Consider the following 57,671-nt stretch of genomic DNA (forward strand, 5'->3'; position numbering starts at 1 on the left):
GGTAGCGACAGGTTTAATCCCTCAAAATGACTAAGTATTATTGCGGATTGGTATAATTTTAGTATTCCTAGTGTTAGTGTTGAACAAGCGCCTGTAAGGGCGCTTTTATTTTAAAATGAGGTTGTTATGGCAGGAATTAGTGTTTGGCAATTAGCCATTATTGCTGCAATTGTGGTGCTGTTATTTGGCACAAAAAAGTTATCCCGAATAGGTGGAGATTTAGGGACGTCAGTCAAAGGGTTTAAACGCGCTATGCAAGATAAACCTAATGATGAAGCCTAGCCCATAAGTATTTTAAATTATATTGCTACCTTGTTCTGGATCGCGAGATTGATCGGCTTGTTCGCGAATATCATCGGCATCACTGCTAACGTCATCAAGGCTATGGTCGTCGAGTGATTTCGCTGTTTTTGGCTCTGCACTTACATTATTGTTTGGCTGCTCGGTGTCGTTTTCGCTATTTAAAATAATTCGCTCGCGAGCATCATCAGGCATGCTTATTTGCTCTGCTAAATAGGTATTGACCAGCTCTCGCATTAATTGTGATGCCACTTTGATAGTACTGTGTTCGTTACTATTGACCCAAAAATAAATGGTTAGATTAAGAGTCGCGGAGCCTAATGAATCAATTAACACTTGGCTTGGCGGATCATTAATAACAGCAGGGTGTTGATTAACCACCTTCATTGCTAATTGTTGGGCATAGCGAATGTCATTATCGTAGCCAATGCCAACATTAAAGTGACCCCGCATTTTTGGGTTCGCAGTGAGGTTTTTAATGACGTTTTTATATACGGTCGCATTAGGGATTTGAATGTGATTGCCATCAAAATCAACCAAGGTGGTGGCGCGAGCCGTAACTTTTTTAATTACCCCTAAACGACCATCAACTTCGATAACATCGTCAATACGAAAAGGGCGCTGGACACTAAGCAGCATACTTGAAATAAAGTTTTCGGCGATATCGCGAAAAGCAAAACCTAAAATAAGCCCAACTAAACCAGTTCCACTCATAATCGCCACAGCAAAACTGGTGAGCCCTGCAAGACGCAAAAATAAGTACACGCCAAACAAGATGATAATGATGCTAAAAAAGCGCCTAGTCACTACATGCAAAAGTTTACTTTCACTGACAAAACCAAGCGGTTTGATTAATAAATACGACAAAGGGCGGGCTAATAAGTAGCAAGCAATGATGGCTACAATACCGAGTGTCAGTGCAGGTAACATTTGCCATGTAGTATGTAAAAACTGCGTAATTTGAGAGTTTAAGTCTTGCCAAGATAAGCTCTCAGGGATTGCTTGCGATGTTACCCAAATGGTGGGGTTTAACAAACTAGCCAATTGATTTTTAATAAGTAAATAATAATTCATCGCACCGCTCCATGGACCTTTATACTGTTTTTATAAGCTTAGCTTAATGCAATTCAGACGCCATTATTACTGGCAAGTTGTTTGCAGTTTGAGAGTGTTAAAGGCAATTTTTTAGGTCGTTTATGAGTAAGGATAATCGAGGTTACCAAGCTCGCTCACCGATGGAGATCCCAATGCGAGGCTGGTGGGATATCTGCAAGCGGGTTTATCACAACCTATCACAAGACAATTTATCTTTTGTGGCGGCGGGTGTGGCATTTTATGCCTTGTTGGCTATTTTCCCTGCGCTGGCGGCTATTGTCTCTGTGTATGCATATTTTGCCTCGCCAACAGATATTTATGATCAGCTTGATAAAGTGATTGCCATTTTACCTGAAAGTAGCCGTGACATCATTTTGCTACAGGTTAGTGGTATCACTCAGCAATCGCAAAAGGTATTGAGTGCAAGTGCCATAGGTACTTTATTATTGACTGTTTGGAGTAGCAGCAAAGGCTGCCAAGCTCTCATCACTGCCTGTAATATTACCTACCATCAGCGTAACAAGCGCCAGTTTTTTATGGCATTAGTGGTGCGCTTTTTATTTTCGCTAGGTGCTATTGTGGTTGCGCTGGTGGCGTTATTGATCATTGGTATTTTACCGATAGTGCTTAACTTAGTTGGCTTAACTGAGCTTATCGATTTAATGATTCAGCTTATTACTTGGCCGCTATTAGCCATTATTTTTAATTGCGCATTAGCATTTTTATATCGCTATGCACCGCATAGAACGCCTGCAAAATGGCGTTGGATCACACCAGGTTCAATACTTGCCACGTTGCTGTGGATTATCGCATCAATCGGTTTTTCATATTATGTATCGCAATTTGCGAGTTATAACGAAACTTATGGTTCGTTAGGGGGGGTGGTGATCATGTTGATGTGGCTTTATATCAGCGCATACATCATCATTTTTGGTGCGGCCATTAATGCAAGTGCTGAACAACAAACCTTAGTAGATAGCACCATAGGGCCAGAGAAAGAAGTTGGAGAGCGGGGTGCTACAGTGGCTGATAGATTAACCAGACAACAAAATGAGCATTCTTAAAAATAGAATGATTAGCGCTAATTTTACTCATGGTTGTTAGTTAAATTAGCGCCTACAATCATTTCATACAATTTACGGGAGTAAAGTTATGAAAGTGATTCAACAATTAAATAGTCATGCCACACAAGATGGTGACGGCGTAAACATCAGTCGTATTCCTGGCTTTGATGGCAAGTATTTAGACCCTTTTTTAATGATCGATGAGCTTAAGTCAGATGATCACAGTGATTTTATGGGTGGCTTTCCTGCGCATCCTCACCGTGGTATTGAAACCTTTACTTATATTATTAAAGGTGGCTTTGAGCACCAAGATCAAATGGGTAACAAAAAAGCGATTCGTGCTGGTGATGTGCAGTGGATGAGTACCGGTTTTGGTGTGATCCACAGTGAAATGCCATTAGCGGATGCCAAAGAAGGCATGCACGGCTTTCAGATTTGGCTCAATATGCCAAGTGCCGAGAAACTAAGAGCACCACGTTATCAAGATACCACTGAAGCGCCAGCACCAACGACTCAAAATGAGCAAGGTGTTGAGCTTAAAGCGTTGGCTGGAAGTTGGCAATTTGCCGGTGAAGAGCAGGTATCAAGCCTACAAGACCTCGCCGCTGATGGTATGCTTGCTGATGTGACTTTACCGGCTGGTACGCAGTTTTACCATGCACCATTAGCGCAAACTAAGGTGATGATTTATATCCATACTGGAGAAATTCATACTGAACAGGGCGGCCCAGTTAAAGCAGGCAGCTTATTGATTTTAGAGCCTGGCAGCAACATTGAGTTTAACTCGCAAACTGGTGCTGGGGCGTTAATTCTAGCCGGTGAGCCGCTTAAGCAACCAATCGCTCATATGGGCCCGTTTGTAATGACAACCCAAGCTGAGTTACAGCAAGCAGTACGTGACTATCAGCTAGGTAAATTTGGCACACTATAGGAGGTTATTGTGGGATTACTAGTAAATGGCCAATGGCATGATAAATGGTACGACACCGATAACAATCAAGGTGAGTTCAAACGTGAGGCAGCCCAGTTACGTAACTGGGTTACCGAAGATGGCAGTGCAGGGCAAAGTGGTGATGCGGGCTTTAAAGCTGAGAAAGATCGTTACCATCTTTATGTCTCTTTAGCTTGCCCTTGGGCTCATCGCACTTTGATTTTTCGCCATTTAAAAGGCCTTGAAGATTATATCAGTGTGTCGGTTGTAAGTCCTGACATGCTAGAGCATGGCTGGACCTTTGATAAAGACAATCACAGCACCGGTGATGCACTTTTCGATAGCGAATTTATGCATCAAATTTATACGCGTAACAAAGCCGATTATTCAGGTCGTGTTACGGTTCCCGTGCTTTGGGATAAAAAAACGCAGCGTATTGTTAGCAACGAATCTGCTGAAATTATCAGAATGTTTAATAGCGCGTTTAATGCCCTAACAGGTAATGAACGCGACTTTTATCCGCAATCATTACGTTCTGAAATTGATGAAGTTAATGAGTTTGTTTATCACAACATTAATAATGGGGTGTATCGTGCAGGCTTTGCGACAACGCAAGAAGCTTACACGGAAGCCTTTGATGATCTCTTTGCTGCTCTAGATAAGATTGAGCAACGCTTAACAGCTAATCGTTATTTAGTGGGTGATACATTGACTGAGGCCGACTGGCGTTTATTTACTACTTTAATTCGCTTCGACAGTGTTTATGTGGGCCACTTTAAATGTAATTTGCGTACTATTGAGAGCTATCCGGCGATCAGCAACTATTTACGTGAGTTATATCAAATTGAAGGTGTAAGTAAGACCGTTGATTTTTATCATATAAAACGTCATTACTATTTTAGCCACACCATGATCAACCCAACTCAAGTTGTGCCAAAAGGGCCTGATATAGACTACGCTCGACCACATAATCGTGGTTAATAGAGTCTGATAACTAACAGTTTAATGACTGATTAAGCTGTTAGTTATAACTATCCATGACCTTGCGGATAGTGTCGATGCCAAACATCACCTTTTGAATAAATGACTCTGAACTTTTCACTAGATTAAAGTTAGGGTGCTGTGACCAAACAGCTTGCAGTTTGTCATCAAGCATTATGGCTTGCTGATCAGATTCGTTTCTAACAGGGTTATTAGAATGAATACTTTGCCCAGACTTAGCAGCTGTTTCAAAAAAGATCACTGCATCATATTGGTTAAGTTCGATTTCTAGGCTGGTGTTTAAACACTGAAAAAACTCATCTTGCTCACCGGGCCAATAGGCAAGCCCATCTAAACTACCACGATCGCAAAGCATTAAACGATCTGGGTGCATGGTTCGCTGAATATGTTCAAGGTGTTTTTGTAAGCTGAAGATAGCTTGTTGGTGAGCTTTAATGAGGTGAGTTGCATCACCACGTTCTATACCACCGCTGAACAGCATGGTCGCAGACTCTGGTACAACAACAATTTGATTAGAAAATTCACGTCTTAATAGATCGATGGCTGTTGTTTTACCACCGCCAGGGCCGCCTGTTAATACAATCCTTTTTTTCACCTTACATTCTCACAAATTGCTCGTTTGTGTTTAAGGTAATGAAAATAGGTGGCAAAGAGAAGTAAAAAGCAAACATTACATGATAAAGATCACAACAAACGCAGTAACCAGCTGAAGCGGCTGACTTGTTTCAATTTACCGTCTTTGTGGTCTGAGTTATTAAGTGCTTCGTAGCCCATTCCCGCAGTGAAGGCACTGGCAATACCTACTTTACTTACTGCAAAGCGTTTTAAACGGTATTTGAATGCTTGATGGTGTTGACGTTTAAGCTCATCTTGTAGATCCATTTGTTGGCTTAGTTCAGTCACTCTGTGCTGTGGTTTATTAATAAAATAATCAATTAACATCATTCATCCTTATTAATATTAAATAATTGGCGAACGCTTTTTAGCGTGTGATCAAAGCCTATCTTACTACTTACATAACCAATATTTTTCCAAAGCCATGCAAGGCATAGCAGTTGTAATGCAATCAGTGAAATAGCGGCTAACCACAATGATTGGCTAAAGCTAAATATTGCGATACCTACAGTAGCAAGTAGACCAGCCCAAAGTAGCACCAAGCCGCCTGCAAGACAGACGAGTAGGATAATAGTTAAGGCGAGTGAGCGTGTTGATAAGCGCCATTCAGCAGCTGCAAGCTTTTTACAAGTTCCAGTTTGTTCACGGTAGTCAATGTATAGCTGTTTGCCGTAATCAGATAATTTAGCAAGATGATCTTGCCACTGATCAGCGTTTAACGGCTGTTCAGTGGCATCTTGCGTTTTCTCATCTGTAGATTGAGAAGACTGCATAACAATTACTTACGACGAATAAGAGCAGTTACTAACATGCCTGCAGCAAAGGCAATACCTGCTGTTGCAAGTGGGTTTTCTGATGCAAGCTTACGAGTTTTACCACTGTACTCATTAATTTTAGCGCGTGCTACAGCTTGCTTTTCAGATAGCGTTTGAGCAGAGCTCGATGCGCCTTGGCGAACACTATGTTCAGCACTTGCTGCACGAGTTGAAAGTGCATCAACAGCGTGATGTGCTGCTTCAGTTGCTTTTTCTGTGAATGGCGCCTCTACTTGAGCCGCGTTCGAGTTTGCACTGCTATTAGTTTCTGTGCTTGAGTTCGATTTAGAAGTTGCGGTAGTCATAATCATTCCTTAAAAATTGCCATTTAATTGGTAGCTAACCTATCGCAACCTTCATACCAAACAGTAAAAACTAACTTTTTCAATGCGTTATAATTTTTAATCAGCTATCGGAGGGAGAACATTCGTAACTCTTGCAGGGTGATTAAGTAAAAATTACAACATTCGATAATTTTGTAATTATTCATTGGTTATTCATTAACCATTTTTCCCTAATACATCGCCAAGAAAATTGAAAAAATATTTTTTTTCGATGTTTTCCACTTTTTCCCACGTAATTCATAGGCTTTGCTTGAGGCCTTATTTTTTCTGGCTTCACAAGGCGCTTATGATGATCTGCTTACTTGACAAAATGGCTTGTCAAGCCCTAAACTGGAGCACTGTGGTAAAAAGTGGTTTTTAGTGGATCAAACTGGATCGGAAATAATCATTAACGATTAACAACCTATTTTTAAGGCAAGTTATGTTTCGGGGTGCGAGCTCTCTGAGTTTGGATGATAAAGGACGCTTTGCGGTACCAACTAAGTACCGAGATGCGATCTTGTCTGAAGATCAGGGAACGGTTATCTGCACTGTGGCCTTAAATGAACCTTGTTTGTGGTTATACCCGCTAGCAGAATGGCTCGAAATTGAAGAACGATTATTAAAGATTTCGAACATGAATCCACGTGCTCGCCGTATGCAACGTATGCTGCTCGGTAACGCTACAGAGTATCAACTAGATAAAAATGGCCGAATTTTGCTGGCGCCGTCGTTACGCGCACATGCAGAACTTGGAAAAAAAATCATGTTGGTTGGCTTGATGAACAAGTTTGAAATTTGGGATGAAGATCGTTGGCATGAACAAATGCGCCAAGATACTGAAATTGAACGCCTAGGCGATTTTGAGGCGAATCCTGAGTTCGATAACTTCTCACTCTAACCACAATAATAAAAAGGCAAAAACTAGCTAATGACAGCGCAATTTGAACATGTCTCTGTACTGATGGACGAAACCATAGATGCTTTGGATATTAAACCCGAAGGCATTTACATGGATGGCACATTTGGTCGCGGTGGGCACTCTGGACAAATTCTTGCGCGTTTAAGTGAGCAAGGTCGTTTACAAGCAATTGACCAAGATCCACAAGCTATTAAAGCCGCCGAAAAGTTTGCTGATGATGCACGTTTTTCGATTGCCCACACTCGTTTTTCAAACCTTAAAACAGTTGCCGAAGATAACGATTTAATCGGTAAAGTAGACGGTATTTTGTTAGATATCGGTGTTTCTTCGCCACAGCTTGATGATGCTGAACGCGGTTTTAGCTTTATGAAAGATGGCCCGCTTGATATGCGCATGGACCCAACCAGTGGTCGCAGTGCTGCACAATGGCTAGCTGAAGCTGAACTTGAAGATATTACCCATGTGATTAAAACCTACGGCGAAGAAAAGTTTGGTCGCCGTATCGCTCATAAAATAATTGAAACACGTGAGCACACTGCTATCACAAGCACAAAGCAGCTTGCTGACTTAGTCGATGAAGCGGTGCCAGTGAAAGATAAACACAAACACCCAGCTACACGTACATTCCAAGCGATCCGTATTTATATCAACAGTGAACTTGAAGAAATTCAAACTGCACTGCAAGCCGCTGTTGACGTTTTAAAACCAGGTGGGCGTCTAGTCGTTATTTCGTTCCACTCGTTAGAAGATCGCATTGTTAAGCAGTTTATAAAAAAACAGAGTAAGGGAGAGGCGATACCCAGAGGTCTGCCTTTGACGGACGCACAAATAAACAAAAATCTGACGTTAAAGGCAGTGGGTAAAGCCATTAAGCCGAGTAAGGCGGAAATAGAAGTTAACCCGCGTTCACGTAGTTCTGTGCTAAGGGTTGCTCAGAGGTTGTAATGAAAGCTAAAGCGACACATCGCCAACCCAATTTATTTGTAGAGATTTTTAAAGGCCTAGGAGCTAATAAGCTGACCTTGGCCTTGTTGGTTGTGATCCTTGCTTCGAGCTTGAGTGTGGTTCAAGTGACGCATCTGGCGCGTCAACAATTGATTGAACAAGATAAATTACTGCAAGAGCGCGATGAACTTGATCTTGAGTGGCGTTACTTGCTTGTAGAAGAAGAATTTTATTCGCAGCATGCGCGTATTGAAGAAGTCGCAACCATGCAATTAGAAATGAAACGGCCAACTAGCCAAGACGAACAGGTGGTGGTACTGCAATGAGAAGCAGAGGGAAAAAGCCAACGAATACCTTGATAACATGGCGCTTTTTGCTCGTGTGCTCAGTGGTGTTGCTAGTCTTTATGACGCTGGTTGCGCGTGCCGCTTTTTTACAGGTCATTGAGCCAGATAAAGCGCGTTCAGAAAGTGATAAACGTACTGTGCGAGTTGAAAAACAACATGTGCAGCGAGGCATGATCTTCGATCGTAATGGTAAAGAGTTGGCAGTCAGCGTGCCTGTGGTAAGTGTGTATGCCGATCCTAAAGCACTACATAAATCACTGATCAGTAAGGTACTGCGTCAAGCACGTAAAAATGGTGAAGATCAACAAGCGCTTGCTGAAAACACTGTTGAGTTAGATAAACGTATTGCCGCTTATTACAATAATGATATTCGCTGGCGTGAACTTGCGGATGTATTACGTATTGACCCAAGTAAAGTTAACTCTCGCCTTCGTGATAATCCAAAGCGTCGTTTTGTCTACTTAAAACGTCAGGTTACCCCTGCTGTAGCTAACTATATTGGTGATCTTCGTTTACCAGGTATCCACTTACTTGATGAGTCAAAACGTTATTACCCTGCCGGTGAAGTGACAGCTCATGTTATTGGTTTTACTAACATTGATGGTCATGGTATTGAGGGGATCGAAAAGCTTTATGAAAAAGCGTTAACCGGTGTTGAAGGTCAGCGTACTATTCGTAAAGATGCGCAAGGCCGTGAAGTAGAAGTTCTTGATGAGCGCGAGCGTGTAGAGCCAGAGAGTATTCATTTAAGTATCGACCAACGTATTCAAGCAATTGCTTATAAGGCAGTGAAATCAGCGGTGTTATCGTACAAAGCGACCTCAGGTTCAGCCATGGTTGTGGATGTTAAAACCGGTGAAGTGTTGGCTATGGTAAATAGCCCATCGTTTAACCCAAATAACTTATCAGATGCTGCGCCGCATAAGCGTCGTAACCGTGCTATCACCGATTTATTTGAACCAGGCTCAACTGTTAAGCCGCTAGCCATTTTAGCTGGTTTAGACTACGGCGTAATTCAACCGGATTCAATAGTTGATACTTACCCTGGCTGGATGCGAGTAGGTGGAAGCCTTGTGCAAGATACTCGTAATCATGGTGAGATGACTTTAAGAGAGATCTTAAAATATTCAAGCAATATGGGTGTGACTAAGGTCAGCCAAGAGTTACCAAAAGATTACTTTGTTGGTCTTTATCAAAAAGTTGGTTTTGGCAGCGACAGTGGTACGGGCATGGTTGGTGAAAGCAGTGGTTTATTTTATCCAAATCGCCGCTGGTCTGATCATGAAATTGCCGCACTATCATTTGGTTACAACTTAGCAGTAAGTACCGCACAAATGGCGCGTTTTTATGCCATGTTAGGTTCAGGCGGCGTTATGCGCCCATTGACTGTACTTAAACAAGAGTCGGTACCAGAAGGTGAACGCGTTTTTCAACAAAAAGATGTTGAAGCTGTTGTTCACATGATGGAAAGCGTGTTTGAGAAAGGTGGAACTGCACAAAAAGTTCACGTTGATGGTTATCGTGCTGCAGGTAAAACAGGTACCTCTAAAAAAGCCGCTGTTGGTGGTTATGGTGATGAATACGTTGGTTATTTTGCTGGTATCGCACCTGCAAGCAACCCGCGTTTAGCGGTAGTAGTATTGATTAATGAGCCGGGTGGAGATGTTTATTACGGCGGTGCGACGGCAGGTCCTGCATTTGCAGAGATTGTCTCCAATGCCTTAAGAATTCTAAACGTTGCACCGGACAAAGATGCGGTTGCGTACGTAGAAGGCAAAGATAACGATGCGTGATTTAAAACCGATTCTTAATCATATTGATGTTGAGGCCAATAGTTTAGTGGTCAATCAACTACGTCTTGATAGCCGAGATGTAAAAGCTGGCGATGTGTTTGTTGCCATAAAAGGCCATCAACTCGATGGCGGACAGTTTATTGAAAAAGCCATTGAAAATGGTGCGGTGGCAGTTATTGCTGACCGTTTATGTGAGTTCGAAAGTGAGTTTGAACCACTTTATTTAGTTACCGATTTAGCGAAAAAGCTGCCTGCACTTGCAGCTGCTTTTTACCAGCAACCATCAAAGCAGTTGGATTTAGTGGGTGTGACAGGCACCAATGGCAAGTCAACGACCACAGCGATGATCGCGCATTTAGCACAGCACTGTCATAAACGTGCGGCTGTGATTGGTACGCTCGGTTATGGGCACCCTGATAACCTGACTGAGCTTGCAAACACCACACCATCGAGCGTTGATTTACAGCGTATTTTATCTGAACTTGTAACAGAACAGCATGATGTTGTAGCTATGGAAGTCTCATCTCATGGCTTAGTTCAGCAACGTGTTGATCAGTGTAAATTTAAAGCCGCTGTGTTTACTAACCTTTCGCGTGACCACTTAGATTACCATGGCACGATGGATGCCTACGGTGATGCGAAGTTGATGTTAATGCGTGACCATATGCCTGAGCTTGTGGTGCTTAATCAAGATGATGCGCAAGTTGAAGCATGGTTAGAAAAATACGACTTCAATAACCTAATTTGTTACGGCCATAAAAACCTAACGCCTAAAAATGCGCGTTTTGTTTATTTCAGCGATGTAACATACGATAATGCCGGTATATCGGCGAAGTTCGATACCAGTTGGGGACAGGCTGAAGTTAATTGCACCCTGTTTGGCGAGTTCAACTTATATAATTTAGCCGCTGCAATGGCTACTTTATTAGGTATGGGTTACCCACTTGATTTACTTGTTGAAGGGTGTAAATCATTGCAGCCTGTTGCTGGGCGCATGCAGGCATTTAGTGCGCCAGGTCAACCGACTTGTATTGTTGACTATGCCCATACTCCTGATGCGTTAGCACTAGCATTACAAGCATTGCAAAAGCATGTTCCAGGTGGCGTCAGCTGTGTGTTTGGCTGTGGTGGCGACAGAGACAAAGGCAAACGCCCGATGATGGCAAAAGCTGCTGAAGCTAATGCAGACCGTATTATTGTCACTAGTGATAACCCAAGAAGTGAAGACCCTGACGCAATTATTGCTGATGTGATTGCGGGGCTTGAGCGGCCTGAACGCGCACATTGTGAAGCAGACCGCGCGCAGGCTATTAGTTATGCCATTGCGCAAGCAGGTGCTGATGATGTCATTCTAATTGCGGGCAAAGGCCACGAAGACTATCAAATTATTGGCGACCAACGAATCGACTTCTGCGATCGTCAGTATGTACAACAACAATTAAAAGAAAAATCGCAAGGGGCGCAGTTATGATCCCTATGGATTTTGATTGGCTAGCTAAAGTTCTAGCAACCGATTACCAAGGTGGTAATCAAACGGTAAAAAATATCAATACTGATACTCGTACTTTGTGCGATGATGAAGTGTTTTTAGCGCTACAAGGGCCTAATTTTGATGGTCATAAATTTGTTGCGCAAGCAAAAGAAAAAGGCGCGATAGCTGCCATCGTAGCGCGTCCTGTTAATGTCGATATTGTGCAGTTTGTGGTCAGTGATACACGAATTGCGCTTGGCCAAATTGGCGCAGCTGTGATGGCACAGGTTGCACCAAAAACAATTGCTATCACAGGTAGCGTGGGTAAAACGACCGTTAAAGAAATGTGTGCGGCGATTTTATCTGGCCATGGTGAAGTACTGGCAACAAAAGGCAACTTTAATAATGACATTGGTGTACCACTCACGTTATTACGCCTTGAACCACAACACCAATATGCGGTTATTGAATTAGGTGCAAATCACATTGGTGAAATTGCATACACAGTAGCAATGACGAAACCTGATGTTGCTGTGGTATGTAATGTTGCAGCTTCTCACTTAGAAGGCTTTGGCTCACTACAAGGTGTAGCAACGGCCAAAGGCGAAATCTATGACGGCTTAAAGCCTGATGGTGTTGCCGTAGTTAATTGCGACAGTGACTATGCCGATTTTTGGCTTGATAAATTAACTGATCGCAACGTAAAACTTTTTTCTACTAGCAAACAATTAGATTATTGGGCAGAAGATGTGGTGCTTGATGAGCAAGCCCGTGCTTCTTTTGTGCTTTGTAATAAAGATAAAAAAGTACCTGTCACTCTGGCACTACCGGGCAAACATAATATTGCAAATGCATTAATAGCCACCGCGTTAACCACTGAGCTGGGTGTAAGCCTCGAAAGTGTTGCATCAGCGCTGGCAACCATGGGGGAAGTTAAAGGTCGTGTAAACGTCCTTAAAGTGTCAGACACATTGACGGTTATTGATGATACCTACAACGCGAATGTGCAATCGGTTAAAGCGGCAATTGATTTATTAAGTGATATGCCGGGGCGTCGTATTTTTGCGTTAGGTGATATGGGCGAGCTTGGTGAAGAAGCGCGTTTTTATCATCAACAAGTCGGTGAATATGCACAGCAAAAAGGCATTGATGAACTTTATAGCCTAGGTGTACTAAGTAAATCAGCCAGTGATGTATTTGAAAAGCCAAACCGCCACTTCTCAAGCCGTGAACAATTATTACAACAATTACAAAGTGAACTTGCTCAATCGACGCAAAAAACCACAGTTGTTGTAAAAGGTTCGCGCAGTTCTCGTATGGAGCTTGTGGTCACAGATTTAGTAAATAGCCAGCAAAATGGCAACAATGGAGTATCGTCATGTTAGTTTGGCTGGCCGAATATTTAACACAGTATTACAGTGGTTTTAATGTTTTTTCTTACCTAACGCTGCGCGCAATTTTAGGTATTTTAACAGCACTACTTATCTCACTTTATTTTGGCCCTAAGCTAATTCGTGCATTACAAAAAATGCAGATTGGTCAGGTGGTTCGTCACGATGGTCCAGAGTCACACCTATCTAAAAAAGGCACGCCAACTATGGGCGGTATTTTGATTTTAGGGGCGATTTTTACCAGCACATTACTGTGGGCTGACCTTTCAAATAAATATGTTTGGGCAACCTTATTTGTCGTGGGCTCGTTAGGTGTGGTTGGCTTTGTTGATGACTACCGTAAAGTGATCCGCAAAGACCCTAAAGGCTTAATTGCTAAGTGGAAATACTTTTGGCAATCAGTGATTGCCTTAGTGGTTGCCAGTGCGCTTTATTTTACCTCGCAGCAAGGCAGCGAAACCTCATTAGTTGTGCCGTTTTTCAAAGACGTGTTACCACAGCTAGGGTTGTTTTATATCGTGATGACTTACTTTGTAATTGTAGGTACGTCGAACGCGGTAAACCTAACAGATGGCCTTGATGGTTTAGCGATTGTACCAACCATTTTAGTGGCGGCAGCACTTGCCATTATTGCTTATTTAACCGGTAACGTTAATTTCTCAAGCTATCTACATATTCCGCATTTGCCACTCGCCAGTGAGCTTGTGGTTGTGTGTACAGCAATTGTGGGAGCTGGACTTGGCTTCTTATGGTTTAACACCTACCCAGCACAGGTATTTATGGGTGATGTAGGCTCATTAGCACTCGGTGGTGCTTTGGGTATTATTGCGGTGCTGGTTCGCCAAGAACTAGTACTTATCATCATGGGTGGTGTGTTCGTAATGGAAGCATTGTCGGTGATTTTACAAGTGGGCTCTTACAAATTACGTGGCCAACGTATTTTTAGAATGGCGCCTATTCACCACCATTATGAATTAAAGGGTTGGCCTGAGCCGCGCGTAATTGTGCGCTTTTGGATTATTTCAATCGTGCTAGTACTTGCTGGCCTTGCGACATTAAAGATCAGGTAAATGACAGTTATTAACGAGATTAAAAACAAACAAATTTCAGTGCTCGGACTCGGTGTAACCGGTCTGGGCATTGTGCGTTTTTTATTATCTCAGAATATTAAGCCAATTGTTGTTGATAGCCGCACAGCGCCGCCGGGTGCTGATTGGCTAAATGAGCATGCCAGTGAGTTAACGACTCACTTTGGTGATTTAGAACAGGCAGACTTAGCCAGCAATGACATTATTATCATCAGCCCAGGTCTAAGCCTCGCGACACCTGCAGTAGCAAAAGCGATTGATGCTGGTGTTGAAGTGATTGGTGACGTTGAGCTTTTTGCTCGTTTAACTGATAAACCAATTGTTGCGGTGACAGGTTCAAATGGTAAGTCGACTGTAGTTACATTGGCGTTTGAAGTGCTTAAAGCGGCCGGTTATAAAGTTGGCCTTGGTGGCAACATTGGTACTGCGGTACTTGATTTACTATCGCAAGACTATGATGTGTATGTACTTGAACTGTCGAGCTTTCAGCTTGATACCACACACAGCTTAAAAGCAAAAAGTGCCTGTGTATTGAATGTGAGTGAAGATCACCTCGATCGTTATCCAAGCTACCAAGCATACATTGACTCTAAGCAAAGTATTTATAACGGCTCTGAGCTCGCGGTAGTTAATGCCATTGATGTGGCAACTCATACTGCAAAGCAGCCCCAAGTGAGCTTTGCGCTCGCTAATGCAGATTTTGCCTTGGTTGAACATCAAGGTGAGCAATACTTTGCAGCACACGGTAAGCCAGTATTACCAGCAAGCTGCTTAAATGTTTTTGGCTCTCACAATCAACAAAACGCCTTAGCGGTCATGGCATTACTGAACCCGTTTGATATTGCTAAAGAGCATTACCAGCAAGCGTTTAGTGCTTTTACTGGGCTTGCACACCGTTGTCAGTTTGTTGCTGAAATTAATGAAGTAAAATACTTTAACGATTCTAAAGCGACCAATGTAGGTGCAACTATCGCTGCGATTGAAAGCTTAGCAGATCAAGCAAAGCAATTAGTTGTTATTGCCGGTGGTGATGCAAAAGGGGCTGATTTAGATGCCTTAAAGCCATACTTAAACAACAAAGTAAAAGCGCTTGTTTGTTTTGGTAAAGATGCTAAAGCGTTAGTGGCTCTGACTGAAAAAGGTCACCTCACCACCAACATGCATGAAGCTGTGCAACTAGCAAAACAGTTAAGCAGCAGTGGCGATATTGTTTTATTAGCACCTGCATGTGCCAGCATTGATATGTATAACAATTACATGCAACGTGGTGATGACTTTGCGCAGTGTGTATTGGCGGAGGCAGTATGATTGCATTTGCTGACATCCGTGAAGCATTAACACCAAAACAATCGCCGCAACTTTATGATGTGCCGTTATTGTATTGCATGTTGATGTTGATTGGCGTTGGCTTTGTGATGGTAACCAGTGCCTCTATGCCAACAGCAGAGCGATTATTTGATAATCCGTATCACATTATCATTCGCCATGGCATGTTCTTAGTTATGGGCTTTTTCTTGTTTTGGATTGCCACTAACGTGCCTATGGATTGGTGGAAGCGCAGTAACGCCTATTTATTGTTGCTGGGTTTAGGTTTGCTGGTTTTGGTGCTGATTGTTGGCCGTGAAGTGAACGGTGCAAAGCGTTGGATACCTATTGGCCCGGTGGGCTTTCAAGTCGCTGAAGCCGCCAAGTTGTATTTCTTTAGTTACATTGCTGGTTACTTAGTGCGTAAACGTGAAGAAGTACAAGAGAACTTAAAAGGCTTCTTTAAGCCATTAGCTGTATTTGGTGTGTATGCGTTTTTGATTTTGATGCAACCAGACTTAGGAACTGTAGTTGTACTGTTTGTGACGACAGTTGGTTTGTTGTTTCTAGCGGGTGCTAAGTTATGGCAGTTTTTCGGCCTTATCTTAACGGGTATTGCTGCAGTGGTGGTGCTAATTATCGCTGAGCCATATCGTATGGCTCGTGTCACAGGCTTTTTAGAACCGTGGGAAGATCCATTCGGTAAAGGTTATCAGTTAGTACAATCGCTAATGGCGTACAGCCAAGGTGGTTGGTTTGGCCAAGGCTTAGGCAATAGCGTACAAAAACTGCAATACCTGCCAGAGGCACATAATGACTTTATCTTTGCAGTGATTGGTGAAGAGCTCGGCTTTTTTGGCGTATTTAGTATTTTGATTGTGCTTGCTGTATTTGTATTCAGAGCCTTGTTAATTGGCCAAAAAGCGCTGCAATGCGGCAAAGAGTACGAAGGCTATTTTGCCTTTGCTATTGGTATCTGGTTTGCGTTTCAAACCATGGTAAATGTGGGGGCAAGTGCCGGTATTTTGCCAACCAAAGGCTTAACACTACCGTTTATTTCGTACGGTGGCTCTAGCTTATTAATTATGACCATAGCAACAGGTGTACTTTTGCGAATAGATTTTGAAACAAAGATGGCGACTAAGCAGGCAACCTCACGTGGAGGTAAACGATGAGTAAAAAATTACTTGTTGTTGCAGGTGGTACTGGTGGCCATATTTTTCCAGGTATTGCCGTGGCTGATTTTTTAAAACAGCAAGGCTGGCAAGTTAGCTGGATTGGCACGCCTGATAGAATGGAAGCAACGGTAGTACCTAAGCACAACATTGAGATTGATTTTATCAATGTGAAAGGTGTACGCGGAAATGGAATTAAACGCCTGATTAAAGCCCCTTTTATGGTGATGAATGCGATTTTTCAAGCACGTAAAATTTTAAAAACTCAAAAGCCTGATGTTGTTCTTGCTATGGGTGGCTATGTGACCGGACCTACTGGCATTGCAGCAAAGAGCTTAGGTATTCCTTTAGTTATTCATGAGCAAAATGCTGTTGCAGGCATGAGTAACCGCTGGCTAGCGAAGTTTGCCAACAAAGTGCTGGCAGCTTTTCCATCGGCTTTTGCAAAAGAACAATGTGAAGTAGTCGGTAACCCAGTCAGAGCAAGTGTCGCTAATGTCACTGCTAAGCAAACAACGACACCAATTAATGTGCTGGTGGTAGGTGGTTCACTCGGAGCACAGGTACTAAATGAGACTTTACCTGCTGTATTCAGTGAACTTTCAGCGCTAACAACGCTTAATATATGGCACCAAACGGGTAAAAATAATGAACCGAATGTGACTGCCAGCTATCAACAGTTAGGATTAACTGAAAATAGTAAAGTCGCTGAATTTATTGATGATATGGATAGTGCATATCAATGGGCCGATTTGGTAATTTGCCGTGCTGGTGCGTTAACGGTGAGTGAGATTGCGGCAGCGGGAAGAATGGCCTTATTTGTGCCTTTTCCGCATGCTGTCGACGACCATCAAACTGCCAATGCAAAGTATTTAGTGACTGAGCAAGCAGCGTTGATTATGCAGCAAAGTGAGTTTAACCAAGCGGCGGTTGTTGAGTTATTAGCGCCTTACGTAAATGCACCAGAAAAAATTTCAACAATGGCAAGTAAAGCAAAACAGCTTGCTATTTTAGATGCCACAGCCAATGTTGCAAAACGCTGTGAGCAACTAGCAGATAGAAGAGATTAGTAGTGAAAGAAAGCACGATGAAAGAAAACAACACTCGTCCTGCGATGCGTCGTATCGACACTATCCACTTTGTGGGTATTGGTGGCGCAGGCATGGGTGGTATTGCCGAAGTACTTGCTTTTGAAGGCTACCGCATCACAGGTTCAGACATTGCGCACAGTGCGATGACTGAGCGCTTAATTAAAGTGGGTGCAGAAGTATTTATTGGTCATGATGAAAACAATGTAAAAGATGCCAGCGTGGTGGTGGTATCAAGTGCGATTAACGAGCAAAATCCTGAGATTAAAGCAGCAAAAGCGGCGCGTATTCCTATTGTTCGCCGCGCAGAAATGTTGGCTGAATTAATGCGTTTTCGCCACGGTATTGCAGTGGCAGGCACTCATGGTAAAACAACAACCACGAGTTTAATCGCGAGCATTTATGCACAAGCAGGCCTTGATCCAACCTTTATTATTGGTGGCTTGCTAAACAGTGCTGGGAGTAATGCTAAGGTTGGTAAAAGTGACTTTTTAATTGCAGAAGCTGATGAGAGCGATGCGTCATTCTTACATTTACAGCCTATGGTATCTGTGATCACAAATATTGAAGAAGATCACATGGATACGTACGGCGGTAGCTTAGAAAAAATGAAAGACACGTATGTTGATTTCATTCATAACTTACCGTTTTATGGTTTAGCTGTGGTGTGTATTGACTCTGAGGTTGCGGCAGAGCTGATCCCTCGCTTTGGGCGTCCTGTTATTACCTATGGTGAGTCGGCAGAAGCTGATTACCGAATGGTTGATTTTAGCCAAACAGCGAATACTTGTTCATTTAATGTTGTAAATAAGCAAGGTGAAAGCCTAGCAGTTACGCTTAATATGCCGGGTAAGCACAATGCGCTTAACGCGACTGCTGCGATTGCGGTCGCTAAAGATCAAAACATCGCTAACCATGCAATTTTAGAAGCGCTAACAAAATTTGAAGGGGTGGGTCGTCGTTTTCAGCATTACGGAAGCTTTGAAAATGAGCGCGGCAATGTCATGTTAGTTGATGATTATGGTCATCACCCATCAGAAGTTGCGGCGACGATTGCGGCGGTTCGTGAAGGGTGGCCAGATAAACGTTTAGTGATGATTTATCAGCCGCACCGTTATAGTCGAACCCGTGATTTATACGAAGACTTTGTCAAAGTACTGGCTGATGTCGATCAGTTATTACTGCTAGATGTGTATTCAGCGGGTGAAGAGCCAATCGTGGGAGCCGACAGCAAGAGTTTATGTCGTAGTTTACGCCAGCGTGGTAAAGAGCCATTACATGTTGCTAGTAACTCTGAGCTTGCCGGTGTCCTAGCAAATACACTGCAAGATAATGATTTAGTTTTAACACAAGGCGCTGGTAACATAGGCCAGTTAGTGAAAAAGTTAGCAGCAACCGAGTTGTCTATTGAACAACTAAAGCAGGTAAACGTATGAGCCAGTTAAGTGACAAATTTGGCAAAGTAGCGGTACTTTTTGGCGGCACATCTGCCGAAAGAGAAGTATCTCTTAAATCAGGCCAAGCTGTATTGAATGCTTTGCAAAGTGCTGGCGTTGATGCCATTGCTTTTGATCCGAAAGATCAGCCGTTATGGCAATTAAAAGAATTAAACATTGAACGTGTATTCATTGCCCTTCATGGTCGTGGTGGTGAAGATGGTACCATTCAAGGTGCACTTGAGTTTATGGGGATTCCATATACAGGCAGTGATGTTTTAGGTTCTGCGCTTGCGATGGATAAAGTACGTTGTAAGCATTTATTTAAGGCAATGGGGCTGAGCACAGCACCTTATGCTGTTGTTGATAGCCGCCATGAGTTTGATAGCCAAGCGATTATTAATGAATTTGGTAAAGTGATGGTGAAACCGTCACATGAAGGCTCAAGTATTGGTATGGCAGAAGCAAACAGCGCAGAGCAACTTGATGCTGCGCTTAACGCTGCATTTAAGTTTGATAGCCAAGTGCTTGTTGAGCAATGGATCACTGGCCGTGAATTTACTGTTGCTGTACTAGGGCAAGATGTTCAGCCTGTCATTGAGATGACGACGCCAAATGGTTTTTATGACTATCAAGCTAAGTATCAATCGAATACAACTCAGTATCATTGCCCTGCAGATATATCTGTGCAAGAAACTGAATTGTTGCAAGATATGGCATTAAAAGCGTTTGATTTAGTGGGTGCAAGTGGTTGGGGCCGTGTTGATGCGATGCGTGATCAGCAAGGTAACTTTTACTTATTAGAAGTAAATACAGTACCAGGCATGACAGAAAAGTCTTTAGTACCAATGGCAGCAAAAGCTAATGGTGCAAGCTTTGAACAATTAGTTGTTCGCATTTTGGAGCAAACCCTTTAATATGCATCCTTTTTTAGAAAAAGCGCAACAATTAAAACAGCAGCTAAATTGGTCGTTGATTTTTGGTGTGAGCTTTTTTCTAGTAGTGATTTTTGCATTAGTAAAAATCACTACAGGCGTCTCAGATTGGTTGGTAGAGAACAAAGACGCACAAATAAAGCACTTATCAGTACTTGGGCAACCCCAATATACTGATGAGAAAGCAATTATTGGTGCAATAAAAAAGGCCGACTTATCGAGTTTTTTTGAATTAGACGTAAAACATGTGCAACGCTTAGTACAAGGCTTGCCTTGGGTGGCAACGGCATCGGTCAGAAAGCAATGGCCAGATACCTTGCAAGTATACGTTGTTGAGCATCAAGCTGTAGCGCATTGGAACAGTGACTTACTGTTAAACCAAGCTGGCGAAGTGTTCCAAGCAAGTAGTGATAAATTGCCTACAAGCTTGCCACAGCTATATGGCCCAGAAGGCAGTGAAATCGAGGCGTGGACTGCTTTTAGTCAATTTCAAGAAATGCTCAAAGTGAATAACTTAGAGCTGACCAGTTTAGCGCTTTCTGAGCGCTTTTCGTGGCAGTTATGGCTTGATAACGGCATTCGCCTGAACTTAGGCCGCAAAGAAAAAGCAAAGCGTGTACAGCGTTTTATTGACGTGTATCCGCGCATGGAACAACGTGCAGATGCACAAATCGATGTTGTTGATTTACGGTATGATACCGGTCTTGCAGTGAGCTGGAAGCCAGTGCAAGAAGAACAATTAGAAAATAAGAGTAAGGCATGACCAAGTCAGCAGAAAGAAACCTAGTGATTGGATTAGACGTTGGCACATCGAAAGTTGTGGCCACCGTTGGTGAAATCACCGCAGATAACAAACTAAGCATTGTGGGTGTTGGCAGCCAAGTATCGCATGGTATGGATAAAGGCGGCGTTAACGACCTTAACCTTGTTTCTGAATCGATTCGTCGAGCTATAGATGAAGCTGAGTTGATGGCTGATTGTCGTATTAGCTCTGTTTATTTAGGTATTTCTGGAAAACATATCCAGTGCCAAAATGAAAGCGGTGTCGTGGCAATTAATAACACGGAAGTGACTGACGAAGATATTGAAAATGTCATTCACATTGCTCGTTCAGTGCCTATTTCGGCAGAACGAAAAATGCTACATGCATTGCCACAAGAATACAGCATCGATATGCAAGAGGGGATTAAAAACCCACTTGGCATGAGCGGTGTGCGTATGGAAGCTCGCGCGCACATTATTACTTGCTCAAACGATATGGCAAAGAATATCGAGAAATGTGTTGAGCGTTGTGGCCTTGAAGTGGATCAGTTGATCTTCACTGCACTGGCATCATGTTATTCAGTACTCACAGATGACGAAAAAGAGCTCGGTGTAGCCGTGTTAGATATCGGTGGTGGCACCATGGATATCACCATTTATATTAATGGTGCGCTTCGTCATTCAGCGGTTATTCCTGTGGCGGGTAACCAAGTGACTGGTGATATTGCAAAAATATTTAGAACACCTATATCACATGCTGAGTCACTCAAAGTACAATATGCGTGTGCGAGTAGCCAAATGGCAAGCAACGAAGACACAATTGAAGTACCGAGTGTTGGTGGCCGACCTGCGCGTATTATGTCGCGCCATACTTTAGCTGAGGTTGTTGAGCCACGTTTTAGAGAATTATTCGAGTTGGCGATGGAAGAAATACGCCGCTCAGGTTTTGAAGACCAAATTGCTGCAGGTCTCGTCATTACTGGCGGAACAGCAAAAATGACAGGTGCAATGGAAGTGGCAGAAGACATTTTCCAAATGCCAGTCAGAATTGGCAAACCAATCGGGATTGTTGGTTTGACAGATTATGTAGATGATCCTTCGTACGCGACCGCGGTTGGTTTGTTACAATACGGCCGTACAATGCAATCGATGAATGCACAAAAGTCGAAAGCTGAAGGTGATAATAATTGGTGGAACCGTATTACTAAGTGGTTCCAAGGTGAGTTTTAAGACTCAAGTCGGAGAGTAAACATGTTTGATATGATGGAACAGCACAGCGAAGAAGCTGTCATTAAAGTAATTGGCGTGGGCGGTGGCGGCGGTAACGCTGTTGAGCACATGGTAAAACAACAAATTGAAGGCGTACGTTTCATTGCTGCGAATACGGATGCACAAGCATTACGTAATTCATCAGCAGATGTAACTGTACAGCTAGGTACACAAATCACCTCTGGTCTAGGTGCGGGTGCTAACCCTGAAGTGGGTCGTAACTCTGCTGAAGAAGACGCTGAGACTATCCGTGCCAGCCTTGAAGGCGCTGACATGGTGTTCATCGCAGCTGGTATGGGCGGTGGTACTGGTACAGGTGCTGCGCCAGTGGTTGCTAAAATTGCTAAAGAGTTAGGCATTTTAACGGTTGCTGTTGTAACGCGCCCGTTTGACTTTGAAGGTAAAAAGCGTGCTGCAGCTGCTGAACAAGGCATTAATGAATTGTCAGAAACTGTAGACTCACTTATTACAATTCCGAACAATAAATTGCTTAAAGTTTTAGGCAAAGGCACTACACTATTAGATGCCTTCGCAAAAGCGAATGACGTGTTATTCGGTGCGGTACAAGGTATTGCAGAGCTAATCACACGTTCTGGTCTAATCAACGTGGATTTCGCCGACGTACGTACTGTTATGTCAGCGATGGGTACTGCGATGATGGGCACAGCATCTGCGTCTGGTCCTGACCGTGCTCAAGAAGCAGCTGAAGCGGCTATCTCAAGCCCACTACTTGAAGATGTCGATTTAACAGGTGCTAAAGGTATCCTAGTTAATATCACTGCAGGTATGGATATTGCGATTGAAGAATTTGAAATTGTTGGTAACCACGTTAAAGCACTTGCGTCAGAAAACGCAACAGTTGTTGTGGGTGCGGTAATTGACCCTGAAATGAGCGACGAGTTACGTGTAACGGTTGTTGCAACAGGTTTAGGCGGCGATCGTCGTCCACAGTTTGGTATTGTTGATAATGGCTTTAAGAAAGCATCAGGTTCTGATGTACAAAGCTCAATGAACCAAACAACTAGCAGCATGTATGTACCAAGCTTTGCAAGTCAAGGTAGCAGCGATGATGTAAGCATGTCATCTGCGTCTGAAAAGCAAGAGCCAGTACAACAAAGTACAACGAGCAGCTCAGTATCTAGCAGCACTGAGAGCAGCAAAAAATCTGATAAGTCAGAAGGGGGAGATTATTTCGATATCCCTGCTTTTCTTAGAAAGCAAGCTGACTAAATAGACTTTTACTGGTTATTTTGTTCGATAAATAAACAAATTGGCAGCTGGATGTATTTATGATACAATTCGCCGTCTAACTGTAACTATAAGTGAGCGAACCTATGATTAAACAGCGTACGATTGCAGAAGTAGTCAAAGCCATAGGAATTGGACTTCATAAAGGTGAGAAGGTCACTATTACTCTCCGACCTGCGAGCGCAAATACTGGGATAGTATTTCGTCGCGTAGACCTTGATCCGGTTGTTGATTTTGAAACAACACCAGAAGCCGTTGGTGATACGCAACTGTGTACCTGTTTAACAAACAAAGATGGCGTTCGCTTATCAACGACTGAGCACCTTATTGCGGCGGTAGCGGCAATGGGTATTGATAATCTAATTGTTGAATTAGACAGCTCAGAAGTACCAATTATGGATGGTAGTGCATTACCATTCATCTATTTGTTACAAAAAGGCGGCATTAAAGAAGTAAATGCAGCTAAGCGCTTTATTCGTATTAAAGAAAAAGTACGTATTGAAGAAGGCGATAAATGGGCTGAGATCGAACCATACGATGGTTTCCACATCGATTTTGAAATTGCGTTTGATCATCCAGCAATCAATGAAAGCCGCCAACGTATCGGTTTAGATATCACGGCACAAAGCTTCACTGAAGAAATCAGCCGCGCACGTACTTTCGGCTTTATGAAAGATATCGAGTATATGCACGCTAACAACCTAGCATTAGGTGGTAGCATGGATAACGCAGTTGTATTGGATGAGTTTAAAGTACTTAATCCAAACGGATTACGTTACAGCGATGAGTTTGTTAAACACAAGATCTTAGACTGTGTGGGCGATATGTTTATGACTGGCCACAACATTCTAGGTAAAATCACGGCTTATAAATCAGGCCATGATTTAAACAATAAACTACTTCGTAAAATTATGGCGACTGAGTCAGCATGGGAGTGGGCAACATTCGATACCCCAGTGACTATGCCAGCACCAGGCCTAGAAGTAGCGACAGCTTAATCGCAAGCATATTACAGTTATAAAAAATGACGCTTTAAGCGTCATTTTTTTGTCAAACTATTATCAAGATTTATAACCCTAGAATAGCTTCAAGCTCAACCAACTGATTGATCTGATAAGTTGGTTTAATGTCCTCTGGTAACTCAACCCCAGGGTGTTGTAACCAACACGTGTCGATACCTACATTGTGACCACCTAAAATATCACTGGCAGCTGTATCGCCTACCATTAAAATCTGCTCTTTTGGCGGATTCCCCATTAATTGAAATGTATGTTGGAAAATCTCTGGGGCAGGTTTTGCTTTACCGACTAACTCTGAAATAACCAGCCAATCGAACATATCCTGTAAACCGGTGTGCTCTAGGCGTTTTTGTTGTAACTTAGCAAACCCATTGGTAATAATGCCTAGCTTGGCGTGTGGTTTTAACTTTGTAAGCAAGTCAACTGCACCAGGTAATGGCACACAAATAGAGGCCATAGCATCCAAGAAGCCATCGTTAAGTTCTTTTGCTGGCACATCGAGTCTATTAGCCCATTCTGTAAAGCGAGTTATCTGTAGCTCGCTGGCGGTAATTTCATGCTTTTGATAAGCAACCCAAAGCGGCTTATTGGTTGCTTGGTAATGATGATAATCTGACTCAGTAAATTCTACGCCGTAATGTGCAAACATCACTTTTAAACCTTCGAATGCATTAAAACTAAATAGCGTTTCATCTGCATCGAATAATACGTGGCTATACTTCATGGTTATCCTAATTACTGATTAAATAGGGTAGGGTGTGAAAATGGCGCCATGGCCAATGTCAGCGCTTGTACATAAGTACTTTCGCGCGTGGCAAGGTGATTGGTTAATAAGCCAATAGCACCACCTTGTTGTTTGATATTAACGGTATTGAATGCCTCATCCATGACATCACCTAGTTCTTTACCAGCTAGCAAGGCATCGTAAAAAGGTTGCGGTAACGGTAGGTTGCTACTGCGACCAACGCTAAATTGCTGCTTGTTTGCAATCACTACAAAGGCAAAGGTTGCAGCGCCATAACTAAATTGTTCTGCGCCGCCTTCCATTGCTGCATAAAAGTCGGCGTCAAAGTGATCTTGACAATACTTAACACGATTTTCAGCGCCGATACGGGTTTCATCTTCGCCTAGCGGCTGATCAGGCACACCAGAAGGTGCATCTTCACCTTTGCATTCAATGGTATGATTTGGGAAATAAAGACTAAAGACATGTTTAGCCGCGTTAATTTTAACGGGGTTCTTTGAACCAACAATAACACGTAAAGTTTGTTTCAAGCCGACGACTCCATTGTTTTCACCAGAGTCAGCAGTGTACCCGAGTGAGTTAAATCGGCAAGTCAACCGGGGCTAAATTTTCAAGGGCGCGTTTTTTCAAAATAATATCTTTGATCAACGGCGTTAGCACAAGCTCCATTGCTAAGCCCATTTTGCCTCCAGGCACCACAAGCGTATTGATACGAGACATAAAGCTGCCTTCAATCATGCTCAAATAGTACGGAAAATCTACGTCATCTATGCCACGAAAGCGAATAACAACAAAGCTTTCGTCTAAAGAAGGAATATCTTTTGCGCTGAATGGGTTTGAGGTATCAACCGTTGGCACTCGCTGGAAGTTAATATGAGTACGCGAAAATTGCGGAGTAATATGATTTATGTAATCGTCCATCGAGCGCACAATAGAGCCCATTACCGCTTCACGAGAGTGGCCTCGTTCAGAGGTGTCGCGAATAAGCTTTTGGATCCACTCAAGGTTAATAATAGGCACCATGCCAATCAATAAATCGACATGCTTAGCAACATCATGATTCTCATCGACAGCACCACCATGTAGACCTTCATAGAATAAGATATCTGTATTTGATTCTAAGTCTTGCCAAGGGGTAAAGGTGCCCGGTAATTGGTTATAAGGGACCGCTTCGTCGAAAGTATGTAAGTAGCGTCTGATTTTACCTTGCCCGGTTTCACCATATTGATAAAAAAGCTCCTCAAGGGCGCCAAAATCATTAGCTTCTCGGCCAAAGTAGCTAATATGCTTGCCTTCTTGTTGTGCTTCACGGACTTTTTTATCCATTTCTGGACGTGTATAACGATGAAAGCTATCGCCTTCGATGAAGGCTGCATCAATGCTTAAGCTTCTAAAAATGTGCTTAATTGCATTGGTGGTTGTGGTAGTCCCCGCCCCAGATGAACCGGTAATAGCGATGATTGGGTGTTTAGCTGACATAATTATTCTCGTTATTGTTGATACCAGTCGGCTTAAATTGTTAACCATTCTAGCGTGTTAAATGGTCAGTTACTTAGCTCGATTGGTATTATCGTGCATAAAATCAATCAGTAGAAACTGATAAAAAACGAACACGTCCTAGTTATAAAGGTCGAGCATGGTAAGGTCAAGTGACTGGCGGATTAATTAACGCTATCATGGGCTGATAAAAATTAAAACGAGAGAACAACATGAAATCGATTTCGTCTTTACTTTTCGTCGCAGCAGGGACATTTTTTACCAGTCACTTACATGCAGCGATGCCTAAAAGCGAAATATTACTTGCCGAGTTAGACACCCCATATGGTATGCAGGTGTCGCGAGTAACAGATGATAAAGCTTATAATAATCAACCATTTTTAGTTGATGCAGGGCTTTACTATACCCATGAGGTTGTTGACGAAAATGGCCAGTCACAAACCGATATTGCGTTTTATGACTTTACATCTAAGAGCAGCGAGAATATCACCAACACGCCTGTCAGTGAATACTCGCCTACGCTGATGCCAAATCAGCAAGCCTTGTCGGCAATCGTGGTCGAAGCAGATGGCAAGCAAAAGTTATGGCAGTATCCATTAGCAGAAGAATCTGTTGCTAGCCGAGTTTTTGAATGGATTGAGCCGGTTGGCTACCACGCTTGGGGCGCTGATGAAGACCTGATCATGTTTATCTTAGGTGAGCCGCATACGTTGCAATACACTCGTGTTGCAGCTGCTAAACCGCGTGTCATTGCCGGTGATATTGGCCGAACTTTAATTTTTGATAAACACACAAACAGTTACTTGTTTAGTTATAACAAAAACAACCAACATTGGGTTGCACGCTTTGCGCCGCAAACTGAGGAAGTTAGTGATTTATTTAGATTACCGGAGTCGGTGCAAGACTTTGCTTTAATTGACAAAGACACTGTAGCCTATGCGGTTAATAACCGAGTTCATAAGCGCAGTTTGACAGAGCCTGAAGTGGTATCACAGTGGCTTGATTTAAGACGCTTTTGTGAAGGCTCAATCTCGCGTTTAAATTACAAACAGAGCAAACTGGCATTTGTATGTAATAAATGAGTAACGGTTTTTGCTTGATTGCTGTACTGTGGCTAAACTATCCACGTTATATGTAAGGAACGCCTTTGTCTTTTTCTGCCGAGCAAATGAGTGTACAGCTGGTTAAAGCGGGCTGCCGCAGTAATTTTAAGATTAAAAATATTAACGAATTTATGCCAGCTAGCTCAAAAGAGGCATTTTATGTTCATGAGCAAAGTGGCCAAGCAAAAATTGTTATTAGACCTATATTTGAAGTATTCAGTGCTGATTTCGAGTCAATAGAGGGCATTACGCGTATCAAAGACTACTTTCACAGTAGTGAAATGACCCGCTTTCCAACTCGCATTCATAAAAGTGCACAGCCCATTCATTATGGTATTGCATTTAAAGTCACCTCACCTGACGCTGCTGAGCAATTTATAACTAAGTTAACTGCTATTTTAGCGCAATAAAAAAGGGCCACATTGTGGCCCTTTTTGCATTTGCTTTAATTAGCGCTTAAGGAAGCTATTCACCGAGTTTAACTCACGGTTTTTCAGTGCAATACAATCATTAATGCTTTCTTCAAGCTTACTAAGAGAACGTGCATAACCTGGTACTTCAGTGATTTTATCGTTGAAGAAGGTTTTGGTTTTCTCTAAGCTTTTCGCATCACAGCTTGCCGTCGTGAAGAACGGTAAATTTGGTACAAAGAACGGTGGTAAGTTCTTAGTGATGGCATCGTAATTGTTGTAAATCCACTCAATAAACAGTGCTTCACGCTCTTTACCATAGCCTAACCCACCTAATAACGTACGCATATCAGAGGCTGTTACGTTATCTGTTAAGCTGTATTCTAGAACCGCTTTTTGTAACTCAGGTTTACCAAAGTAACCCATCGCTGCCAGCATCTTAGTACGCACTTGTGGATCTTTGGTGGTTTTAAAGGTTTGTTTGTACTTTTCAAGTAACTTTGCATCGCCATGGTAAGCCGCAAGGTTTAAGTAAGTTGAGGCTAAATATGGGTCAACATTTTCAGGGTTGTTTAAGTACAGTGCCGCTTGTGCTTTTGCAGTATCAATGACTTTTTGATCTTGACCATCAAAACCTAAACGGGCAATAACTTGCGCTCGCAATTGCGATACCGCGGCATCTTCACCTGCTTTTGCTGTTAAACCATATTGTTTAGCAGCTGGTGCAATGCTGTTACGGATAAACTTAGGCCATAAGTCACGGTTGCTGTCGTCTTCGAATACGCGTTTTTGAGAAGCAAGGTAACCTAATGCTGTGTTTGCTACTAATGGGTGAGCATCACTCACAAAGGCTTCTAAAGTTTGCATTAAGTGAGCCGCAGATATAACGCCTGCATCAAGTAATGAATCAACCGCAGAAAGTAGCGCTAAGCGTTCACGCACCGTTAGCTTGTCAGCTGCGTTCTCTAGTAGGGCATTAAACTGAGCATCATCTAATACCCAGCGGTAATAACCCATGGCACCTTGATCTGGGTAGATCCACTCAGGTTCAAAGTCGAGAGTTAGTTGCTGTGTTTCTTTATTCAGTAGTACACTTGCGGTTTTAACTTTGTCGCCTGCACCATACTTGATTGCAACCGGAACATTCCACAGTTGTGCAGGCGCATCAACGCCAGCATTTACAAAGCGACTTTGGCTGATATTAATTTTCTTACCGTCTTGCGTTACTTTGATAAGTGGGAAAGATGATTGTTCGATAAATGATTTAAGAACACTTGCTACATCTTTATTAGACGCTTCGCCTAGTGCTTGCCATAGATCAGCAGCTTCTGCATTTTTATACGAGAATTTCTTCAAGTAAGCACGAATACCTTGCTGGAATGCCTCTTCGCCAATCCAGTTTTCAACCATAGATAAAACCGCACTCCCTTTACTGTAGGCAAGGCCAAGGCCATCCATGATATCAGCTTCAGTTTTGATTGGCTTACGAATAGGTTTAGTACTTAGACGCGCATCCAGTGCCATCACATGGTTTTGTGGTAAGTCTAAGTGCGACTCAAATTCTGGGTTGATTTGTGCAGTGATTTTCGCTGCCATCCAACTTGCGAATGCTTCGTTTAACCATAAATCATTCCACCACTTCATAGTCACTAGGTTACCGTACCACTGGTGAGCTAACTCATGGGCTATGATTGATACATTGCGCTCTTTTTTGCTGCGCGTTGCTGTTGCTAGGTCTACTAGTAAAATGTCTTCACGGTAAGTCACTAGGCCTGCGTTTTCCATTGCGCCAAATGGGAACTCTGGTACTGCCACTGAGTCTAGCTTTTTGTATACGTAAGGAATGCCAAAATAATCTTCTAGCGCTTTTAACACACGCGGCATATTTTCTTTTGCGTAATCAGCAAGGTGAATTTTACCTTGCGGAGTCAGTACACGGCCAGGGATTGGCATGCCTTTAATTTCAAGCTCTTCAAACGGACCCACAGCCATAGCGACTAAGTACGAAGGAATAGGTGGCGTTTTGTCGAAAAAGTGCGTTGTCATATCGCCGTCTACTTTGGTTTTTAAAACCGGTGTATTGGCATACACTTTTTGTGATGTTGGCGCTGTGATAGTTAGCTGAAAAGGTATTTTATAACTTGGCTCGTCAAAAACCGGGAATGCACGACGCGCATCGCTCATTTCAAATTGCGTGAAAAGATAAGGTGTACCTTGATCTAAAGTTTTATATAAACCAACACTTTGACGATTATAAGGTGCGGTAAAATCAACTTTTAAAGTGTATTTTCCTGGTTGGATTTTTTCTTCGCAAGCGAATTTGACTTTGCCTGTTTTTAGCATTTCAGCACTTAGGTCACAGTTTTCTGCACCTAAAATTTTCGCCATGCTAACTGCATAATCAATACCGTTTAATTCGATATAATTCGTTGCTTTTAGAACCTCTAAAGCAATTTCGGTATGACCAGAAAAATTGTCTTTGGCAGGATCAAGCGTAAGTTCTACTTGTTGTGAGCTAGGCTTGGCAAGCTTTTCGATAACATATTCATTGGCATGGGCAGAGCTAACAGCAAGTGCAACACTCACCGTTAATAGGCTTTTTAAGAACATAAGTATCCCTGATTTTTTGTTGTTAGAAAGGCACCTGCTATGAGGGGCGAATCACCATGCTATCAGGTTTTAATTTGAACAGTAATAAATAGTTAGTAACAAAGTTTGTCAGTTAATTATGGCGTTCAATGAAACGCTGCCAATGCAGTTGCGGGTTTATTTGTCGTATGTTTTGCAGCACGGTATTTAATAACTGCATATCAGTAAAGCGCTGCTCGTTGAAATCTTTAAAACCAAGCAAGTAGTTAAAGGCGTCTTTGCAGTTGGCTTGCAGTGCATGAATTCGCACTTGTTGTTCAAAGTTGAGCCGTAAACTGCTTATCGCGGTTTTCATACCTTGCTGATCAACTGTAGGAATAGCGCACTTTTGTAAATAACCAGCGCGTTCACCTTCACCCGAAAACCAAATACGTACTTTTTCGCTATAGCGACCTGATTTAGCAGGTAAATCAAACATCAGTCGTTGCTGATTTTGCTCATTTAAATAGCCTAAGTATTGGTCAAGTCCTGCATCGAGTAATGCATTGTGGATAGGGACATAGCGGGGTTTTATCTTGCCATGTGTATGAAAATCAAAGCAGCGAATTCCATCAAGGGTGACAATATTATCAAGGGTTAAATGGCCAATTTCATCGCTGTAGGCACCGGTGTAATAGGCAAATAAAGGCAGCCAAAAGTGCCAATGCTTAGCTTGTTCACGTGCTAAACGCTGATCACCATAAATGTAACCATTATACAGGGTATGTAATTCCATGGCCGAAAAGGGCCTACGACCAAGATGGGACTTCAACCTAATACCTTGATAATAAAGATGTGTCGAAGAGTATAACTGATATACCCAAACCACCTCAAGATGCGAGCTTCAGTTAAAGCGATTTAGGCAAGGCATTGATTGCAAGTAATAGTGGTTCTATTGTTAAAATCAATATAAGTATCAAGTTTCCAGCTAAACGACACTGCCATAAATACGGCCGTGTCGTTATAAGCTTAAGGATTGCGATTAATCGCAAAGAGCTTTAGCTAAACCAACCGGTTCGATTTCAACGCATACTTGATCATCGTTCCAGTTTAAACCAACAAGCGCATCATCTTCGTTAAGGTCTTCAACCCACTCATCAAGAAATTCGTCTAGGCCAATTTCAACAGGGGTATAGTCTTGCCACTCATCTTTACATTGCGCTTTTGCAGCGTCTTCAGTACCCCAAAGTAATAACACATCAGTGTCGCTAAATTGGTTTGATTCACAGACAACAAAACCACCATCTTCGGCACCCAGTGCCCACATAGATTCGTTCAAACGAACTTTTTCTACAAAGCTAACTAATTCTGATTCAATTTCGATATCGCTCATTTGCGTAACCCTTATCTTTATATTCGTGGATCTGTTTGTTGTACCGCCGCTTTATCGGCGAATTTATGATAAAAATCAACTAAGTTTTCTAGTTGGCTAAAATCAGTTAATTCGCGGAAGCGGATCCAATCTAGCAAGCAGTATAAACTGATGTTGAGGTATTCACAGCTTTTAAATACTGGCTCCGATAAATGAGTATTTAAATAGGCTAATGTTTCAACAATTCGCTCATTCTGTAAATTAAAAAATAGTTTGTCGCTGTTGGTATCAAACCCTGAACGCTGACTAAGTAAAATTTCTACCAGTGAATCATTGCAGGCATTGATAATGGTTAAGTAGTTCTCTTGCTGCCAGCTAAGTAACGGCTGATCAGCTTTCTCGAGCAAGTAGCGGATAATTGAGTTGGAATCACATAAGGTAAAATCATGGTCGATTAATACAGGAATTTTTCTGGCAGGGTTATGAGCAATCATGGTTTGTCTGTCTTGCTCAGAGAAAATATCCAAATTAACAAAATCAATAGGTAGGTTATTAAGTGTCGCCCAAATCCGAATACGGCGCACAAAAGGTGAGGTAGTAGAGCCTAGTAATTGCATGATGGTGTCCTTTGCAAAAAAAAGCCGCTGTGAAGCGGCTTTTTGAAATCAATTTGTTAATTAGTCAGTACGGCTTGTTACTTCTAGAAGATGATAACCAAACTGGGTTTGCACTGGGCCTTGAACTTGGTTAATTGGTGCAGAGAATACGACTTTGTCGAACTCTGGAACCATCATGCCAGGGCCAAACTCACCTAATGCACCGCCATCTTGACCAGATGGGCAGTTAGAGTGAGCACGAGCAAGCTCTGCAAAGTCAGCTCCTTGCTCAATTTGCTGTTTTAAATCTAAACAGTGAGCTTCACTGTCTACGAGAATGTGTCTTGCACTGGCTACTGCCATAACATCTCCTAATGTGTGTTTTAGTATTAAATTACTAGTTTAGTTCAATATTTACCGAACGAAAAATTAAATTTATTTTGCAGTCAGCTCAGCTTCAATTGCATCGCGTAAAGTTTGCGATTGTGGCTTAGTTTTACTATTAAAGCGCTGTACTGTCTTACGGTCAGCAGACACTAAATATTTGTAAAAGTTCCAGTTAGGTGAGCTGGTTGCTTCGTTTAGGTGTTTGAATATCGGGTTTGCATCGCTACCGCGAACGGCACTGGTAGCAAGCATATTAAAGGTTACGCCATAATTAATGAAACATACTTTTGCAGTGTCTTTTTCATCGTCTTCTTCTTGGAAAAAGTCATCTGATGGAAATCCTAGTACTACTAAGCCTTGGTCTTTATATTCTTTATGAATAGCCTCTAAGCCTTCAAACTGGCCGGTAAAACCACAATTACTAGCGGTATTGACTATTAGGAGTGGTTTGTCTTTGAATTCGCAGAAGTTAATTGACTCTTTTGAACGTAACTTTCTCATTGTAACATTGGTAAAGTCATCACATTGGCTGCTTGCTTTAGCAGTTGGCGTAGCCTCAGTAGTTTGTGCTGCAAGGTTGGTTGTTATTAGACCTGCTGCAAGTAACAAAGCATATTTATACATAGTTATTTCCCGCTAGTTATTTGTGATGAATATACGCTAATATGCAGCAAAGTGATCATTTAATTTCAGCTATTTATGACGATTCGCAAAGCAATACAAAACGATTTAACTGACATAGTCGCTATTTATAACGAGACCATCCCTGGCCGTATGGTAACCGCAGATACTGAAGAGGTGTCGGTTGCAGACAAACAAGCTTGGTTTGATAGCCATACAGAAAAAAGACCTATTTTTGTTTTTGAGCAAAAAGGTAAAGTGCTTGCTTGGCTGAGTTATAAGTCGTTTTATGGTCGCCCAGCCTACGATGGTACCGTTGAAATTAGCATTTACATCACCCAGCAAGCTCAAGGGAAAGGGCTAGGTAAACAATTGCTTACATTTTCAGAACAGCATGCAAAAACACTTGATATCAAGGTGTTATTAGCTTTTATCTTTAGTCATAACCTACCAAGTATAAAACTGTTTAATCGCTTTGATTACAAGGTCTGGGGAGAGCTTCCCGAGATTGCGATCATGGATGATAAAGCCTATAGCCTTACTATTTTAGGTAAGCGTTTAGACAGTTAATTAGCTAAAAAGCTAATAAAAAATGCGGTACAAATTGTGACCCATTGCGATTTTAGGCTACGCTAAAATAGGTATTTATTATTAAGCGAGTCTAGTCTACTGTGCGAAGAATATTGATTGTTGATAGCAATAGTGTTTTAGCAATGCGGGTCAAGGTGCTACTAGAGCTGATTGGCTGTCGAGTTGAGCTATTACATTTTGCAATGGTTGATGATGCTGTTTTAGAGCAAGACTTTGATCTTGTTGCAGCTTCTCATGGTGTACCAACCACTGTTATTAAAACGCTAATGGGAGTGTTCGCACAAGAGCACTTCTTGCTGCTAGCGCCTAAAGCGCAGCGTAGTGATTTACTAGAGCATTTTAGTGAAGTAAATCGCCTATTACCTAATGCTGTGGTGATTTACCCCTTCTTTGCTAATAAAGAAATTAGCTCTTTATTAGAAGGGGTACTTGAGCTCGACAGCGATAATATTCTTCAACTTCCTACCGTGTTACTCGTTGATCACTGCGCAGAACGTTTGGCGCAAATAGCCCTAAACCTAAAAGGGGCACATATTAAAACCTTCACAGCTGATAATACTGCATCTGCTATGGATGTTATTAAAGAGCAGAACATTGATTTACTCATAAGTGATTTTACTTTTACTGATGGCACTGGACTTGAGCTCTTTAATAAGCTCAAAACATGTCAGCCTAATAGCCGCTGTTTACTTTATACTTCTAAACCTGATCAAGTCTCGATGGTGGCAGCTATTCGTCAAGGGGTAGAAGATGTGCTCATCAAGCCGGTTGATGATAATAGCCTGCTGCAATCAGTACATAAACTGTGGCAAACAGAACTATTAAGGCGTCATAACACTGAATTAGTCGAGCGTTTGCAAAATACAGTCGATGCACTCATAGAAAAAGACAGCTTACTACGCGTAATTTTTAAGCATACACCCGATGCCATTATTCTATTTGAGCGTGGTGGTAAGGTTATAGAAACTAACGACGCCTGCGAGCAGCTTTTTGAAAAACCGCTGAAAGAATTTGAGAATTGCTCTGTTTTTGAATTTTTTGATGTTGCTTCAACTGAGCGCATCAAAGATAAGATTGCGACTTTAAGTAAAAACCGACAATTTAGTTGTGACTTACGACTACTCAAGAAAAACGGCAGTGAGGTGCCTTTAGTTGGCTCGTTTAACGAAATCGACCACCACGGCGAAATTGCGCTAGCGGTGATCTTTAAAAATGTTACGCATCTTAAAGAGAAAGAAGATTTACTCGTTGAAGCTAAAGATTTGCTTGAAGAAGAGGTCAAAGCCCGCACAGCTCAGTTAGAGCATGCTAAAAATGTGGCAGAAGCGGCAAATCACAGTAAATCTGAGTTTTTAGCGAACATGTCTCATGAACTTAGAACACCTATGCATTCTATTTTAAGCTTTGCTCGCTTTGGGCTTGATAAGGTTGCTAATGACGATTTAAGTAAAGACAAGTTAAACAAGTATCTATCTAGAATTGAGCAAAGTGGTGAGCGATTATTATCGCTGCTGAATAACTTACTCGATCTCTCAAAGCTCGATGTCGGGAAATTCCCGTTCAATCCGCAAAAGCATAACTTAAGCAATATTATAAAAACCAGCATTGATGATGTGTCGGGCACAGCCCTAGAAAGAAGTATTGCTATTCGGCCTATTGGTTTTGAACAGGGCATTGTGCTTGAGTGCGACGAAGAACAAATTAATCAAATTATGCGTAACTTGATAGGTAATGCACTGAAGTTTAGTGAGCCAAATAGCGAAATTGATATTTGTTTAGCGGTGAATGAGCAGATGGCCGAAATTGCTGTTATTGACCGCGGAATAGGGATCCCTGAACAGGAACTTGAAAAGATTTTTGCTAAGTTTGAGCAAAGCAGTAAAACCAACAGTGGTGCGGGAGGCACTGGGCTTGGATTAGCTATTTGCCGGGAATTTGTAGCCTTACATCAAGGCACTATTTCGGCAAGTAACAATGAGTACGGGGGCGCCACTATTTTGGTACGGCTGCCCTTAGAAATAGACTTGCCGCAACACTTGGCAAATGAACAACAGTCTATATCGATGAATTAATAAAAGGGAAGAGATAATTATGGCCTTGAAACGTATTTTAGCGGTTGATGATGAACCATTTAATTTAGAAATTATTGAAGAGATCCTTGAAGATCTCGATTTTGAGCTGAAAATGGTTAATAGCGGCCCAGAATGCTTAGAAGTCGTTGAAGAGTTCGACCCTCAAGTGATTTTACTCGATGTGAGCATGCCACAAATGAGTGGTTACGATGTCTGTCGTAAGCTGAAAGAAAACCCCAATACACAAAAAATTATTGTGATGTTTGTCTCAGCCAGGGGCACGGTTGAGGAGCGCATGGAAGGCTATTCTGTTGGTGCAGAAGACTACATTGTTAAACCATTTAGTCATGGTGAATTAAAACTTAAGTTACAACATTTAAATCAAGTACTAATTGAAAAAGAATCGCTAGAACAACAAGTTGAAGATGCTACGTCAACGGCATTTAATGCCATGGCAAACAGCAGTGAAATGGGACAAATTGTTAATTACATCGAGCATATTGGTTCGATTGATAATGAACAAGAGCTCGGCAAAGCCTTTTTAAACTGTTTAGGTGCGTTTGATTTACAAAGTAATGTGGAGTTTAGGTTAGATAACGAAGTATTACATTTCTCTGTGTCGGGTGTGTGCTCGCCGATTGTGATCGAGCTGTTTGAAATGCTGAAAAGCAAAGGTCGATTGCATGAGTTCTCAAATCGGATTTTAGTAAACTATGAAATGATTAGTTTGCTTATCTTAAATATGCCTGGGCAAGACCCCGATAAGCATGGTCGAATTCGAGACCATATCTGTTTTTTAGTCAGTGTTACAGAGCAGCAGCTTAAAGCAATTCTCACTAAAAAAGAGCTACTTCAGCAGCAGCAACAGTTAAATGATGCTGTAAGTAAGGTGCACAGCAAATTTACAGGCTTGATTGAGCTTTTAAATGAAAACCGTATCAATAACGAAGCGATTTTTAAGCAGCTTCAAGAAGATTTAGAAAGACGCATACCAACTATGGGCTTAGATGAAGACCAAGAGGTGTTTATATATCAAAAGGTCGACGAAACCATTCAGAACTCAGTGGCTCGAGAGGAGTCTGTAAAAGGGGTTAAAGCGGCCTTTAAAGAGATTGAAAATGACTTATCGCTATTATTAACGCGATAGGGCAAAGCTTGAACTAGTCATCAAGCATCTCTGGGTAGGCCTTTTTCAACAATGCGAATTAAGCGCGCAGTTTTACGAAGCTTTAACTGGCGCTTATTTTCTTGTTTATCCAGTGCCCACTCGATATGCTCAGCGACTAAAGATGTAGCGGTTGTTAAGCGTTGCTTTAATGCCTCAATTATTTGCTCGCTGTAATCCGCGTTACCTAAGCCGACAGCAAGGTTTCTTAACCAACGCTGATGACCAATGCGGCGTATAGGGCTACCTTCGGTATTTTTAAGAAAGGTTGCTTCATCCCATGCAAATAAAGTTAGTAAGTCTTGATCTTTAAGCTGCTTTCTTGGGTGAAAGTCAGCTTCATCGGTAAGCTGACCGTAGCGATTCCATGGGCATACTAACTGACAGTCATCACAGCCATAAATGCGATTCCCTAACAGTGGGCGATACTCTTCAGGAATTGCGCCTTGCAGTTCAATAGTAAGGTAAGAGATACATTTGCGGGCATCGACTACATAAGGCTCGACAATCGCACCGGTTGGGCACAGCGTCATACAAGCAACGCATTTCCCACAGCCTTCAAAGCTATTTTCTTCATCAATAGGTAGCGGTATATCAACAAACAGCTCACCTAAGAAAAACCAAGAGCCCGCTTCTTTATTGATTAATAAACTATGTTTTCCACGCCAGCCCAAGCCTGCCTTTTCGGCTAGTTGCCTTTCAAGCACTGGGGCTGAGTCAACAAAGGGACGAAAACCGAGCTGGCCAACTTGCTGCTCTATTTTTTGGCCTAACTTTTTCAGGCGGTTGCGAATTAACTTGTGATAATCACGACCCAATGCGTAGCGACTGATATACGCTTTATCAGTCTGTTTGAGGTTCTTAGCAAAGCTTGCATCAGGCGGCAGGTAGTTCATTTTTACTGAGATGACTCGCTGCGTGCCAGGTACCAGCTCTGCTGGGCGCGCTCGCTTCATACCATGGGCTGCCATGTATTCCATCTCACCGTGATAGCCTAAATCTAACCAGCGCTGTAGCTGCGCTTCATGCTTCGTAAGGTCAATATCAGTGATCCCGACTTCTGCAAAGCCAAGGTCTTTACCCCATTGCTTTATTTGCAGTGCGAGTTGTTCATAATCAATAGCGGGTGTTGTCACGGTCAATAAAAAAGTAGCCAAGAAGCGGCTACTTTAACATAGTTTGACTCAGAGCAGCAGTTAAAAGCCGATCACACAAAGCGTTTTAACTGCTCTTGGGTTTGTTGGCTCAGTTTGTGTGATTGTTGGCAATCAGCGAGTGATTCATCAATTTGCTGCTTAGCTTGCTCACCCAAAGCAACTATTTGCTCAACCGTTTGATGGGTCTGAGTTTGGGTTTGCTCTAGTAAATGCACCGCGCTGACAATCTGTTGTAGTTGTTGTTGGTTTTGCTCAAATTCGCCAAGCATATTGCTAAAGCCTGTTGAGGTGTTGCTAATGGCAGTTTCCGCTTCACTCGAGTGGCTAATTAACTGCTCAGACTCTTTATTGGTTTCGCTAACAAGGCTATTCATTTGATTAATAAAGTCACTGATCTGGCGAGTTGCATCGTTAACTTTAACCGATAGCGATCTAACTTCATCGGCAACCACCGCAAAACCTCGGCCTGCTTCACCGGCACGTGCCGCTTCGATTGCAGCATTTAGAGCAAGTAAATTGGTTTGATCAGAAAACTCTTCAACCATTTTTAAAATGGCACGAATGTTCTCGCTGTTTTCTTTAAGGCCAGACACTGTTGCTGAGAAGTTACCCAAAATTTGGCTAATCATCGCGACCTTTTTAACTAATGCCGATAACTCAGTGGCTGAGTGCTTAACAAAGTTTAAGTGTTCACTATTAACATGGTGCACGCTGTCAGTATTTGCTGAGATATTCTCTAGGCTTGAAGTAATTTGGTTGCTTGAATCAGTAATGGTTTGACTGAATTTTATTTGCTGGTGGCTCATTTCTGCGGTTTGCTGCATCGAATGAGTCATCTTTGAACTACTATCTGCACTGGCTTGTGCACTTTGATAAGTAGTTGCTAATAGGTTTGCTAAATGAACTGTAAAGGTATTGTACTGCTCACTTAAATCACGAAATTCATCGTAGGTAAAATGCGGTAACTTGGCAGATAAATCGGCATCATGGCGGTTGATTTGCTCAAGTGTATCGCGCATTGCTTGCACTGGGCGCACAATTAAAAAGCGCATGTAGAAAATAGTAAAAATAAAGCTCGCGATGATAACAAAGGTCATTAACCAAAATAGTCCCATGCCAGCTTGTTGTTCTGAAAGGCTGCTATAAAGCCAGATCAAAGTAATGACTTGAAACGCAAACACAAAACCTAAATTACCGACAATTTTACGTGTAAGAGTGTAAAAGAAAGTTTGTTCGATAAAATTGTAAATGCGCATATAGCTACTCATTAAGGTGTTGTGTTGATTCATTTTGGCGTAATTTTTTATTATTCAATGTCACATAATTCAACAGTATAGCTTAGTTTTGTTGAGTTACAGTGACTGCAGTGTCATTTGTGTATGACACGGAAAATTAGTAAAAATACCATCTACGCCATACTCTAGCATTAATTCGATATCTTCCACTTTATCGACCGTGTAAGCATAAACTTGAAGGCCGCGTTGTTTTGCGTCAGCAACAAACTCATGGTTTATAAAGTTTTTATCTACATGAATGCTATAGGCATGGAGTTTTTGCGCAAACTCGCTGTAATTAATTGGGATAGAAGCGGTTAGTGCACCAATCTTTACCCACGGCAATTTTTGCTTTAGCCACATCAGTTGATGGTGATCGAATGAAGAGACTAGCAAGTTATCCCGAGAAATTTTCCCAGCGCTAACGTTTGATTCTATAAGCTCTACAAATTTATCTAACGAAAAAGTATGTTTAAGCTCTAAATTAAGTAAAGTTTTATCAGCAACCCAATCGATTGCCTGTTGTAAAGTGGGCACGCACTCGCCATTGCCTGCATCGTATTGTTGAATTTGCTCTTTTGAGCAGGCGTTTACTTTACCGCGACCAGAGGTTGTACGATCAAGCCAAGTGTCGTGAATAATCATGTAATCATCAAGGCAGCTTTGCACATCAATTTCGATGCCATCTACTGCTAAATCAACAGCTGCGATAATGGCGCTTTGAGTATTTTCTGGGTAGGTACCACTGGCACCTCTGTGAGCGAATACTTTCATCATTGCTTATACCTACGAGTCACTGACCATGTTTCATAAAAAGCGGCACTAATCACCAGTGCGCCACCAATAAGAGTGCTAATTGAAGGTTGCTCATGCAAAATTAAAAAAGCGAAAAACGTACCGTATAAAGGCTGCAAACACGATATCAAACCAGCGGTTGAAGCTGATAAGTTTTTTAGGCTTGCTGCAAACAGTGAATGCGGTGCTGCTGTAAAAATAACTCCTACGGTAATTAATAGCAGCCAATTTATTGTATCAACTTGTAATGGCGGTACTTCGACAAAGGCGCATAGCATAATGCAGGCGATCCAAGTTTGATAAAGCATGGTTTGTGGGCCGCCATATTGGCTAAAGTAACGCTTGTGAACGATATTTCGAAAAGCAAAAAAGAACGCTGACAAAATACCAATAGCAATTCCGAGTGTGACATCATTGCCTAAGCTGGCATCAGGAATAAGTAAATAAATACCAAGCATCACCACCAAGGCGCTAAAAATATCTTTGAGCTGTGGTTTACTGCCATGAAATAAAGGCTCTAAAAATACCGTGATAACAGGGTAAGTAAAAAAGGCAATCATACCGACTGCAATACCTGCTAATTGCATACCTGCGAAGTAGGTGAGCCAATGTATTCCAACAGTGATACCAAGTAACAAGGCTATAAGGTAGTCGCGACGCGAGTGAAGCTTAATCGCTTTGTGTTGAATTGTAAGTAAGATCAGTAAGGCACAGCCTGCAATTGCTGTTCGGTAAACGGTAATATCTAATGCACTTAAGCTGACTAGCTTGGCGAATAATGCAGTACCACCAAATAGTAGCACTGCAATGTGTAAGTATATTAGGCTCTGTTTGTGCGCCTGCATTACAAACCTTGTTATTGTTGTTATTAACTCTCTTTGTAACGGTAATCCTTTACTTTGTAAACTCCCCAAATGGGCTAATCCATTCGTTTAGTTCCAATATTTCCATCCCTGCAAGTAATAGTGCAGCACATTCGGCTCATCAAGCGTCGATACTTTTTCATTGTTTGCGCTAATATCCGGCGTGAAAATAAACAATTGTGCGTCATTTTCTGGGCGGTAAAAGCGGGTTTTAACTGGCAATACTTGTTGGTTTCTGCACATCAAGTTGCAAGCCATAACAAAGCCCCATTCGCCAAAAGAGGGCACATTTAAGTGATAAGGCAAGGTGTGCGCAAAGCCCGCTGCACTGAGTGTGTTGTTGATAGACCAAAATGCTTGCTTCGCAAAAAATGGACTGGTGGCTTGGGTCACGACAATACCGTTATTTGGTAATCGTGTTTTTACTAGTTGATAAAACTGCTGACTGTATAGCCGTGCTAGGTTGATTGCTTTTGGATCCGGTAAATCAATAAAAATAATATCGAACAGCTGTTCGCTTTGCTCAATATACACATAGGCATCTTGATGAATAACAGTCACTTTTGGGTCACGGAGTGAGTGCTTGTTAAGTGTTGTCAGGTTGTGATTAGTTTGCGCAAGCTTAGCGACTGCTGGATCTAAATCGACTAGGGTAATAGATTCTATTTGCGGGTATTTCAAAAGCTCTCTAGCTGCTAAGCCATCGCCACCGCCTAAAATTAGAATACGTTTGGCATTACCATGGCGCACCATAGCGGGATGGATAAGCGCTTCGTGATAGCGATACTCATCAATCGATGAAAACTGTAAGCCACCGTTTAAATAAAGCCGAATATCATCTTTATGACGAGTCAGTACGATTTGCTGATAGGGCGTTTGTTCTGAGTGCACAACACGGTCATCGTAGATTTGGCTTTGCCAAAGATGGGTGAGCTGTTTGCTAGCAAATAAGCAAAGCACTAATACTGAGCAGACTAAAACTAATGTGAGTCTAAGCACTTTTCGACGATTTGGGCTGATATGGTCGATAAAGTACCACAGCAATAACAGCGCAATACTTAGATTCATTAAGCCAAAGCTTAAGGCTGTTTTAAAAACCCCAAGCCAAGGTAAAAATAGAAAAGGAAACAGTAAAGTCGCGAGCAGGGCACCAAAGTAGTCAATAGATAATACATTGGCGAGGTTTGCTTTTAGCGCATAATGTTTCTCCATTAGGCGACTTAATAGCGGAATTTCTAAGCCAATCAAAATCCCTATTAGCGTGGTGAGTAAAATACTAATTGCTTGCAGTGGTAAACCAAACGCATAGCAGAAATACAGCAATGGCACACTCAAACCGCCAAGTAGTGCAAGCGCAAGCTCAAAACCAATAAAATACACCAGCAATGGCTTATCAGGCACAAAGCGGGAAAAATAAGAGCCAACCCCCATTGCTGCCATATAGACGCCAATCGTCAGGGAAAACTGAGTGATGCTATCACCCAAAAAGTAGGCACCAGTGGTTGCGATCAGTAGCTCATAGATAATTGAGCAAAGGCCAGCAACAAAAATACTAAACAGTAAAATGTGGCTTTCGCGAATTGATTTATTTACCACCTGGGCCGCCTCTTGAACGGAAACCTGCACTACCAATACTTTGCTCACGTAATTGTTTATCAACGCTTATTGTGAGGTGGTGATAGGAGTAAACTTGCCAATCTTGCTCTTTGTCACCTTTGCTATATGCCAAGAAGGAAAAGAAGAGAACGGGTGCTAAAAACAGTAACACAATAGGCCAAACTGAGATACGCGATTCCATTGCTTTTATAGCCTCAGGGTTTAACTTATTGATTGGTTTATAAGTAATATCAGAGCCTTCACGCTCAGCTTCTAAACGATGCAGCATTACAAATAGGGCTACACCGCCGATGAAACCAGAAATCCATAACAGCGGTAGCATAAAATTACTGTTACCTTTGATTGGGATAATACGAAACGTATAACTAAAATGTTCGGCACGCTTATTTGGGCCAAACGTACTACTGACGTAGGCGCTATATTGCCCCTTCTTTGGGAAGTGGACATCGTGATGAGTATAATCACGGTACTCAGTCCATTTGCCATCTGAATCGTGTCCGGTTTCGGCCCAAAGTTCATCAGAGTAACTAAATAAGTAGTTACCATCAGGGTCAAAAATTTCGATATCAATAGCTTTCCAAGAGTTTAAAGGCAGTCTGCCTTTAATTTCTAAGCGCATCATTTGGCCATCTTCTGGCACTGTAAATAGGTAAGGTTTGTCTTGTCCGTCGTAGTCTTTAAAGTTGCCATATTGGCCACTAATAAGTGGCGCTTGTAGATCTGCACGTATCACCAAGCAAACAACAAATGTGATAGCGGCAATAATAAAAAGCTTATAGATGTTCATCCATTACTCCATAAATAAGCTTAAATAGCGATAGTGATGATAACAGCAACACAGATTGCAATGCTGCTTTCAATAACCGCAACGGCGGTGTTTTTGTCGTGCATTGCTTGGTCGAGTGAAATTTTGCTAAAGATAATTTTATCAACGAGGTAACGCACAATTGGTAAAATTAAAAAGCCAAATAATGCGTCAATAAAGAATAAGCTTAAGCTTTGTTGCCAAGTATGAAAGCCACCAATGAGCGCATGACACAAGATAATAGCTAACGCCAACATAGTGCCAGAAAAGCTAAGTGCAACTGCTTTGTTGCCTTTTTCGAGCTGTTCGTGAAGATTAAAAGCAGTGAGGTGATCATAGCCTTTGGCAAAAATGATCAGCATTAGTTGCCCTAAAAAATAAAACACAATGGCTGATAACCATGTGCCTTCGCCGGTTAATGCGCCACCAATGATCAGTGCAGCAGCCATATAGTTTGCCGCTTGTACTAGGCCTACGGCCTCGTTTTGTTGGTTAATTAATTGCTCTTGGTTGCAGAACAAGCGCAGCAGTAATTTGTCATTTAAAATACGTGAGCAGGTTAGCAGCACCATACCTAATACACTGTACAGTGATACATTCATCAAATCTCTTAGTAAACCTTGGCTAGGTCCAGCTAAAACAAAACCATAAATAATGGTAATTGCCCCTAAGTAGCCGCCAATAGATAAACCCAAGGCACTGTTGGCATTATCGGTTAATTGGCTGGTGGTGTTATAAGGGGTTGCTAAGTTATACGACAGTTTTGCAACCGCTATGATCGCAATGAACAGACCAATATAGGCGCTGTTGTAGGCCATCGTTGCGAGGTAGTGGGTTAAGTTAATATCCATATAATTATGTTAGCTTGTTGTTATTTTCCGAAAATATTAACACAGAGTGTTTGTTGCAAAGAATATCAAAGCTTCATTTTTGGCAGAATTAATCAATTTCTTAAAAGTTTCATAGCTTTTTTATGACAATTGTCATGATGTATTGCTTACAAATGTCGTTAAACACTCATTCTTTTTTAAGTAACACTATACCTGTACCGATACATGTCGGTTTGTCATTCATTAATATAAAGGGTATAGCTATGAATCTAATTACTAAAAATATTTACGCGTTATTCGCTGCGGCAATTACATTTAACACAAATTACGTATTTGCTGAACAAAGTACTATAGATAGTATTGAACTTGCATCTCAACAGCATAACTTGTCAGAACTTACCAAAATAGCAAAAAATGCAGCAGGGTATGATGCAGCGCTTGTGAATTATCGCCTTGCTATTGCACATAATATCATGGGTGAAACTGAAAAAGCGCTTGCCTTACTTGATATTGCACAAACAGCGCTTTTAGACGATAAACTTGACGCAGATAAAAGTGAGGCAAACGCATTGCTTGCTCAAGTGTATGGTTATCGTATTTCGATTAAACCTATTACAGGTTTTTACTACGGCATAAAATCGAACAATGCGTTAAATAATGCGGTGCAAATTGACAAAAGTAATCCTCGTGCTCACCTAGTTAAAGGTATAATTGCTTTAAACACACCTAGCATGTTTGGTGGCAGTAAACAGCAAGCGCTTAGTTCATTGAATGAGTCTCTAATTCACTATCAAAATGATAATAATGATGGTTATAAATGGGGGCAGGCGGAAGCATATGTCTGGCGTGGGTTAACATATTTAGCACTAAATGATGTGCAAAAAGCAGTGCAAGATTGGCAAACATCACTTGACCTTGCACCAAACTATACATGGCCTAAAATTTTGATAAATAAAAATAAGCAGTAACTAATCGTGGGCAGCCATATGCTGCCCACGTTTAGATAAGATTTAAAAAAGCCAAAAAATGGGATTGAGCATAAATGAAAAGTGATAGTTTTAGACAAAGCTTAGCAATTGAAAAAAAGCCTTACTGGGTCTGGGGGCCACTTGTTTTTTCAAGTTTTTATTTTTTACCGTTGATTCTAAGTTTTGAGCAATTCGCAGCTTTAGATATTTTTATTATAGTTATGATATATATAACTTTTATTTTTTACTATGTTAAAGCTGCTAACGCAAAAGGTGAAGATGCGCTCATTCCAGTGTCTATCATTGTTATTATCGCAACTTTTGGTACATATTTAACTCTTGGAACACAAACTTTATTTGGCTTTGCTTGCTATTTTTTTGGGTTCAACTTTAGACAAAAAAAAGGCGTTTTAGGGCTAGTTGCTGTTGCTTTAAGTATTTTTTTCGCGGTGTATTTATTTGATTTGAATAATCCATATTTTATTGCGCCAGCACTCATCATCAGCATTGCACTTTATTTTATGGGACGTGCTGAGAGGCGTGAACGAATACACCAGTTAAGTGAACAAAAAAGTCAACATCAAATAGAACAGTTGGCAATGATTGCTGAACGTGAACGCATTGCACGAGACCTTCATGATTTAGCTGGTCACAGTCTATCGTCGATTGCTCTAAAAGCAGAACTAGCCGAAAAGTTAATTGTTAATGATAAGGTTGAGCAAGCACAGAGTGAAATAAAGCAAGTGGCGGCCATTAGCCGAGATTTACTCAGTGATATTCGTAAAGCAGTAACAAATATGAAACAGTTTAACCTCACTAAACAGTTAGAGTTTTTGCAAGAAGAGCTAACACAAAATGGCTTTAATGTAAAAGTAAACAATGAATTAACAAACTTATCGACAGCAACACAAAAAACCGTATCGCTTATTGTTACTGAGGCTTGCACTAATATTTTAAGGCATAGTAAAGGGAATGAAGTTTTAATTGATATTAGTAAGGAACTAATATCAATTAAGGATAACGGTATAGTAACCACATTTAAAAGTGGCAATGGCATTAATGGCATTAAGCAGCGTACTGAAGCACTTGGCGGAGAGCTTATTGTGGAAAATAAAAAAGGGTTTAACCTGACTATGAATTTTCAAGCGAATTTATCATGATTAATTTACTCATTGTTGAAGATCAGCAAATGGTTAGGGAAGCAATTAGTGCGCTTGTTGGACTTGATCCATTTATTAATGTCGTTGGGCAAGCAGAGGATGGCAAAGCTGCACTTAAATTTATTGAACAAAATAAGATTGATATGGTGTTATCAGATATTGAAATGCCCAATATGTCAGGCATCGAATTGGTAGAAATACTGAGTAAGCGCCATTCTGATATTAAAACCATGATAATAACTACATTTTCAAAGGCAGGTTATATAAAACGTGCTATGAAAGCAGATGTTCGCGCATTTATTTTAAAGGAAGCGCCATCAGAGCATTTAATTAATGCAATAAAATCAGTCAATCAAGGCCGAAGAGTCATTGATCCCGAACTTGCTTTACTTGCATTATCTGACACTGATCCATTGACTAATAAAGAACGCAAAGCATTAAAATTAGCCGGTGATGGCTTAAAAACTCAAGATATTGCAAAAACATTGTTTTTATCAGAAGGGACGGTTAGAAATTATCTTTCAGAAGCAATGAGTAAACTAAATGCGGTAAACCGAGTAGATGCTGCTCGCATAGCAAGACAAAAAGGGTGGTTATAAGGTCCTTAATTTTGCTATTAAATTATTGAACAATTTGAGTGCGAAAACTGGTTTAATCAATTTCTTAAAAGTTTCATAGCTTTTGCCTGTCTCATTGTTAGGTTATGGGTTAAAATAACAACATAACCAACTAACAAGATAGTGAATGTCAAAACAGGATCCCAATCTCAGTCGAGAACAAGAAAAGTACGAAAACCCCGTCCCTAGCCGTGAGTTTATACTTACTCACTTAGAATCTCGCGCCAAACCAGCAAACTTCACACAACTTTGTGACGAATTACATGTGAATGATACAGAGCGTCAAATTGCGTTCAAACGTCGTTTACGTGCTATGGAACGCGATGGTCAACTGTATTTCAATAAGTTTAAATGCTACGCATTGATTGATGAATCTGGGCTAGTTAAAGGCAAGGTCATTGGTCATCGTGACGGATTCGGCTTTTTAGAAGTTGAAGGTGAGAGTAAAGATTGGTTTATCGCAAAGCACCAAATGAATATGGTGTTGCACGGTGACATTGTGCTTGCTAAAGGCAATCGCAAAGGCTCAAGTGGCAAATGCGATGCACGCATCATTAAGGTATTAACCAATGAACGTGCACCGATTGTTGGCCGCTATTTTGTTGAGCATGGTATTGCAGTTGTTGTGGCTGAAGACCCACGCATAACGCAAGATATTATGATACTACCAGGTAGTGAAAATGGCGCGCGCCACAACCAAATGGTGCAGGTGCAAATTACCCAAAACCCAAGCCGACATATGAATGCGGTAGGCAAAGTCACTGAGGTACTGGGTGAGCACTTAGCACCGGGTATGGAAATTGAAGTTGCACTACGCAATCACGATATTCCTCACGTTTGGCCAGAAGCGGTTGAAAAGCAAGTTGCTCATTTAGGTGAGTTTGTTGATGAACAAGCAAAGCAAGGTCGCGTTGATTTACGTGACTTACCGCTAGTTACAATCGACGGTGAAGATGCCCGAGACTTTGACGATGCCGTTTATTGTGAGCGCAAACCATCAGGTGGTTGGCGTTTATGGGTGGCTATTGCCGATGTGTCGCACTACGTAGGAATGAACACGCCTCTGAATAAAGAAGCGATTGAACGTGGTAACTCAGTATACTTCCCTGAGCAAGTTATTCCGATGCTGCCAAAAGTGCTATCGAATGGCTTGTGCTCATTGAACCCAGAAGTTGACCGTTTATGTATGGTTGCTGAGATGACGGTGTCAGAAGCGGGTAAGTTGTCTGGGTATAAATTTTACGAAGCGGTGATGAATTCACACGCTCGTTTTACCTACACCAAAGTGAATGCGATTTTACAAGGCGATGAAAAGCTACGTGAAGAGTACGCTAAAATGGTGCCACATTTAACTGACTTACAGCAAATGTACATGGCACTTAAAGCTGCTCGCCAAGAGCGTGGTGCGATTGAGTTTGAAACCTTAGAAACGCGCTTTGTGTTTAATGCACATCGTAAGATTGAATCAATTGTGCCTGTGGTTCGCAATGATGCGCACAAACTTATCGAAGAGTGCATGATTTTAGCGAACGTATCGGCAGCCCGATTATTAGAAAAGCACGAGGCGAGTGCGCTTTATCGTGTGCATGATGAGCCTGATGCTGAAAAGCTTGGTTTCTTCAGAAACTTTTTATCAGAGCTTGGTATCGAAACTGCGATTTCTGATGAGCCAACACCAAAAGAAATAACCCAAGTGTTAGCTAAATTAGGCGACCGCCCAGAAGCTGAGCTTATTCAAACCATGTTGCTCCGTTCAATGAAGCAAGCGGTTTATCAGCCAGATAACATTGGCCACTTTGGTTTAGCTTTACCAGCCTATGCCCACTTTACATCGCCAATTCGTCGTTACCCTGATTTAGTGGTGCACCGTGCAATTAAAGCGGTACTTAAAGCGCAAGGTCAGCAAACATCGGGTGAGTATGCCTACACTGATGACGAAGTTGATATTTTAGGTGAGCAGTGTTCAACCACTGAACGCCGTGCTGATGATGCGACTCGCGAAGTAGCAGATTGGCTGAAATGTGAATTTATGCAAGACCATGTTGGTGACGAATTTGGTGGGGTGATCTCATCGGTAACTAACTTTGGTTTATTTGTACGCTTAGACGATTTACAAATCGACGGCATGATCCATGTAACTAACCTGGGCAATGAGTACTTCCATTACGATGGTGCTAAGCATTGCTTGATTGGTGAACAAACTCACACTGTTTATCGTTTAGGCGATAAACTAACGGTTCAGGTGTCATCTGTCAGTCTTGACGAGCGACGCATAAACTTAGTGTTAGCAGGTGAAGCGCAACAAGACCGTTATGCGCGTCGTCGTGGCCGTAGTGCCCCTGCAAAACCAAGTGTTCGTGCCCAGCTTAAAGCAGGTAAAATTCCTGGTAAAAAAGCGCAGTCAGGCAGCTTTGAGGCAAAATCAGGCGACAAAGAGAATGAAAAACGTGGCAAGTCTTCATCTTCTAAAGGGCGTAAAAAGCCTAATAGTAAACAAGCTGATGCTGTAAAAGCTGGCAAAAAGAAGAGTAAGAAAAAAGCCACCAAAAAGGCAAAAAGACCGGGTAAGAATGCCCGTAAACGTAATGGCCGAGGAGCAAATAATACGTGAGTAATGAATTAATTTTTGGTTTTCACTCAGTTGAAGCAATATTAGCAAAAGAGCCTGAGCGCTTTTTAGAAATATACGCTTTAAAAGGGCGTGAAGATAAACGTTTAAACCCGGTTATTGACCAAGCACGTAAATTCGGTATTTCTGTACAATTTATGCAGCGTAAAGCGCTTGATAATAAAGCAAATGGTGAGCAGCACCAAGGCATTATCGCTAATGTAAAAGCGGCGCGCATGTATAACGAAAAAGATCTAGATGAGATCATTGCCCGTGAAGAAACGCCTTTCTTACTGGTACTTGATGGTATTACTGATCCACATAACTTAGGTGCCTGTTTACGTAGTGCAGATGCTGCGGGCGTGCACGCGATTATCGTTCCTAAAGATAAGTCTGCAAAACTGAACGGCACAGCGCGCAAAGTAGCATGCGGTGCAGCAGAAACAGTGCCATTAGTTCAAGTAACCAATCTTGCGCGTACGTTGCGTGAAATTAAAGATGCTGGCGTTTGGGTTGTCGGCACTGCCGGTGAAACAGATACTGAGTTATTTGATGCAAACCTAACAGGGCCAATGGCTGTTGTTATGGGTGCTGAAGGGGATGGTATGCGCCGCCTTACTCGTGAGCATTGTGATTTATTAGTTAAAATCCCAATGGCTGGTTCGGTATCTAGTTTAAATGTGTCAGTTGCGACCGGTATTTGTTTATTTGAAGTGTTACGTCAGCGTAATGCAACGCAAATCTAACTACCGCGAAAATTTCAGACACAAAAAAAGCCGATGTAACATCGGCTTTTTTGTATCTAACAGTTCTGATTAGATTTTTGCAAAAGCGTCTTGTAGTGGTGGTACTACTTGCTTCTTACGGCTTAATACGCCATCTAACCATACGCGACCGTCTTCTGATTTAACATCATAGGCAGCTTCGATTACTGATACGTCATCAGACGCAATTAGCATTTCAGAGCCTTCTTTCATGATATCGGTTAACAGGAGTAATACTGAGTGGCGACCGCCTTCTTCTTTAAGCTTTGCGATGTCAGCTTCAAGGTCTGCTTTGATCTCATCAAATACAGCAAGGTCGATAACTTCTAGCTGGCCAATACCTACTAGCTTACCGTTCATGTTGAAGTCTTTGAAATCACGCATTACTAAATCACGTGCAGGGGTGCCTTCAACTGCTGATTTAACCTTGAACATTTCCATGCCAAGTTCTTTGAAATCTTCGATGCCAGCGATTTCAGCAAGTGCTTCAACACATTTGATATCAGCTGTTGTACACGTTGGTGATTTAAAGATTACAGTGTCGCTTAAGATAGCGCATAACATGATGCCTGCGATATCTTTTGGAATCTCTACGTTGTAGAAGTCATACATCATTTTGATGATAGTGTTTGAACAACCCACTGGGCGGATCCAACACTCAAGTGGTGTTGATGATGTTAAATCGCCTAATTTGTGGTGATCAACAACACCTACAACACGTGCTTCATCGATGTCATCAGGTGCTTGTGTTTTTTCTGTGTGGTCAACGATATAAACGTCTTCGCCTGCGTAGCTAAGTTTTAGCTCAGGTGCTTCGAAACCGAATTTATCTAGGATAAATTGTGTTTCAGGTGATACTTCACCTAAACGCGTCGGGATCGCGGGTTCATTGATCTGGTTTTTTAAGTAAGCAAGCGCAATTGCACCGCAAATTGAATCTGAATCAGGGATCTTATGACCCACTACATACATTGACATTGACGGAACTCCTTTAAATTTGGCGGATATTTTAGCAAAGTATCGACAGATTGATACATAACAGACATGAAATTTTGTTGATCAATTACAACTGCCAATTAATGTCCTTTTTGGTTACACTTTAAGATATTGAAAACTGAGGAAGATACTGATGCGCTTGAGCCGAAAAGCATGGAATAATGTGGTGATTATTTCGATGCTATTGATGATTTTTTTCTTCAATGGCCTACATAAAAAGCTCAATACACAGCCCGTTGAAGAAGGAGTACAAGCATTACTCCCAGAGCAAAGCTTCATTTTAGCAATGGCATTTCCAGAATTAAAAATCGAGCGTATCGGCACCTCTTGGCGTAGCCAATCACTGCAAGAAACCACATGGCAAGGCGATGAGCAGCAGCTCGAACAACTCGTTGAACTTTGGCAACATCAAAAACTGACTATTGCCAGTCTCCCTGTTAGTAAAATTTCACAGACATCGGCTGATTATGTTGCCTCCGTGTGGCTAGCCGGGGAGCAGTTGCCAGCGGTGTATCAGTTGTACAACATAGATCAGCAATACTATTTATTAGATAAGCGGTTACAACGAGTATTTGAGCTTGAACAAGCTGATGCTGCTAAGTTATTTCCGTTATACCCGTTTTAAGAGAGTCACAGATGCCTGAATTACCAGAAGTTGAAGTTAGCCGTTTGGGAATAACGCCGCATGTGCTTAACCAAACAGTGACCAAAGTAAATATTCATAACGCCAGTATGCGTTGGCCTGTGCCTGATGATGTATATCAATTACAAGGACTTAAAGTTACTTCAGTGGAGCGTAGAGCAAAATATTTATTACTCGGTTGTGAGCTGGGTAGTGTTATTTTGCACTTAGGAATGTCGGGCAACTTACGAGTTGTGAGCGCAGATGAGCCATTAAAAAAGCACGACCATATCGAATTTATTTTAGCCTCAGGTAAAGCGCTAAGACTCAACGACGCGCGTCGCTTTGGTGCCTGCTTATGGCAAGCACCAGGCGAATGTCATACCTTGCTAACCAAGCTTGGACCGGAGCCTCTTACCGATGAGTTTGCTGCAAAGCGTGTTTACGAACAGTCTAGAAATAAAAAAGTACCAATTAAACAGTTTATTATGGATAACGCTGTGGTAGTTGGTGTAGGTAATATCTATGCCAATGAGTCGTTATTTAAGGCCGGAATTCACCCGAAACGAGAAGCCGGCAAGGTGTCTTTAAAGCGTTATCAGCAATTAGTGCCTATTATTAAAGAAACACTTGCTGCGGCTATCACGCAAGGCGGCACAACATTAAAAGATTTTGCTCAAAGTGATGGTAAGCCCGGTTATTTTGCCCAGCAATTACTAGTTTATGGTCGCAAAGGTGAGCCATGTGTAACGTGTAAAGAGCCATTAAAAGAAATTAGATTAGGGCAAAGAAGCACTGTGTACTGCTCTAATTGTCAAAAATAACAAAGAATCCCTCATCTATGTAGTATTGCAACAGATAGCAAGATAGAGACAGGCTTAAGGAATGAGAAGGTTGTATGCTATTAAACAAATACGTCATAGGGTGCGTGTGCTTAGCGGCACTGGTGGGTTGTTCTAAAGAGCAACCTCAAGTTATCGTTGAGGAAGTGGTTACCGCTGAGGTTAAGCAGTTTGATGTGCCGCTGTATGGGAATTACGTGGCGCGTACAGACGCATCACTTGATGTTGAAGTACGCGCACGGATCACCGGCTTTGTACAAAGTGTTGAATTTGTTGAAGGTAGTTGGGTAAACGAAGGTGATTTACTCTACACCATTGATGATAGACCCTACCGAGCTAAGCTTAATCGCGTTAAAGCCGCACTACAAAAAGACCAAGCAGCGCTGGCAAAAGCAAAGCGCGATGTTACTCGTTTAAAACCCCTCTACGAGCAAGATGCAGCAAGTCAGCTCGACTACGACAATGCAATTTCTATCCAAGAGCAAGCGCAAGCGTCATTATCAGCAACCCAAGCAGAACTTGAAGAAACCAAGCTCGATTTAGAATATACCCGCATTACGGCGCCAATTAGTGGCATGGTTGGTAGCTCTGAAGCCGATCTTGGTGCTTTGGTTGGCAGTAATGGTATTTCACTCCTTACCACCATTCAGCAAATAGACCCTATTTTCGTTAATTTTAATATGTCGGCACTTGATTATTTGAATGCCAAGCGACGTATGACCAGCATGATGGAGAAGCTACAAGCCGAGCAACAAGGCAAGGCGCTAGAAGGCTTTGTACGTATTTCTTTGCCTGATGGCAGTGAGTATCGATATTGGGGTGATGTGAGTTTCACCGACCCTAAAATTAGCCCGAAAACGGGCACCTTTAAAGTAAGAGCAAAGCTGCCTAACCCTAATAGTGAGCTATTACCTGGGCAATATACAAAAGCACGGATTAAATTATCCGAATTGAAAGATGCCATTGTCGTCCCTGAAGAAGCTACACAAGTTGAGCAGGGCGGTATTTATGTAATGGTGGTACTTGATTCAGGTGAGATAGAGCGGCGCTTTATTGTTGTTGAGCATTACGGTGAACAAGGAATTGTTGCTAGCGGTGGCTTGAGTGCGGGTGAGCAAGTGGTGGTGAAAGGTTTGCATCGCATTCGTCATGGTCAGCAAGTAAAAGCGATTTCGTTAGCCGAGTTTGAAAAACGCCGATTAACGCCAAACACGGGCACTACTCCACTGGCGCCAGATAAACCAAGCAAACAAGATGATGAAAAAAATCAGCAGGGAGCTTAGCTATGTTTTCGCATTTTTTTATCAAGCGTCCAGTGTTTGCTATCGTTATTTCGTTAGTTATTTTACTCACAGGCTTGGTCTCGCTCTTTACCCTACCCATTGATCAATACCCAGATATTGCTCCGCCGTCGGTTAAAGTGTCTGCTTCATTCCCCGGCGCAACGGCAGAGACCGCATCTGAGTCGGTAGCCATTCCTCTTGAGCAAGAATTAAATGGCACACCGAATATGTTGTATATGGAGTCAAAGGCAACTAATTCTGGCAGTGTTGGGATCACACTCACCTTTGATGTTGGCACCGACCCAGATCTCGCCCTTGTTGATGTTCAAAACACCGCAAGCCAAGCAGGCAGTAATTTACCTGTTGATGTGCAAACTGAAGGGGTGAATGTCTCTAATGAAAGTTCCGTTGAGCTGTTGAAACTGGCACTGACCTCTGATGACCCTCGCTATGACGAAATCTATTTGAGCAACTACGCCAGCATCAATGTTGAGGCGGCTTTAAAGCGTGTTCCGGGGGTTGGTAAAGTGCGTAACACAGGCTCGCGTTCGTATGCTATGCGGGTCTGGTTAAAGCCTGATATTTTAGCGGGCTACGAGTTAACCGTGAATGATGTGACCGCAGCAATCAAAGCACAAAATAAAGAGGCCGCTGCTGGGGAGATCGGGGCTCAGCCAATGAGCGATGCAATTAAGCTTAACTTTCCGGTACGAGCACAAGGTCGGCTTAATAAGGTGGATGAGTTTAATAATATTATGCTGCGAGTTAATAGTGATGGCTCGATGATCCGTTTGCGAGATGTTGCAAAGATTGAGCTAGCTTCCTCTGCGTATACTTTAAATTCAAAACTAAATGAACAGCCCGCCACTATTTTGCAGGTTTATATGTTACCAGGCTCTAATGCATTAGCGGTTACAGAGCGTGTAAAGGCTGAGATGGCTCGCCTGAGCGCAGCTTTTCCGAAGGGTGTGAAATGGCAGCTTTTTTATGATGCCTCTGAGTTTATCAAGCTGTCGATTAATGAGGTGATCAATACCCTTATCCAAGCGCTGATCTTAGTGATTTTAGTGGTGTATTTATTTTTGCAAAACTGGCGAACAACTTTAATACCTGCGTTAGCTGTGCCGGTGTCGATAGTGGGTACCTTTATCGCCTTGGCTGCATTTGGTTTTACCATTAACAATGTCAGTTTATTGGCTATGGTATTGGCAATCGGCATCGTCGTTGATGATGCGATTGTCGTAGTCGAAAGTGTTGAGCGACTGATCAATGAGCAAAATATGGAGGTCGTTGCTGCTACTAAGCAAGCGATGACAGAGCTTTCTGGCGCCATAGTGGCAACCTCTTTAGTACTGGCAGCGGTGTTTGTTCCAGTGTCTTTTTTAGCTGGTATTACGGGCATTATGTACCGAGAGTTTGCGATTTCAATTACCGTTGCGGTACTCATTTCGACCCTAGTTGCGCTAACCTTGAGCCCTGCTTTATGTGCGATTTTCTTAAAACCTAGCGCCCCATCAAATATTAAGATTTTTAATAAATTTAATAACTGGCTTGAAAGTGTTGGCGAAAAATACACTTGGCTTGTAAAGGCATGCTCTGAAAAAGCAAAACGTAGTTATATTGGCTTTTTTATAATGATAGGTGGCTGTTACTTTGTGTTTAGCCAATTACCAAGTAGCTTTATGCCGCAAGAAGATCAAGGACGCTTTTTTGTTGATATTACCTTGCCAGATGCGGCAACGGTCTCACGTACCAATGAGGTGATAAGTAAAGCTAACCAATTTGTTATGAGCCATGCTGGGGTGGCTTATTCATTCACGCTAGCGGGTGAAAACCGCCGTGCTGGTAGTGCGCAATCACATGGTCAAATGGAGGTGATTTTAAAGCCTTGGCAAGTGCGTGCAGAGCAAGGTTTTACGGTCACAAGTGTGATGAATGATATACGTAAGCAGCTCTACGCCATTCCCGATGCTGAATTTAATGTGTTTCAGCCATCGGCTGTGGCGGGGCTTGGTTCCGGCTCTGGTGTTGAGTTTGCGCTGCAAGAAAAAACAGGAGGCAACTTAACGAGTCTGGTTGAATCGCTCGAGGTACTGCTGGCAAATTTAAATAACCGCCCTGAAGTTGCTAAAGCAAGTAGCTCACTGCGTGGCTCAGTACCCCAGCTGTTTTTGGAATTAGATAGAGAAAAAGCCATGGCATTAGAGGTGCCGATTGCTGATGTTTACAGCACAATGAAAGTGCTTACTGGCTCATCAACAATTAATGACTTTAATTTATTTGGCCGGGTTTATCGGGTTAAAGTTCAGGCTGAAGATGAATTTAGGGCACGCCCTGAAAACCTCAACGAATTTTATGTGCGTTCAAAAAATGGTGCTATGGTGCCATCAAATGTGCTTGCTAAGTTAAATTTAACAACCGGTCCGTCTGCAATAAATCGCTTTAATATGTTTACCAGTGCCATGGTGAATGTATCGCCAGCTAAAGGCTATGCATCGGGTGATGTAATTAACGTAATTAAAGAAGAAATGGCAAAACTACCGCCTAACCTTGGCTATGAATGGACAGGATTAACCTATCAAGAAATTCGCTCATCGGGTCAGCTAAGTATCGCTATCAGCCTTGCTATTGTGTTTGTATTTTTATTTTTAGCGGCGCTCTATGAAAGTTGGAGCTTGCCGTTTGCTGTACTACTAATAAGCCCGATTGCTATGTTGGGAGCCTCTGTATTGACCTTAGTGACGGGGCATGAAAACAATTTATTCTTCCAAGTCGCCTTTATTGCCTTGATCGGCCTTGCGGCAAAGAACTCAATTTTGATTGTTGAGGTGGCAAATCAGCTTTATCAGGAGGGGATGGATGCTACTGATGCAGCAATAGAAGCCGCCCGTTCTCGCTTTCGGCCTATATTAATGACTGCAGCCTCTTTTGTGCTTGGTGTATTGCCGTTAGTACTTGCTTCTGGCCCCGGAGCGGTTGGTCGACAGTCGGTATCTATGCCTAT

The 57,671-nt window shown here is 42.0% G+C and carries 56 protein-coding genes (1 of these 56 only partly in view); 34 read left to right on the forward strand and 22 right to left on the reverse strand.

What is annotated here, in order from left to right:
* Nucleotides 1-126 precede the first annotated feature (126 nt).
* Nucleotides 127-282, forward strand: coding sequence for a twin-arginine translocase TatA/TatE family subunit (gene tatA / locus AN213_RS20110; RefSeq protein WP_082401550.1), 156 nt, complete (start codon nt 127-129; stop codon nt 280-282).
* Nucleotides 283-294: 12 nt separating this feature from the next.
* On the opposite strand, the gene AN213_RS16880 is transcribed toward tatA, so the two are convergent.
* Nucleotides 295-1,374: a mechanosensitive ion channel family protein gene (locus AN213_RS16880; RefSeq protein WP_055199204.1), complete on the reverse strand. Its 1,080-nt coding sequence runs from the start codon at nt 1,372-1,374 to the stop codon at nt 295-297.
* 122 nt (nt 1,375-1,496) lie between these two features.
* Here AN213_RS16880 and AN213_RS16885 point away from each other — a divergent pair, with 122 nt between their 5' ends.
* The 3 genes from AN213_RS16885 to AN213_RS16895 all read left to right on the forward strand — a co-directional run bounded on the left by AN213_RS16885 (nt 1,497) and on the right by AN213_RS16895 (nt 4,371).
* A complete protein-coding gene (locus AN213_RS16885) occupies nt 1,497-2,459 on the forward strand; it encodes a YihY/virulence factor BrkB family protein (protein WP_054561064.1) in 963 nt (320 codons plus the stop codon).
* A gap of 88 nt (nt 2,460-2,547) precedes the next feature.
* Complete coding sequence (locus tag AN213_RS16890) at nt 2,548-3,390, forward strand: pirin family protein (protein ID WP_054561063.1); 843 nt, start codon at nt 2,548-2,550, stop codon at nt 3,388-3,390.
* Nucleotides 3,391-3,399: 9 nt separating this feature from the next.
* A complete protein-coding gene (locus AN213_RS16895; RefSeq protein WP_055020776.1) occupies nt 3,400-4,371 on the forward strand; it encodes a glutathione S-transferase family protein in 972 nt (323 codons plus the stop codon).
* A gap of 40 nt (nt 4,372-4,411) precedes the next feature.
* On the opposite strand, the gene AN213_RS16900 is transcribed toward AN213_RS16895, so the two are convergent.
* The 4 genes from AN213_RS16900 to AN213_RS16915 form a co-directional block, all read right to left on the reverse strand.
* On the reverse strand, nt 4,412-4,987 hold the full coding sequence (locus tag AN213_RS16900) for an AAA family ATPase (RefSeq protein WP_055020775.1): 576 nt from the start codon (nt 4,985-4,987) through the stop codon (nt 4,412-4,414).
* A gap of 89 nt (nt 4,988-5,076) precedes the next feature.
* On the reverse strand, nt 5,077-5,334 hold the full coding sequence (locus tag AN213_RS16905) for a hypothetical protein (protein ID WP_054561060.1): 258 nt from the start codon (nt 5,332-5,334) through the stop codon (nt 5,077-5,079).
* Nucleotides 5,334-5,780, reverse strand: a complete 447-nt coding sequence (locus AN213_RS16910) for a hypothetical protein (protein WP_055199205.1) — start codon at nt 5,778-5,780, stop codon at nt 5,334-5,336. The genes AN213_RS16905 and AN213_RS16910 overlap by 1 nt, the downstream gene beginning before the upstream one ends.
* Before the next feature lie 5 nt (nt 5,781-5,785).
* Nucleotides 5,786-6,127, reverse strand: coding sequence for a hypothetical protein (locus AN213_RS16915; protein ID WP_054561058.1), 342 nt, complete (start codon nt 6,125-6,127; stop codon nt 5,786-5,788).
* A 460-nt stretch (nt 6,128-6,587) separates the two neighbouring features.
* Between AN213_RS16915 and mraZ the strand changes: the two genes are divergently transcribed.
* The 16 genes from mraZ (at nt 6,588) to lpxC (ending at nt 24,318) form a co-directional block, all read left to right on the forward strand.
* On the forward strand, nt 6,588-7,046 hold the full coding sequence (mraZ, locus tag AN213_RS16920; protein ID WP_054552739.1) for a division/cell wall cluster transcriptional repressor MraZ: 459 nt from the start codon (nt 6,588-6,590) through the stop codon (nt 7,044-7,046).
* 30 nt (nt 7,047-7,076) lie between these two features.
* Nucleotides 7,077-8,012, forward strand: coding sequence for a 16S rRNA (cytosine(1402)-N(4))-methyltransferase RsmH (gene rsmH / locus AN213_RS16925; protein ID WP_054561057.1), 936 nt, complete (start codon nt 7,077-7,079; stop codon nt 8,010-8,012).
* Entirely contained in the window at nt 8,012-8,338 is a 327-nt protein-coding gene (gene ftsL, locus AN213_RS16930) for a cell division protein FtsL (protein ID WP_054561056.1), read from the forward strand. Before rsmH ends, ftsL begins: the two co-directional genes overlap by 1 nt.
* Nucleotides 8,335-10,152 (forward strand): penicillin-binding transpeptidase domain-containing protein, encoded by a 1,818-nt coding sequence (locus AN213_RS16935; protein WP_054561055.1) that lies wholly within the window; start codon nt 8,335-8,337, stop codon nt 10,150-10,152. Before ftsL ends, AN213_RS16935 begins: the two co-directional genes overlap by 4 nt.
* The gene (murE, locus tag AN213_RS16940) at nt 10,145-11,623 is read left to right on the forward strand and encodes a UDP-N-acetylmuramoyl-L-alanyl-D-glutamate--2,6-diaminopimelate ligase (RefSeq protein WP_055199206.1); all 1,479 of its coding nucleotides are present in this window, start codon (nt 10,145-10,147) and stop codon (nt 11,621-11,623) included. Before AN213_RS16935 ends, murE begins: the two co-directional genes overlap by 8 nt.
* Nucleotides 11,620-13,008 (forward strand): UDP-N-acetylmuramoyl-tripeptide--D-alanyl-D-alanine ligase, encoded by a 1,389-nt coding sequence (murF, locus tag AN213_RS16945; RefSeq protein WP_055199207.1) that lies wholly within the window; start codon nt 11,620-11,622, stop codon nt 13,006-13,008. The genes murE and murF overlap by 4 nt, the downstream gene beginning before the upstream one ends.
* Nucleotides 13,002-14,084, forward strand: coding sequence for a phospho-N-acetylmuramoyl-pentapeptide-transferase (gene mraY / locus AN213_RS16950; RefSeq protein ID WP_054561052.1), 1,083 nt, complete (start codon nt 13,002-13,004; stop codon nt 14,082-14,084). The genes murF and mraY overlap by 7 nt, the downstream gene beginning before the upstream one ends.
* Nucleotides 14,085-15,410, forward strand: a complete 1,326-nt coding sequence (murD, locus tag AN213_RS16955; protein WP_055199208.1) for a UDP-N-acetylmuramoyl-L-alanine--D-glutamate ligase — start codon at nt 14,085-14,087, stop codon at nt 15,408-15,410.
* The gene (gene ftsW / locus AN213_RS16960; protein ID WP_055199209.1) at nt 15,407-16,582 is read left to right on the forward strand and encodes a cell division protein FtsW; all 1,176 of its coding nucleotides are present in this window, start codon (nt 15,407-15,409) and stop codon (nt 16,580-16,582) included. The genes murD and ftsW overlap by 4 nt, the downstream gene beginning before the upstream one ends.
* Nucleotides 16,579-17,652 carry an undecaprenyldiphospho-muramoylpentapeptide beta-N-acetylglucosaminyltransferase gene (murG, locus tag AN213_RS16965; RefSeq protein ID WP_055199210.1) on the forward strand — a complete coding sequence of 358 codons (1,074 nt, stop codon included), beginning with the start codon at nt 16,579-16,581 and terminating at the stop codon, nt 17,650-17,652. Before ftsW ends, murG begins: the two co-directional genes overlap by 4 nt.
* Nucleotides 17,653-17,669: 17 nt before the next feature.
* Nucleotides 17,670-19,106 (forward strand): UDP-N-acetylmuramate--L-alanine ligase, encoded by a 1,437-nt coding sequence (gene murC / locus AN213_RS16970; protein WP_275669095.1) that lies wholly within the window; start codon nt 17,670-17,672, stop codon nt 19,104-19,106.
* Nucleotides 19,103-20,023 (forward strand): D-alanine--D-alanine ligase, encoded by a 921-nt coding sequence (locus AN213_RS16975; protein ID WP_054561047.1) that lies wholly within the window; start codon nt 19,103-19,105, stop codon nt 20,021-20,023. Before murC ends, AN213_RS16975 begins: the two co-directional genes overlap by 4 nt.
* A 1-nt stretch (nt 20,024) precedes the next feature.
* Entirely contained in the window at nt 20,025-20,804 is a 780-nt protein-coding gene (locus tag AN213_RS16980; protein ID WP_054561046.1) for a cell division protein FtsQ/DivIB, read from the forward strand.
* Complete coding sequence (gene ftsA / locus AN213_RS16985; protein ID WP_054552726.1) at nt 20,801-22,033, forward strand: cell division protein FtsA; 1,233 nt, start codon at nt 20,801-20,803, stop codon at nt 22,031-22,033. Before AN213_RS16980 ends, ftsA begins: the two co-directional genes overlap by 4 nt.
* Before the next feature lie 21 nt (nt 22,034-22,054).
* Complete coding sequence (gene ftsZ / locus AN213_RS16990; protein ID WP_054561045.1) at nt 22,055-23,302, forward strand: cell division protein FtsZ; 1,248 nt, start codon at nt 22,055-22,057, stop codon at nt 23,300-23,302.
* A 104-nt stretch (nt 23,303-23,406) separates the two neighbouring features.
* Nucleotides 23,407-24,318: a UDP-3-O-acyl-N-acetylglucosamine deacetylase gene (lpxC, locus tag AN213_RS16995; protein WP_036971181.1), complete on the forward strand. Its 912-nt coding sequence runs from the start codon at nt 23,407-23,409 to the stop codon at nt 24,316-24,318.
* A gap of 70 nt (nt 24,319-24,388) precedes the next feature.
* Here the strand turns inward: lpxC and yjjG are convergent, their stop codons facing one another.
* The 3 genes from yjjG to AN213_RS17010 are packed head-to-tail and all read right to left on the reverse strand — an operon-like array spanning nt 24,389 to nt 26,563.
* Nucleotides 24,389-25,063 (reverse strand): pyrimidine 5'-nucleotidase, encoded by a 675-nt coding sequence (gene yjjG / locus AN213_RS17000; RefSeq protein WP_054561044.1) that lies wholly within the window; start codon nt 25,061-25,063, stop codon nt 24,389-24,391.
* Between the two features lie 11 nt (nt 25,064-25,074).
* Nucleotides 25,075-25,614: an inosine/xanthosine triphosphatase gene (yjjX, locus tag AN213_RS17005; protein WP_054561043.1), complete on the reverse strand. Its 540-nt coding sequence runs from the start codon at nt 25,612-25,614 to the stop codon at nt 25,075-25,077.
* Between the two features lie 49 nt (nt 25,615-25,663).
* On the reverse strand, nt 25,664-26,563 hold the full coding sequence (locus tag AN213_RS17010) for a phosphoribulokinase (protein ID WP_054561042.1): 900 nt from the start codon (nt 26,561-26,563) through the stop codon (nt 25,664-25,666).
* A 230-nt stretch (nt 26,564-26,793) separates the two neighbouring features.
* Between AN213_RS17010 and AN213_RS17015 the strand changes: the two genes are divergently transcribed.
* Nucleotides 26,794-27,663: a hypothetical protein gene (locus AN213_RS17015; RefSeq protein WP_055199211.1), complete on the forward strand. Its 870-nt coding sequence runs from the start codon at nt 26,794-26,796 to the stop codon at nt 27,661-27,663.
* A gap of 86 nt (nt 27,664-27,749) precedes the next feature.
* Nucleotides 27,750-28,094, forward strand: a complete 345-nt coding sequence (locus tag AN213_RS17020; protein WP_408002941.1) for a hypothetical protein — start codon at nt 27,750-27,752, stop codon at nt 28,092-28,094.
* 39 nt (nt 28,095-28,133) lie between these two features.
* On the opposite strand, the gene AN213_RS17025 is transcribed toward AN213_RS17020, so the two are convergent.
* The 6 genes from AN213_RS17025 to AN213_RS17050 form a co-directional block, all read right to left on the reverse strand.
* Nucleotides 28,134-30,704: a M1 family metallopeptidase gene (locus AN213_RS17025; RefSeq protein ID WP_055199213.1), complete on the reverse strand. Its 2,571-nt coding sequence runs from the start codon at nt 30,702-30,704 to the stop codon at nt 28,134-28,136.
* A 112-nt stretch (nt 30,705-30,816) separates the two neighbouring features.
* Complete coding sequence (locus AN213_RS17030; protein WP_054561038.1) at nt 30,817-31,494, reverse strand: hypothetical protein; 678 nt, start codon at nt 31,492-31,494, stop codon at nt 30,817-30,819.
* Nucleotides 31,495-31,704: 210 nt separating this feature from the next.
* On the reverse strand, nt 31,705-32,055 hold the full coding sequence (locus AN213_RS17035) for a DUF2750 domain-containing protein (protein WP_054552718.1): 351 nt from the start codon (nt 32,053-32,055) through the stop codon (nt 31,705-31,707).
* 17 nt (nt 32,056-32,072) lie between these two features.
* Nucleotides 32,073-32,651, reverse strand: coding sequence for a glutathione S-transferase family protein (locus AN213_RS17040; RefSeq protein WP_054561037.1), 579 nt, complete (start codon nt 32,649-32,651; stop codon nt 32,073-32,075).
* A 60-nt stretch (nt 32,652-32,711) separates the two neighbouring features.
* Nucleotides 32,712-32,993 (reverse strand): peptidylprolyl isomerase, encoded by a 282-nt coding sequence (locus AN213_RS17045; RefSeq protein ID WP_054552716.1) that lies wholly within the window; start codon nt 32,991-32,993, stop codon nt 32,712-32,714.
* A gap of 72 nt (nt 32,994-33,065) precedes the next feature.
* A complete protein-coding gene (locus AN213_RS17050) occupies nt 33,066-33,641 on the reverse strand; it encodes a glutathione peroxidase (RefSeq protein ID WP_054561036.1) in 576 nt (191 codons plus the stop codon).
* Between the two features lie 75 nt (nt 33,642-33,716).
* Between AN213_RS17050 and AN213_RS17055 the strand changes: the two genes are divergently transcribed.
* The 3 genes from AN213_RS17055 (at nt 33,717) to AN213_RS17065 (ending at nt 37,448) form a co-directional block, all read left to right on the forward strand.
* Complete coding sequence (locus AN213_RS17055; protein ID WP_055199214.1) at nt 33,717-34,208, forward strand: GNAT family N-acetyltransferase; 492 nt, start codon at nt 33,717-33,719, stop codon at nt 34,206-34,208.
* 143 nt (nt 34,209-34,351) lie between these two features.
* Nucleotides 34,352-36,301 carry an ATP-binding protein gene (locus AN213_RS17060; RefSeq protein WP_055020802.1) on the forward strand — a complete coding sequence of 650 codons (1,950 nt, stop codon included), beginning with the start codon at nt 34,352-34,354 and terminating at the stop codon, nt 36,299-36,301.
* A 19-nt stretch (nt 36,302-36,320) separates the two neighbouring features.
* Entirely contained in the window at nt 36,321-37,448 is a 1,128-nt protein-coding gene (locus AN213_RS17065; RefSeq protein WP_055020771.1) for a PleD family two-component system response regulator, read from the forward strand.
* Nucleotides 37,449-37,468: 20 nt separating this feature from the next.
* Here AN213_RS17065 and queG read toward each other — a convergent pair whose 3' ends face one another.
* The 7 genes from queG to AN213_RS17100 form a co-directional block, all read right to left on the reverse strand.
* Nucleotides 37,469-38,602: a tRNA epoxyqueuosine(34) reductase QueG gene (queG, locus tag AN213_RS17070; RefSeq protein WP_055020801.1), complete on the reverse strand. Its 1,134-nt coding sequence runs from the start codon at nt 38,600-38,602 to the stop codon at nt 37,469-37,471.
* Nucleotides 38,603-38,673: 71 nt separating this feature from the next.
* Nucleotides 38,674-39,891, reverse strand: a complete 1,218-nt coding sequence (locus tag AN213_RS17075; protein WP_055199215.1) for a methyl-accepting chemotaxis protein — start codon at nt 39,889-39,891, stop codon at nt 38,674-38,676.
* Between the two features lie 84 nt (nt 39,892-39,975).
* Nucleotides 39,976-40,674 (reverse strand): glycerophosphodiester phosphodiesterase family protein, encoded by a 699-nt coding sequence (locus AN213_RS17080; protein ID WP_054561032.1) that lies wholly within the window; start codon nt 40,672-40,674, stop codon nt 39,976-39,978.
* Nucleotides 40,671-41,537, reverse strand: a complete 867-nt coding sequence (locus tag AN213_RS17085; RefSeq protein WP_054561031.1) for a DMT family transporter — start codon at nt 41,535-41,537, stop codon at nt 40,671-40,673. The genes AN213_RS17080 and AN213_RS17085 overlap by 4 nt, the downstream gene beginning before the upstream one ends.
* 87 nt (nt 41,538-41,624) lie before the next feature.
* Nucleotides 41,625-43,151: a polyamine aminopropyltransferase gene (locus tag AN213_RS17090; RefSeq protein WP_173637081.1), complete on the reverse strand. Its 1,527-nt coding sequence runs from the start codon at nt 43,149-43,151 to the stop codon at nt 41,625-41,627.
* Entirely contained in the window at nt 43,141-43,959 is an 819-nt protein-coding gene (locus tag AN213_RS17095) for a hypothetical protein (RefSeq protein WP_054561029.1), read from the reverse strand. The genes AN213_RS17090 and AN213_RS17095 overlap by 11 nt, the downstream gene beginning before the upstream one ends.
* Before the next feature lie 20 nt (nt 43,960-43,979).
* Entirely contained in the window at nt 43,980-44,828 is an 849-nt protein-coding gene (locus tag AN213_RS17100) for a DUF350 domain-containing protein (RefSeq protein WP_055020767.1), read from the reverse strand.
* Between the two features lie 242 nt (nt 44,829-45,070).
* Here AN213_RS17100 and AN213_RS17105 point away from each other — a divergent pair, with 242 nt between their 5' ends.
* The 5 genes from AN213_RS17105 to rlmB all read left to right on the forward strand — a co-directional run bounded on the left by AN213_RS17105 (nt 45,071) and on the right by rlmB (nt 50,906).
* The gene (locus AN213_RS17105) at nt 45,071-45,775 is read left to right on the forward strand and encodes a tetratricopeptide repeat protein (protein WP_055020766.1); all 705 of its coding nucleotides are present in this window, start codon (nt 45,071-45,073) and stop codon (nt 45,773-45,775) included.
* Nucleotides 45,776-45,849: 74 nt separating this feature from the next.
* A complete protein-coding gene (locus tag AN213_RS17110) occupies nt 45,850-46,935 on the forward strand; it encodes a sensor histidine kinase (protein WP_055199217.1) in 1,086 nt (361 codons plus the stop codon).
* Nucleotides 46,932-47,534: a DNA-binding response regulator gene (locus AN213_RS17115; protein ID WP_054561025.1), complete on the forward strand. Its 603-nt coding sequence runs from the start codon at nt 46,932-46,934 to the stop codon at nt 47,532-47,534. The genes AN213_RS17110 and AN213_RS17115 overlap by 4 nt, the downstream gene beginning before the upstream one ends.
* A gap of 145 nt (nt 47,535-47,679) precedes the next feature.
* A complete protein-coding gene (rnr, locus tag AN213_RS17120) occupies nt 47,680-50,163 on the forward strand; it encodes a ribonuclease R (protein WP_055199218.1) in 2,484 nt (827 codons plus the stop codon).
* A complete protein-coding gene (gene rlmB / locus AN213_RS17125; protein WP_054561023.1) occupies nt 50,160-50,906 on the forward strand; it encodes a 23S rRNA (guanosine(2251)-2'-O)-methyltransferase RlmB in 747 nt (248 codons plus the stop codon). Before rnr ends, rlmB begins: the two co-directional genes overlap by 4 nt.
* Nucleotides 50,907-50,975: 69 nt before the next feature.
* Here rlmB and AN213_RS17130 read toward each other — a convergent pair whose 3' ends face one another.
* The gene (locus AN213_RS17130) at nt 50,976-51,902 is read right to left on the reverse strand and encodes a manganese-dependent inorganic pyrophosphatase (RefSeq protein ID WP_054552703.1); all 927 of its coding nucleotides are present in this window, start codon (nt 51,900-51,902) and stop codon (nt 50,976-50,978) included.
* A 151-nt stretch (nt 51,903-52,053) separates the two neighbouring features.
* Between AN213_RS17130 and AN213_RS17135 the strand changes: the two genes are divergently transcribed.
* From AN213_RS17135 to AN213_RS17150, 4 genes are all read left to right on the forward strand, one after another.
* A complete protein-coding gene (locus tag AN213_RS17135) occupies nt 52,054-52,545 on the forward strand; it encodes a hypothetical protein (RefSeq protein ID WP_054552702.1) in 492 nt (163 codons plus the stop codon).
* Nucleotides 52,546-52,556: 11 nt separating this feature from the next.
* Nucleotides 52,557-53,366, forward strand: a complete 810-nt coding sequence (gene mutM / locus AN213_RS17140) for a bifunctional DNA-formamidopyrimidine glycosylase/DNA-(apurinic or apyrimidinic site) lyase (protein WP_054552701.1) — start codon at nt 52,557-52,559, stop codon at nt 53,364-53,366.
* 74 nt (nt 53,367-53,440) lie between these two features.
* Nucleotides 53,441-54,667 (forward strand): efflux RND transporter periplasmic adaptor subunit, encoded by a 1,227-nt coding sequence (locus AN213_RS17145; protein WP_095209790.1) that lies wholly within the window; start codon nt 53,441-53,443, stop codon nt 54,665-54,667.
* Nucleotides 54,668-54,669: 2 nt separating this feature from the next.
* A protein-coding gene (locus tag AN213_RS17150; RefSeq protein ID WP_055199219.1) for an efflux RND transporter permease subunit crosses the window boundary here: on the forward strand, nt 54,670-57,671 show its 5' portion. 133 nt of this gene lie beyond the right edge of the window; 3,002 of the gene's 3,135 nt are visible here — the first part of the coding sequence; it begins with the start codon at nt 54,670-54,672; its stop codon lies beyond the right edge, outside the window.

Source organism: Pseudoalteromonas sp. P1-8 (assembly GCF_001399985.1).
Taxonomy (GTDB): Bacteria; Pseudomonadota; Gammaproteobacteria; order Enterobacterales; family Alteromonadaceae; genus Pseudoalteromonas.

Bases quoted from the DNA above. Each gene is read 5' to 3' on its own strand.
- AN213_RS17115 (WP_054561025.1), top strand. From the start codon at position 46,932: ATGATTAATTTACTCATTGTTGAAGATCAGCAAATGGTTAGGGAAGCA.
- AN213_RS16910 (WP_055199205.1), bottom strand. From the start codon at position 5,780: ATGCAGTCTTCTCAATCTACAGATGAGAAAACGCAAGATGCCACTGAA.
- mraY (WP_054561052.1), top strand. From the start codon at position 13,002: ATGTTAGTTTGGCTGGCCGAATATTTAACACAGTATTACAGTGGTTTT.
- AN213_RS16980 (WP_054561046.1), top strand. From the start codon at position 20,025: ATGCATCCTTTTTTAGAAAAAGCGCAACAATTAAAACAGCAGCTAAAT.
- mraZ (WP_054552739.1), top strand. From the start codon at position 6,588: ATGTTTCGGGGTGCGAGCTCTCTGAGTTTGGATGATAAAGGACGCTTT.
- rnr (WP_055199218.1), top strand. From the start codon at position 47,680: ATGTCAAAACAGGATCCCAATCTCAGTCGAGAACAAGAAAAGTACGAA.
- AN213_RS17130 (WP_054552703.1), bottom strand. From the start codon at position 51,902: ATGTCAATGTATGTAGTGGGTCATAAGATCCCTGATTCAGATTCAATT.
- rsmH (WP_054561057.1), top strand. From the start codon at position 7,077: ATGACAGCGCAATTTGAACATGTCTCTGTACTGATGGACGAAACCATA.
- AN213_RS17015 (WP_055199211.1), top strand. From the start codon at position 26,794: ATGAAATCGATTTCGTCTTTACTTTTCGTCGCAGCAGGGACATTTTTT.
- lpxC (WP_036971181.1), top strand. From the start codon at position 23,407: ATGATTAAACAGCGTACGATTGCAGAAGTAGTCAAAGCCATAGGAATT.
- AN213_RS17050 (WP_054561036.1), bottom strand. From the start codon at position 33,641: ATGTATAAATATGCTTTGTTACTTGCAGCAGGTCTAATAACAACCAAC.
- ftsW (WP_055199209.1), top strand. From the start codon at position 15,407: ATGATTGCATTTGCTGACATCCGTGAAGCATTAACACCAAAACAATCG.
- murE (WP_055199206.1), top strand. From the start codon at position 10,145: ATGCGTGATTTAAAACCGATTCTTAATCATATTGATGTTGAGGCCAAT.
- ftsZ (WP_054561045.1), top strand. From the start codon at position 22,055: ATGTTTGATATGATGGAACAGCACAGCGAAGAAGCTGTCATTAAAGTA.
- AN213_RS16890 (WP_054561063.1), top strand. From the start codon at position 2,548: ATGAAAGTGATTCAACAATTAAATAGTCATGCCACACAAGATGGTGAC.
- yjjG (WP_054561044.1), bottom strand. From the start codon at position 25,063: ATGAAGTATAGCCACGTATTATTCGATGCAGATGAAACGCTATTTAGT.
- AN213_RS16975 (WP_054561047.1), top strand. From the start codon at position 19,103: ATGAGCCAGTTAAGTGACAAATTTGGCAAAGTAGCGGTACTTTTTGGC.
- AN213_RS16880 (WP_055199204.1), bottom strand. From the start codon at position 1,374: ATGAATTATTATTTACTTATTAAAAATCAATTGGCTAGTTTGTTAAAC.
- AN213_RS17010 (WP_054561042.1), bottom strand. From the start codon at position 26,563: ATGTCAGCTAAACACCCAATCATCGCTATTACCGGTTCATCTGGGGCG.
- murG (WP_055199210.1), top strand. From the start codon at position 16,579: ATGAGTAAAAAATTACTTGTTGTTGCAGGTGGTACTGGTGGCCATATT.
- ftsL (WP_054561056.1), top strand. From the start codon at position 8,012: ATGAAAGCTAAAGCGACACATCGCCAACCCAATTTATTTGTAGAGATT.
- AN213_RS17035 (WP_054552718.1), bottom strand. From the start codon at position 32,055: ATGAGCGATATCGAAATTGAATCAGAATTAGTTAGCTTTGTAGAAAAA.
- AN213_RS17045 (WP_054552716.1), bottom strand. From the start codon at position 32,993: ATGGCAGTAGCCAGTGCAAGACACATTCTCGTAGACAGTGAAGCTCAC.
- AN213_RS17085 (WP_054561031.1), bottom strand. From the start codon at position 41,537: ATGCAGGCGCACAAACAGAGCCTAATATACTTACACATTGCAGTGCTA.
- AN213_RS17025 (WP_055199213.1), bottom strand. From the start codon at position 30,704: ATGTTCTTAAAAAGCCTATTAACGGTGAGTGTTGCACTTGCTGTTAGC.
- AN213_RS16905 (WP_054561060.1), bottom strand. From the start codon at position 5,334: ATGTTAATTGATTATTTTATTAATAAACCACAGCACAGAGTGACTGAA.
- AN213_RS17040 (WP_054561037.1), bottom strand. From the start codon at position 32,651: ATGCAATTACTAGGCTCTACTACCTCACCTTTTGTGCGCCGTATTCGG.
- AN213_RS17080 (WP_054561032.1), bottom strand. From the start codon at position 40,674: ATGATGAAAGTATTCGCTCACAGAGGTGCCAGTGGTACCTACCCAGAA.
- AN213_RS16885 (WP_054561064.1), top strand. From the start codon at position 1,497: ATGAGTAAGGATAATCGAGGTTACCAAGCTCGCTCACCGATGGAGATC.
- AN213_RS17095 (WP_054561029.1), bottom strand. From the start codon at position 43,959: ATGAACATCTATAAGCTTTTTATTATTGCCGCTATCACATTTGTTGTT.
- AN213_RS16915 (WP_054561058.1), bottom strand. From the start codon at position 6,127: ATGACTACCGCAACTTCTAAATCGAACTCAAGCACAGAAACTAATAGC.
- AN213_RS17100 (WP_055020767.1), bottom strand. From the start codon at position 44,828: ATGGATATTAACTTAACCCACTACCTCGCAACGATGGCCTACAACAGC.
- AN213_RS17110 (WP_055199217.1), top strand. From the start codon at position 45,850: ATGAAAAGTGATAGTTTTAGACAAAGCTTAGCAATTGAAAAAAAGCCT.
- AN213_RS17020 (WP_408002941.1), top strand. From the start codon at position 27,750: ATGAGTGTACAGCTGGTTAAAGCGGGCTGCCGCAGTAATTTTAAGATT.
- murC (WP_275669095.1), top strand. From the start codon at position 17,670: ATGAAAGAAAACAACACTCGTCCTGCGATGCGTCGTATCGACACTATC.
- AN213_RS17105 (WP_055020766.1), top strand. From the start codon at position 45,071: ATGAATCTAATTACTAAAAATATTTACGCGTTATTCGCTGCGGCAATT.
- AN213_RS17145 (WP_095209790.1), top strand. From the start codon at position 53,441: ATGCTATTAAACAAATACGTCATAGGGTGCGTGTGCTTAGCGGCACTG.
- AN213_RS17065 (WP_055020771.1), top strand. From the start codon at position 36,321: ATGGCCTTGAAACGTATTTTAGCGGTTGATGATGAACCATTTAATTTA.
- ftsA (WP_054552726.1), top strand. From the start codon at position 20,801: ATGACCAAGTCAGCAGAAAGAAACCTAGTGATTGGATTAGACGTTGGC.
- AN213_RS17075 (WP_055199215.1), bottom strand. From the start codon at position 39,891: ATGAGTAGCTATATGCGCATTTACAATTTTATCGAACAAACTTTCTTT.
- murF (WP_055199207.1), top strand. From the start codon at position 11,620: ATGATCCCTATGGATTTTGATTGGCTAGCTAAAGTTCTAGCAACCGAT.
- AN213_RS16935 (WP_054561055.1), top strand. From the start codon at position 8,335: ATGAGAAGCAGAGGGAAAAAGCCAACGAATACCTTGATAACATGGCGC.
- AN213_RS17135 (WP_054552702.1), top strand. From the start codon at position 52,054: ATGCGCTTGAGCCGAAAAGCATGGAATAATGTGGTGATTATTTCGATG.
- mutM (WP_054552701.1), top strand. From the start codon at position 52,557: ATGCCTGAATTACCAGAAGTTGAAGTTAGCCGTTTGGGAATAACGCCG.
- murD (WP_055199208.1), top strand. From the start codon at position 14,085: ATGACAGTTATTAACGAGATTAAAAACAAACAAATTTCAGTGCTCGGA.
- AN213_RS17055 (WP_055199214.1), top strand. From the start codon at position 33,717: ATGACGATTCGCAAAGCAATACAAAACGATTTAACTGACATAGTCGCT.
- AN213_RS17060 (WP_055020802.1), top strand. From the start codon at position 34,352: ATGCGGGTCAAGGTGCTACTAGAGCTGATTGGCTGTCGAGTTGAGCTA.
- tatA (WP_082401550.1), top strand. From the start codon at position 127: ATGGCAGGAATTAGTGTTTGGCAATTAGCCATTATTGCTGCAATTGTG.